The 54,143-nt window shown below is 73.3% G+C and carries 56 protein-coding genes and 4 pseudogenes (1 of these 60 cut by a window edge); 35 read left to right on the top strand and 25 right to left on the bottom strand.

Features of this window, described 5'->3' with window-relative positions; translation table 11 throughout:
• The first annotated feature begins 233 nt into the window (after positions 1–233).
• From AB0L21_RS14670 to AB0L21_RS14625, 10 genes are all read left to right on the top strand, one after another.
• On the top strand, positions 234–1,751 hold the full coding sequence (locus AB0L21_RS14670; protein WP_365784251.1) for a sugar ABC transporter ATP-binding protein: 1,518 nt from the start codon (positions 234–236) through the stop codon (positions 1,749–1,751).
• Positions 1,748–2,818: an ABC transporter permease gene (locus AB0L21_RS14665; protein WP_365784249.1), complete on the top strand. Its 1,071-nt coding sequence runs from the start codon at positions 1,748–1,750 to the stop codon at positions 2,816–2,818. The genes AB0L21_RS14670 and AB0L21_RS14665 overlap by 4 nt, the downstream gene beginning before the upstream one ends.
• The gene (locus AB0L21_RS14660) at positions 2,811–3,785 is read left to right on the top strand and encodes an ABC transporter permease (protein WP_365708384.1); all 975 of its coding nucleotides are present in this window, start codon (positions 2,811–2,813) and stop codon (positions 3,783–3,785) included. Before AB0L21_RS14665 ends, AB0L21_RS14660 begins: the two co-directional genes overlap by 8 nt.
• A gap of 125 nt (positions 3,786–3,910) precedes the next feature.
• On the top strand, positions 3,911–4,990 hold the full coding sequence (gene rhaS / locus AB0L21_RS14655) for a rhamnose ABC transporter substrate-binding protein (RefSeq protein ID WP_365708386.1): 1,080 nt from the start codon (positions 3,911–3,913) through the stop codon (positions 4,988–4,990).
• Positions 4,991–5,006: 16 nt separating this feature from the next.
• Complete coding sequence (locus AB0L21_RS14650) at positions 5,007–5,327, top strand: L-rhamnose mutarotase (protein ID WP_365708388.1); 321 nt, start codon at positions 5,007–5,009, stop codon at positions 5,325–5,327.
• A gap of 16 nt (positions 5,328–5,343) precedes the next feature.
• A complete protein-coding gene (locus AB0L21_RS14645; protein ID WP_365784247.1) occupies positions 5,344–6,681 on the top strand; it encodes a BNR repeat-containing protein in 1,338 nt (445 codons plus the stop codon).
• Positions 6,682–6,736: 55 nt separating this feature from the next.
• Positions 6,737–7,774, top strand: a complete 1,038-nt coding sequence (locus AB0L21_RS14640) for a LacI family DNA-binding transcriptional regulator (protein ID WP_365784245.1) — start codon at positions 6,737–6,739, stop codon at positions 7,772–7,774.
• A 160-nt stretch (positions 7,775–7,934) separates the two neighbouring features.
• Positions 7,935–9,236 carry an alpha/beta fold hydrolase gene (locus tag AB0L21_RS14635; protein ID WP_365784243.1) on the top strand — a complete coding sequence of 434 codons (1,302 nt, stop codon included), beginning with the start codon at positions 7,935–7,937 and terminating at the stop codon, positions 9,234–9,236.
• 72 nt (positions 9,237–9,308) lie between these two features.
• Positions 9,309–10,052, top strand: coding sequence for a PIG-L deacetylase family protein (locus AB0L21_RS14630; protein WP_365708396.1), 744 nt, complete (start codon positions 9,309–9,311; stop codon positions 10,050–10,052).
• 58 nt (positions 10,053–10,110) lie between these two features.
• Positions 10,111–10,959, top strand: coding sequence for a pentapeptide repeat-containing protein (locus AB0L21_RS14625; protein ID WP_365784241.1), 849 nt, complete (start codon positions 10,111–10,113; stop codon positions 10,957–10,959).
• Here the strand turns inward: AB0L21_RS14625 and AB0L21_RS14620 are convergent.
• Complete coding sequence (locus AB0L21_RS14620; protein WP_365784239.1) at positions 10,921–12,462, bottom strand: cytochrome P450; 1,542 nt, start codon at positions 12,460–12,462, stop codon at positions 10,921–10,923. The two genes, AB0L21_RS14625 and AB0L21_RS14620, sit on opposite strands and share 39 nt — an antisense overlap.
• 121 nt (positions 12,463–12,583) lie before the next feature.
• Between AB0L21_RS14620 and AB0L21_RS14615 the strand changes: the two genes are divergently transcribed.
• The gene (locus tag AB0L21_RS14615; RefSeq protein WP_365784237.1) at positions 12,584–13,192 is read left to right on the top strand and encodes a TetR/AcrR family transcriptional regulator; all 609 of its coding nucleotides are present in this window, start codon (positions 12,584–12,586) and stop codon (positions 13,190–13,192) included.
• A gap of 103 nt (positions 13,193–13,295) precedes the next feature.
• Positions 13,296–14,018 carry a DUF2470 domain-containing protein gene (locus tag AB0L21_RS14610; RefSeq protein ID WP_365784235.1) on the top strand — a complete coding sequence of 241 codons (723 nt, stop codon included), beginning with the start codon at positions 13,296–13,298 and terminating at the stop codon, positions 14,016–14,018.
• Here AB0L21_RS14610 and AB0L21_RS14605 read toward each other — a convergent pair.
• From AB0L21_RS14605 to AB0L21_RS14590, 4 genes and pseudogenes are all read right to left on the bottom strand, one after another.
• Complete coding sequence (locus tag AB0L21_RS14605) at positions 13,986–15,125, bottom strand: lactonase family protein (protein ID WP_365784343.1); 1,140 nt, start codon at positions 15,123–15,125, stop codon at positions 13,986–13,988. The two genes, AB0L21_RS14610 and AB0L21_RS14605, sit on opposite strands and share 33 nt — an antisense overlap.
• Before the next feature lie 112 nt (positions 15,126–15,237).
• Positions 15,238–15,678: pseudogene (locus tag AB0L21_RS14600) on the bottom strand (hypothetical protein); the annotation flags it as partial.
• Between the two features lie 17 nt (positions 15,679–15,695).
• Positions 15,696–16,946, bottom strand: a complete 1,251-nt coding sequence (locus AB0L21_RS14595) for an aromatic acid exporter family protein (RefSeq protein WP_365784233.1) — start codon at positions 16,944–16,946, stop codon at positions 15,696–15,698.
• Positions 16,947–17,026: 80 nt separating this feature from the next.
• Positions 17,027–17,521: an FBP domain-containing protein gene (locus AB0L21_RS14590; protein WP_365708409.1), complete on the bottom strand. Its 495-nt coding sequence runs from the start codon at positions 17,519–17,521 to the stop codon at positions 17,027–17,029.
• An 88-nt stretch (positions 17,522–17,609) separates the two neighbouring features.
• Between AB0L21_RS14590 and AB0L21_RS14585 the strand changes: the two genes are divergently transcribed.
• The 4 genes and pseudogenes from AB0L21_RS14585 to AB0L21_RS14570 all read left to right on the top strand — a co-directional run bounded on the left by AB0L21_RS14585 (position 17,610) and on the right by AB0L21_RS14570 (position 21,523).
• Positions 17,610–18,596 carry a DUF3626 domain-containing protein gene (locus AB0L21_RS14585; RefSeq protein WP_365784231.1) on the top strand — a complete coding sequence of 329 codons (987 nt, stop codon included), beginning with the start codon at positions 17,610–17,612 and terminating at the stop codon, positions 18,594–18,596.
• 256 nt (positions 18,597–18,852) lie between these two features.
• Positions 18,853–19,147: pseudogene (locus tag AB0L21_RS14580) on the top strand (hypothetical protein); the annotation flags it as partial.
• Between the two features lie 22 nt (positions 19,148–19,169).
• Complete coding sequence (locus AB0L21_RS14575) at positions 19,170–20,147, top strand: aminoglycoside phosphotransferase family protein (RefSeq protein WP_365784229.1); 978 nt, start codon at positions 19,170–19,172, stop codon at positions 20,145–20,147.
• 86 nt (positions 20,148–20,233) lie between these two features.
• The gene (locus AB0L21_RS14570; RefSeq protein WP_365708413.1) at positions 20,234–21,523 is read left to right on the top strand and encodes an ROK family transcriptional regulator; all 1,290 of its coding nucleotides are present in this window, start codon (positions 20,234–20,236) and stop codon (positions 21,521–21,523) included.
• Between the two features lie 195 nt (positions 21,524–21,718).
• On the opposite strand, the gene AB0L21_RS14565 is transcribed toward AB0L21_RS14570, so the two are convergent.
• The 5 genes from AB0L21_RS14565 to AB0L21_RS14545 form a co-directional block, all read right to left on the bottom strand.
• Entirely contained in the window at positions 21,719–21,898 is a 180-nt protein-coding gene (locus AB0L21_RS14565) for a hypothetical protein (protein WP_365784228.1), read from the bottom strand.
• Positions 21,899–22,120: 222 nt separating this feature from the next.
• Positions 22,121–22,366 carry a hypothetical protein gene (locus AB0L21_RS14560; RefSeq protein ID WP_365708415.1) on the bottom strand — a complete coding sequence of 82 codons (246 nt, stop codon included), beginning with the start codon at positions 22,364–22,366 and terminating at the stop codon, positions 22,121–22,123.
• Positions 22,367–22,410: 44 nt separating this feature from the next.
• Positions 22,411–23,442, bottom strand: a complete 1,032-nt coding sequence (locus AB0L21_RS14555) for an SDR family oxidoreductase (protein ID WP_365708417.1) — start codon at positions 23,440–23,442, stop codon at positions 22,411–22,413.
• 322 nt (positions 23,443–23,764) lie between these two features.
• On the bottom strand, positions 23,765–24,421 hold the full coding sequence (locus AB0L21_RS14550; RefSeq protein ID WP_365784226.1) for an HAD family hydrolase: 657 nt from the start codon (positions 24,419–24,421) through the stop codon (positions 23,765–23,767).
• Between the two features lie 55 nt (positions 24,422–24,476).
• Positions 24,477–25,544: a PHP domain-containing protein gene (locus AB0L21_RS14545; RefSeq protein WP_365784224.1), complete on the bottom strand. Its 1,068-nt coding sequence runs from the start codon at positions 25,542–25,544 to the stop codon at positions 24,477–24,479.
• A gap of 171 nt (positions 25,545–25,715) precedes the next feature.
• On the opposite strand from AB0L21_RS14545, the gene AB0L21_RS14540 reads away from it, so the two are divergent.
• The 3 genes and pseudogenes from AB0L21_RS14540 to AB0L21_RS14530 all read left to right on the top strand — a co-directional run bounded on the left by AB0L21_RS14540 (position 25,716) and on the right by AB0L21_RS14530 (position 27,787).
• The gene (locus tag AB0L21_RS14540; protein ID WP_365708423.1) at positions 25,716–26,519 is read left to right on the top strand and encodes an SDR family oxidoreductase; all 804 of its coding nucleotides are present in this window, start codon (positions 25,716–25,718) and stop codon (positions 26,517–26,519) included.
• Positions 26,520–26,549: 30 nt separating this feature from the next.
• Positions 26,550–27,506: pseudogene (locus tag AB0L21_RS14535) on the top strand (DNA topoisomerase IB).
• A 35-nt stretch (positions 27,507–27,541) separates the two neighbouring features.
• Positions 27,542–27,787 (top strand): hypothetical protein, encoded by a 246-nt coding sequence (locus AB0L21_RS14530; RefSeq protein WP_014676612.1) that lies wholly within the window; start codon positions 27,542–27,544, stop codon positions 27,785–27,787.
• An 18-nt stretch (positions 27,788–27,805) separates the two neighbouring features.
• Here AB0L21_RS14530 and AB0L21_RS14525 read toward each other — a convergent pair whose 3' ends face one another.
• Both AB0L21_RS14525 and AB0L21_RS14520 read right to left on the bottom strand, forming a co-directional pair.
• Positions 27,806–29,038, bottom strand: coding sequence for a family 16 glycosylhydrolase (locus AB0L21_RS14525; RefSeq protein WP_365708427.1), 1,233 nt, complete (start codon positions 29,036–29,038; stop codon positions 27,806–27,808).
• Between the two features lie 98 nt (positions 29,039–29,136).
• Positions 29,137–29,808: a VanZ family protein gene (locus tag AB0L21_RS14520; RefSeq protein ID WP_365708429.1), complete on the bottom strand. Its 672-nt coding sequence runs from the start codon at positions 29,806–29,808 to the stop codon at positions 29,137–29,139.
• A 220-nt stretch (positions 29,809–30,028) separates the two neighbouring features.
• Here AB0L21_RS14520 and AB0L21_RS14515 point away from each other — a divergent pair, with 220 nt between their 5' ends.
• The 6 genes from AB0L21_RS14515 to AB0L21_RS14490 all read left to right on the top strand — a co-directional run bounded on the left by AB0L21_RS14515 (position 30,029) and on the right by AB0L21_RS14490 (position 33,873).
• Positions 30,029–30,223, top strand: a complete 195-nt coding sequence (locus AB0L21_RS14515) for a hypothetical protein (RefSeq protein ID WP_365708431.1) — start codon at positions 30,029–30,031, stop codon at positions 30,221–30,223.
• Positions 30,220–30,672: an MrpF/PhaF family protein gene (locus AB0L21_RS14510; protein ID WP_365708433.1), complete on the top strand. Its 453-nt coding sequence runs from the start codon at positions 30,220–30,222 to the stop codon at positions 30,670–30,672. Before AB0L21_RS14515 ends, AB0L21_RS14510 begins: the two co-directional genes overlap by 4 nt.
• 81 nt (positions 30,673–30,753) lie before the next feature.
• Positions 30,754–31,014, top strand: coding sequence for a hydrogenase subunit MbhD domain-containing protein (locus AB0L21_RS14505; protein WP_365784222.1), 261 nt, complete (start codon positions 30,754–30,756; stop codon positions 31,012–31,014).
• Positions 31,011–31,757, top strand: coding sequence for an MnhB domain-containing protein (locus AB0L21_RS14500; protein ID WP_365708437.1), 747 nt, complete (start codon positions 31,011–31,013; stop codon positions 31,755–31,757). The genes AB0L21_RS14505 and AB0L21_RS14500 overlap by 4 nt, the downstream gene beginning before the upstream one ends.
• Positions 31,754–32,104 (top strand): sodium:proton antiporter, encoded by a 351-nt coding sequence (locus tag AB0L21_RS14495; RefSeq protein ID WP_365784220.1) that lies wholly within the window; start codon positions 31,754–31,756, stop codon positions 32,102–32,104. Before AB0L21_RS14500 ends, AB0L21_RS14495 begins: the two co-directional genes overlap by 4 nt.
• On the top strand, positions 32,104–33,873 hold the full coding sequence (locus AB0L21_RS14490; protein ID WP_365784218.1) for a complex I subunit 5 family protein: 1,770 nt from the start codon (positions 32,104–32,106) through the stop codon (positions 33,871–33,873). The genes AB0L21_RS14495 and AB0L21_RS14490 overlap by 1 nt, the downstream gene beginning before the upstream one ends.
• Here AB0L21_RS14490 and AB0L21_RS14485 read toward each other — a convergent pair whose 3' ends face one another.
• The 3 genes from AB0L21_RS14485 to AB0L21_RS14475 form a co-directional block, all read right to left on the bottom strand.
• Positions 33,874–34,524 (bottom strand): DUF4230 domain-containing protein, encoded by a 651-nt coding sequence (locus tag AB0L21_RS14485; protein WP_365784216.1) that lies wholly within the window; start codon positions 34,522–34,524, stop codon positions 33,874–33,876.
• 379 nt (positions 34,525–34,903) lie between these two features.
• Positions 34,904–35,284, bottom strand: a complete 381-nt coding sequence (locus tag AB0L21_RS14480) for an anti-sigma factor antagonist (RefSeq protein WP_365784214.1) — start codon at positions 35,282–35,284, stop codon at positions 34,904–34,906.
• A 127-nt stretch (positions 35,285–35,411) separates the two neighbouring features.
• On the bottom strand, positions 35,412–36,365 hold the full coding sequence (locus AB0L21_RS14475; protein ID WP_365784212.1) for an NADP-dependent oxidoreductase: 954 nt from the start codon (positions 36,363–36,365) through the stop codon (positions 35,412–35,414).
• A gap of 71 nt (positions 36,366–36,436) precedes the next feature.
• Here AB0L21_RS14475 and AB0L21_RS14470 point away from each other — a divergent pair, with 71 nt between their 5' ends.
• The gene (locus AB0L21_RS14470; RefSeq protein WP_365708451.1) at positions 36,437–37,393 is read left to right on the top strand and encodes a helix-turn-helix domain-containing protein; all 957 of its coding nucleotides are present in this window, start codon (positions 36,437–36,439) and stop codon (positions 37,391–37,393) included.
• Between the two features lie 60 nt (positions 37,394–37,453).
• Positions 37,454–38,299 (top strand): hypothetical protein, encoded by an 846-nt coding sequence (locus AB0L21_RS14465; protein ID WP_365708453.1) that lies wholly within the window; start codon positions 37,454–37,456, stop codon positions 38,297–38,299.
• Positions 38,300–38,365: 66 nt separating this feature from the next.
• Here AB0L21_RS14465 and AB0L21_RS14460 read toward each other — a convergent pair.
• A pseudogene (locus AB0L21_RS14460) lies at positions 38,366–38,795 on the bottom strand (amidohydrolase family protein); the annotation flags it as partial.
• Complete coding sequence (locus AB0L21_RS14455; protein ID WP_365784350.1) at positions 38,765–38,971, bottom strand: hypothetical protein; 207 nt, start codon at positions 38,969–38,971, stop codon at positions 38,765–38,767. The gene AB0L21_RS14455 and the pseudogene AB0L21_RS14460, both read right to left, overlap by 31 nt.
• Positions 38,972–39,149: 178 nt before the next feature.
• Here AB0L21_RS14455 and AB0L21_RS14450 point away from each other — a divergent pair, with 178 nt between their 5' ends.
• Together AB0L21_RS14450 and AB0L21_RS14445 are read left to right on the top strand one after the other, a co-directional pair.
• Positions 39,150–39,614 (top strand): pyridoxamine 5'-phosphate oxidase family protein, encoded by a 465-nt coding sequence (locus tag AB0L21_RS14450; RefSeq protein ID WP_365784210.1) that lies wholly within the window; start codon positions 39,150–39,152, stop codon positions 39,612–39,614.
• Positions 39,615–39,666: 52 nt separating this feature from the next.
• Entirely contained in the window at positions 39,667–40,059 is a 393-nt protein-coding gene (locus tag AB0L21_RS14445; RefSeq protein ID WP_365708456.1) for a VOC family protein, read from the top strand.
• A gap of 384 nt (positions 40,060–40,443) precedes the next feature.
• Here AB0L21_RS14445 and AB0L21_RS14440 read toward each other — a convergent pair whose 3' ends face one another.
• Entirely contained in the window at positions 40,444–40,746 is a 303-nt protein-coding gene (locus AB0L21_RS14440; protein WP_365708458.1) for a DUF4235 domain-containing protein, read from the bottom strand.
• Between the two features lie 28 nt (positions 40,747–40,774).
• Complete coding sequence (locus tag AB0L21_RS14435; protein WP_365708460.1) at positions 40,775–41,791, bottom strand: glutathione S-transferase C-terminal domain-containing protein; 1,017 nt, start codon at positions 41,789–41,791, stop codon at positions 40,775–40,777.
• 98 nt (positions 41,792–41,889) lie between these two features.
• On the opposite strand from AB0L21_RS14435, the gene AB0L21_RS14430 reads away from it, so the two are divergent.
• Positions 41,890–43,068 carry a cation diffusion facilitator family transporter gene (locus tag AB0L21_RS14430; protein ID WP_365784208.1) on the top strand — a complete coding sequence of 393 codons (1,179 nt, stop codon included), beginning with the start codon at positions 41,890–41,892 and terminating at the stop codon, positions 43,066–43,068.
• Between the two features lie 102 nt (positions 43,069–43,170).
• Here the strand turns inward: AB0L21_RS14430 and AB0L21_RS14425 are convergent, their stop codons facing one another.
• Entirely contained in the window at positions 43,171–43,620 is a 450-nt protein-coding gene (locus tag AB0L21_RS14425; protein WP_365784206.1) for a nitroreductase family deazaflavin-dependent oxidoreductase, read from the bottom strand.
• Between the two features lie 754 nt (positions 43,621–44,374).
• On the opposite strand from AB0L21_RS14425, the gene AB0L21_RS14420 reads away from it, so the two are divergent.
• Together AB0L21_RS14420 and AB0L21_RS14415 are read left to right on the top strand one after the other, a co-directional pair.
• Complete coding sequence (locus AB0L21_RS14420; RefSeq protein WP_365784204.1) at positions 44,375–45,604, top strand: cytochrome P450; 1,230 nt, start codon at positions 44,375–44,377, stop codon at positions 45,602–45,604.
• 12 nt (positions 45,605–45,616) lie between these two features.
• Positions 45,617–45,817, top strand: a complete 201-nt coding sequence (locus AB0L21_RS14415; protein WP_014676634.1) for a ferredoxin — start codon at positions 45,617–45,619, stop codon at positions 45,815–45,817.
• 55 nt (positions 45,818–45,872) lie between these two features.
• On the opposite strand, the gene AB0L21_RS14410 is transcribed toward AB0L21_RS14415, so the two are convergent.
• Positions 45,873–46,736, bottom strand: a complete 864-nt coding sequence (locus AB0L21_RS14410; protein WP_365708469.1) for an endo alpha-1,4 polygalactosaminidase — start codon at positions 46,734–46,736, stop codon at positions 45,873–45,875.
• Between the two features lie 140 nt (positions 46,737–46,876).
• Between AB0L21_RS14410 and AB0L21_RS14405 the strand changes: the two genes are divergently transcribed.
• Positions 46,877–47,845 (top strand): aldo/keto reductase, encoded by a 969-nt coding sequence (locus AB0L21_RS14405; RefSeq protein ID WP_365708471.1) that lies wholly within the window; start codon positions 46,877–46,879, stop codon positions 47,843–47,845.
• 4 nt (positions 47,846–47,849) lie between these two features.
• On the opposite strand, the gene AB0L21_RS14400 is transcribed toward AB0L21_RS14405, so the two are convergent.
• Entirely contained in the window at positions 47,850–48,671 is an 822-nt protein-coding gene (locus AB0L21_RS14400; RefSeq protein ID WP_365784202.1) for a phytanoyl-CoA dioxygenase family protein, read from the bottom strand.
• Between the two features lie 63 nt (positions 48,672–48,734).
• Between AB0L21_RS14400 and AB0L21_RS14395 the strand changes: the two genes are divergently transcribed.
• Together AB0L21_RS14395 and AB0L21_RS14390 are read left to right on the top strand one after the other, a co-directional pair.
• A complete protein-coding gene (locus AB0L21_RS14395) occupies positions 48,735–49,637 on the top strand; it encodes an AraC family transcriptional regulator (protein WP_365784200.1) in 903 nt (300 codons plus the stop codon).
• 197 nt (positions 49,638–49,834) lie between these two features.
• A complete protein-coding gene (locus AB0L21_RS14390) occupies positions 49,835–51,844 on the top strand; it encodes an RICIN domain-containing protein (RefSeq protein WP_365784198.1) in 2,010 nt (669 codons plus the stop codon).
• A gap of 65 nt (positions 51,845–51,909) precedes the next feature.
• Here the strand turns inward: AB0L21_RS14390 and AB0L21_RS14385 are convergent, their stop codons facing one another.
• The 3 genes from AB0L21_RS14385 to AB0L21_RS14375 all read right to left on the bottom strand — a co-directional run.
• Complete coding sequence (locus AB0L21_RS14385) at positions 51,910–52,398, bottom strand: universal stress protein (RefSeq protein ID WP_365708479.1); 489 nt, start codon at positions 52,396–52,398, stop codon at positions 51,910–51,912.
• Positions 52,399–52,425: 27 nt separating this feature from the next.
• Positions 52,426–53,679, bottom strand: a complete 1,254-nt coding sequence (locus AB0L21_RS14380) for an arsenic transporter (protein WP_365784341.1) — start codon at positions 53,677–53,679, stop codon at positions 52,426–52,428.
• 64 nt (positions 53,680–53,743) lie between these two features.
• Positions 53,744–54,143: the 3' end of a hypothetical protein gene (locus tag AB0L21_RS14375; protein ID WP_365784196.1), read on the bottom strand. The gene runs 842 nt beyond the window's last position; the window shows 400 of its 1,242 coding nt (coding positions 843–1,242); its start codon lies off the right edge, out of view — the gene reads right to left on this strand; the stop codon is at positions 53,744–53,746.

The following is a 54,143-nucleotide window of genomic DNA, read 5'->3' as shown; positions in this document are numbered from 1 at the left end:
ATGTGAAACGATTCAGAACGGCAAGCTAGGTGCCGCCCGGAGGGGTGTCAAGGACTCCAGTCACCCCCGCCCGCCGTGACCCCGTCGTGACCTCTGGCTATCGAAAGTTTTTCGATACGGACCCATTGACGTGACATGACTGCGGTGCCTACGGTCCCGGCAATCCACTTGAAACCTTTCACGACACCGTGGCGGCCTCGCGGCCCTTCCGCCGGTGTCGTCGAGGAGCCCCCATGACCCACCCGCCTGACACGGGACCGGCCCCGGTGCTGGCACTGAAGGGCGTCTCGAAGTCCTTCGGCGCCGTACGTGCCCTCAGGGACGTCTCCTTGGAGCTGCTGCCCGGCGAGGTGCACGCCCTCGCCGGTGAGAACGGCGCGGGCAAGTCGACGCTGATCAAGACCCTCGCCGGAGTGCACCGGCCGGACACCGGTCAGGTGCTGCTCGACGGCGAGCCCGTCGTCTTCCACGGCCCCGGCGACGCCCGCGACGCCGGCATCGCCGTGATCTACCAGGAACCCACCCTCTTCCCCGACCTGTCGATCGCAGAGAACATCTTCATGGGCCGCCGGCCCCGGCGTGCCCTCGGCCGGATCGACCACAAGGCCACCCACGCGGCCACGGCCGCCCTGATGCAGCGCCTCGGCGTCGACCTCGACCCCGACCGGCCGGCCCGTGGTCTGTCCATCGCCGACCAGCAGATCGTGGAGATCGCCAAAGCTCTGTCCTTCGACGCCCGGGTCCTGATCATGGACGAGCCGACCGCCGCCCTCACCGGCAGCGAGGTCGCCCGTCTCTTCGGTGTGGTCCGCACCCTGCGCGAGCAGGGCGCGGCGGTGCTGTTCATCTCCCACCGGCTGGAGGAGATCTTCGAGATCTGCCAGAAGGTCACCACGCTGCGGGACGGCGCCCGGATCGCCGGCGAGCCGCTCGCCGGGATGACCGAGGACGACCTGGTCCGCCGCATGGTCGGCCGCGACCTGGCCGAGCTGTACCCGAAGCAGCAGGTCCGGGCCGGTGACGTCGCGCTCAGCGTGCGGCGGCTGACCCGCGAGGGCGTCTTCACCGACGTCTCCTTCGAGGTCCGGCGCGGTGAGATCGTCGGCCTCGCCGGGCTGGTCGGCGCCGGCCGCACCGAGGTGGCCCGCGCCGTGTTCGGCGTCGACCGCTGGGACGCGGGCGAGGTCGAGGTCGCCGGGCGCCGGCTCACGAACGGCGCGCCGTCCGCCGCGATGGCGGCCGGACTCGCCCTCGTGCCGGAGGACCGGCGGGCCCAGGGCCTGGTGATGGACATGTCCATCGAACGGAACATCGGCCTGACCGGACTGCGTACGACCGCCCGGGCCGGGCTGATGAACCGGACCGCCGAACGCAGCCGGTCCCTGGACTGGGCCGTGAAGCTCCAGGTGAAGTACGCCCGGATCGCGGACGCCGTCTCCACCCTGTCCGGCGGCAACCAGCAGAAGGTCGTCCTCGCCAAGTGGCTCGCCACCGGCCCCCAGGTGCTCATCGTGGACGAGCCGACCCGGGGCATCGACGTCGGCACCAAGGCCGAGGTGCACCGGCTGCTCGGCGACCTGGCCGCCGACGGGGTCGCCGTCCTGATGATCTCCTCCGACCTGCCCGAGATCCTCGGCATGGCCGACCGCGTCCTCGTGATGCACGAGGGCCGGATCACCGCCGAGATACCCCGCGCCGACGCCACCGAGGAGACCGTGATGGCCGCAGCCACCGGGAGGGCCGCCGTATGACGGTCACCGCCACCGACGAGACCCCCGTCGCCGGGGCACCCCGGTCGAGCGGCACCCGGCTGGCCGACCGGGTCTTCAAGATGCGCGAACTCGCCATCCTGGCCGTCTTCCTGGTGATGATCGCCGTCACCCAGGCCGGCAACAGCGAGTTCCTGTCCGAGCAGGGCATCAAGGACCTGCTCCTCAACGCGACGATCCTGGTACTGGTCGCCACCGGCCAGTCACTGGTCGTCCTCAGCCGCAACGTCGACCTGTCCGTCGGCTCCACGCTCGGCATCAGCGCCTTCGCCGCCGGAACCTATCTGCAGGGCGGCGGGAACGCGGTCGTCGCGATCCTCCTCGCCGTCCTGCTGGGCATCGGCCTCGGGCTGCTCAACGGCCTCCTCGTGAGCCTCGGCCAGGTCCCCGCCCTCGTCGTCACCCTCGGCACCCTGTACGTCATCCGGGGCGTCGACTCCATCTGGGTCGGCTCCCGCCAGATCACCGCGGCCGATCTGCCCGGCGGCTTCGTCGACTTCGGCTCCGGCGGGATCTCCGCGATCCCCTGGCTCGCCGTGATCGCGCTGGTGGTGCTCGTGGCGACGGGCTACTACCTCAAGCACTACGGCAGCGGGCGGGAACTGTACGCCCTCGGTTCCCATCCGGAGGCGGCCCGGCTGGCCGGCATCCCGGTCCGCAAGCGCATCCTGGCCGCGTACACCTTCTGCGGAGCGCTCGCCGGACTCGCCGGCGCGATGTACCTGGCCCGGTTCGGCAACGTCGACTCCGGCACCGGCAACGGCTACGAACTCACCGTCGTGAGCGCCGTGGTGGTCGGCGGCATCGCCTTCACCGGCGGCTCCGGCAGCGTCTACGGCGCCGCCCTCGGCGCCCTGCTGCTCACCTCGGTCAACAGCGTGCTGCCCGCGCTCGGCGTCAGCTCCGTGTGGGTGCTCGCCATCAACGGCGTCCTGCTGCTGCTCGCCATCGCCGTCGACCGGATCGTGGCGCTGCGCGTGGCCGCCGCCCTGAAGAAGAAGTCGGCCCCCAGGAGGTCCGCCATGGCGAAGGAGAAGGCCGGTGCCTGAGTCGCTCACCCGCGCGGTCCGCTGGGACACGGTCGTCGGCGCGCTGCTCATCGTCCTGTTGCTGCTGTCGTTCGGCTTCGTCGACGGCTTCGGCAACGCGCTCAACCTGTCGTTCCTCATCGGCAACACGCTCCCGATCGCGCTGATCGCCCTGCCGATGACCCTGCTGGTCGTCGCCGGCGAGATCGACCTGTCCGTCGCGTCCACGGCCGGGCTGTCCGGCGCGGTGATGGGCAAGCTGTGGAACGAGGGCATGGCCATCGAGACGATCATTCCGCTGTGCCTGTTGCTCGGCGTGGCGTGCGGACTGGTCAACGGCCTGCTGGTGACCCGGCTCGGGCTGCCGTCGCTGGCGGTCACCATCGGCACGCTGGCCGCGTACCGGGGCATCGCGCAGATCGTGCTCGGCTCCGACGCCGTGACCGATTTCCCCTCGCAGTACCTGGACTTCGCCGCCGGCCGCCTCGGTGACTCCTTCCTGCCGCAGGCCTTCCTGCCCTTCCTGGTGCTGCTCGCCGTCGCCGTGGTGCTGCTGCACGCCACGCCGTTCGGCCGGTCGCTGTTCGCGATCGGAGCGGGGGAGGAGGCGGCCCGGTTCGCGGGGATCCGGGTGAAGCGGACCAAGCTCCTGCTGTTCGTCGCCACGGGGGCCATGTCGGCGCTGACCGGTGTCTTCTGGGCACTGCATTACGCCAGCGCGCGGTATGACAATGCCACCGGGCTCGAACTGTCCGTCGTCGCCGCCGTGTTGTTGGGCGGGATCGACTTCGACGGGGGCAAGGGCACGATCGGTGGCGCCGTCGCCGGTGTCTTCCTGCTCGGTGCGCTGCAGAACGTGATGAGTCTGCTGAACGTCTCGGCCCAGTCGCAGATCGTCGTCACCGGTGTGCTGCTCGTGGTGTCCGTGCTGGGCCCCCGGGTCGCGCGGCAGATCTCTCTCGCGCGGGCGGCTGGTTCCACCGGATAGCTCGTCCGCCGGCCGCGGGCCGTCCGTGGCCGGTCGCACCCACGCGGCAGGAGCCGCACAGGGATACAACCCCGCGCCCCCTTGAGGGGCGCACCACCCACTCCTCTCGACAAGGGGCCCTTTCGATGCTCAAGCCGACCCTCCGCCGCTCCTGCGCCGCCCTCGCCGCCGGCACCTCCCTCGCCCTCGCGCTCACCGCCTGCGGCGGGACCACCAAGAAGGACGTCAAGGCCGACAACGCCTCCGCCGCCTCCGCCGGCAAGGCCGATCCGAACGCCGCCACCAAGAAGGGGCTGACCGTCGGATTCCTGCCCAAGCAGGTCAACAACCCCTACTTCACCACCGCCGACAAGGGCGGTGAGAAGGCGCTCGCCGAACTCGGCTCGAAGTACAAGGAGGTGGGGCCCAGCAGCGCCACCGACACCGCCGGGCAGGTGAGTTACGTCAACACGCTCACCCAGCAGCGGGTGAACGCCATGGCGGTGTCCGCCCAGGACCCGGGAGCGCTGTGCACCGCGCTGAAGCAGGCCATGAGCAACGGCATCAAGGTCGTCACCTACGACTCCGACACCAACCCGGGCTGCCGCAACGCCTTCGTCTCGCAGGCCAGTGCCGAGGACCTGGGCCGTACCGAGGTGCAGTTGCTCGCCGAGCAGATCGGGTACAAGGGCGAGATCGCGATCCTGTCGGCCGCGCAGACCGCGACCAACCAGAACACCTGGATCGGCTACATGAAGGACGAGCTGAAGGACCCCAAGTACAAGGACATCAAGCTCGTCAAGATCGCGTACGGAAACGACGACGCCCAGCAGTCCTTCCAGCAGACCCAGGGCCTGCTCCAGGAGCATCCGGACCTGAAGGGGATCATCTCCCCGACCACCGTCGGCATCAAGGCGGCCGCCCAGTACCTGTCGGGCTCGAAGTACAAGGGCAAGGTCAAGCTCACCGGGCTCGGCACCCCGAACGACATGCGCACGTACGTGAAGAACGGCACCGTCGACGCCTTCGAGCTGTGGGACCCGGCCAAGCTCGGCGACCTCGCCGCCCGGACCGCGGTCGCGCTGGCCTCGGGGCAGATCACCGGCAAGGAGGGCGAGACCTTCAAGGCCGGCGCCACCACCTGCACCATCGGCAAGGACGGCGTGATCAACCTCGGCAAGCCGACCGTGTTCGACGCCAAGAACATCGACCAGTTCACCTTCTGAGCGACGGGGGCCGTTGATGCAGCGCGTGTGTTTCCTGCTGAAGGTTCGAGCGGACCGGCTCGACGAGTACCGTGAGCGGCACGCGGCCGTCTGGCCGGAGATGCTCGACGCCCTGAAGGCGACCGGCTGGCACGACTACTCGCTGTTCCTGCGCGAGGACGGCCTGCTCGTCGGCTATCTGGAGACCGAGGACTTCGCCGCCGCCCAGTCCGGCATGGCGGCCACCGACGTCAACGCGCGCTGGCAGAAGGAGATGGCACCGTTCTTCGAGTCCCTGGACGGTGCCCGGCCCGACGAGGCCATGCGACCGCTCACCGAAGTGTTCCACCTCGACTGAAGCGGGAGCCGCGCGGATGAGACCCTCCGTCACCCGGCAGGGCGTCACACAACTGGACGCCCGCGCCCTCTACTTCGTCTCCTACGACGGCCTGGTCAACACCAACTCGTTCCAGAAGAACGGTCTGTCGACCCACCGGGGCCACCAGTACGCCGCCTGGTACACGGCGAGCCGCCACGCGGTCGTGGCCCGCCGGTCCCTCGGTGCCACCAGCTGGTCGACGGTCACCCTGACGCACCGGCTCAAGGCCGACGACTCCCACAACGTCATCTCCCTGGGCGTCTCCGCCGTCGACGGCCGCCTCCACCTGAACATGGACTCGCACAGCGACGGTTTCTTCTACGTCAAGTCTCTCGCCGGGCTGCTGGACGACCCCGCGTCCACGGCCTGGACCCGGTCCGCCTTCGGGGCCGTACGGACGACCCTCGACGGGCTGGCGCTCACCTCGCAGTTCACCTACCCGCAGTTCGTCAGCACGCCCGAGGGGCGGCTCCAGCTCAGCTACCGCTCCGGCGTCTCCGGCAACGGCCGCAACGCCCTGGCCGAGTACGACGGTTCACGGTGGACCGCGCTGGGGGAGTGGACCGGCGCGACGGGCACGTACACCAGCGAGCACGGCACCAGCACCGCGCGGAACATGTATCTGCACGGCATCGACTACGACACGCGCGGCCGGCTGCACGCCCTGTTCACCTGGCGGGAGCAGGACGCGGCCGTCATGTGCGCCGGCGGCGGCCTCACCAACCACGACACCGGCTACGTGTACTCCGACGACCGCGGCCGCACCTGGCGCAACGACGCGGGCGCGGTGGTCGGTGTCACCGGCGGGCCCGACAAGGTCTGCGTCGGCGCGAGCGGTCTCGTCGTGGACCCCCTGGATCCGGACCACGCGCTGATGAACCAGGAGAGTCAGTTCACCGACTCGGCGGGCCGCCCGCACGCCGTCATCAGCCATGTCCCGGCCCGCTGCGGGCAGCGCGCCACGGACTACGTCGCCGACCGGACCGCCCACGGGCGCGCCTTCCACCTGCGCAAGACTGCCTCCGGTGGCTGGCAGAAGACCGCGATCCCCGTCCCGCTCGGCTCCAGCCAGCGCACCAAGCTCGTCCTCGACCGGTACGACAACGCCTACGCCGTCCTCCCGTTCGGCCGGATCGCCGCGGCCTCGCGGGCCTCCGGGTACACCGACTGGACGCTCCTCTTCGACGGCGGCGGGCTGAACGCGTTCGGTGAGGTGGTGGTCGACGAGACCCGGATCAGGGCGGACCACGTCCTGTCGTTCCTGTACCAGGAGAAGTCCACCGGCACGACGCCCTCGGCGCTGCACGTGGCCGACTTCGCCCTGCCGGCGTGACGGTAATGTGAAGGTCGTCCCGCCGCATCCCCGTTCCCTGGAGGTCCGAACCCCGATGGCCCAGTCGGTGGGTATCAAGGATGTCGCCCGCGCCGCCGGAGTGTCGGTGGGCACGGTGTCCAACGTCATCAACCGCCCGGACACCGTCGCCGGCGAGACCCGTGCCCGGGTGCTGTCCGCGATCGACCGGCTCGGCTACGTCCGCAGCGAGTCGGCGCGCCAGCTGCGGGCGGGCCGCAGCCGGATCATGGGGCTGCTCGTCCTCGACATGGGCAACCCCTTCTTCGTGGACGTGGCGCGCGGCGCCGAGCGCGCGGCCCGGGAGGCCGGGCTCGGCGTGATGGTGTGCAACAGCGCGCAGGACGCCGCCGAGGAGGCCGAGTACCTGTCGCTCTTCGCCGAGCAGCGGGTGCGGGGCGTGCTGCTCACCCCGGCCGACGCCACCGGCCGCAACATCGCGGCCTTCCGCCGGCACGGCATCCCGTTCGTGCTGGTCGACCGGGTCGCCGAGGGCACCAGCGAATGCTCGGTCTCCGTGGACGACGTCGCCGGCGGCGCCCTCGCGGTACGGCACCTGGTGGACGCCGGGCACCGTTCGATCGCCTACGTCAGCGGGCCGCCCGGGCTCAACCAGGTCCGCGACCGGCGCACCGGCGCGCTGAACGCCCTCGCCGAGGCCGGGCTCGGCCCCGTGGCGCTGCGCGAACTGCCCACCGAGCGGCTCGACGTGGCCGCCGGCCGGGACGCGGGCGCCCGGCTGCTCGGCCTCGCCGACCGGCCCACCGCCGTGTTCTGCGCCAACGACCTGCTCGCCCTCGGCGTGCTCCAGGCGATGTACGCGGCGGGCGTGACCGTCCCGGACGACCTGGCGATCGTCGGCTACGACGACATCGAGTTCGCCGCCGCTGCCGCCGTACCCCTCACCTCGGTGCGCCAGCCCGCCGTCACGATGGGCGCCCTCGCCGCCGAACTGCTGCTGGAGGAGACCGAGCGGGACGAGGGGGACGGCAAGGGGAAGCGGACGCACGAGCACCGGCGGGTGGTGCTCCAGCCGGAGCTGGTGGTGCGCCGCTCCAGCCTCGCCGTACGCTGAGCCTCGCGGTGTCCCCCCGCACCGGGCGTGGCGCCGGGTCCCGCGCCGGCCGGAAGTGCTGACCGGAAGTTCAGTAACAATCCATGATCCCGGGGCTCGGCCCAGATCCGCCCATGTGCTCAACTGGGAGACGTCCAGCCCGTCCGTCCCAGGAGACCCGTTGAGCCTCAGCTACCGCCAGCCCGGCGTCGTCCTCACCGACCGCCACTTCACCGTGCCCCTCGACCACGCCGACCCGGGCGGCGAGACCATCGAGCTGTACGCCCGTGAGGCGGTGGCGAGCGACAAGGCCGGGGAGGACCTGCCCTGGCTGGTGTACCTGCAGGGCGGCCCCGGCTTCGGGGCGAATCGTTTCGTCGGACGTCAGGCCTGGCTCGACCGGGCCGTGAAGGAGTACCGCGTCCTGCTCCTCGACCAGCGCGGCACCGGCCGCTCCACACCCGCAACCCGGCAGACGCTCCCGCTGCGCGGCGGCCCCGCCGCCCAGGCCGACTACCTCACCCACTTCCGCGCCGACTCCATCGTCCGCGACTGCGAGGCCATCCGCCCCCAGGTCACCGGCGGCGCCCCGTGGACCGTGCTCGGCCAGAGCTTCGGCGGCTTCTGCACGGTGTCGTATCTCTCCCTCGCCCCCGAGGGCATCGCCACCGCGATCATCACCGGCGGCCTGCCTTCCCTGCACGCCCACGCCGACGACGTCTACCGGGCCGCCTACCCGCGCGTCGAGCGCAAGGTCGCCGCGCACTACGCCCGCTACCCGCGGGACGTGGAGCGGGCCCGCCGGATCGCCGACCACCTCCTCACCCACGACGTGGTCCTGCCGAACGGCTACCGCTTCACCGTGGAGGCCTTCCAGTCCCTCGGCCTGATGCTCGGCACGAGCGACGGCAGCCACCGGCTGCACCACCTCCTGGAGGACGCCTTCGTGGTGACCCCGGCCGGTCTGGAGCTGTCCGACGCCTTCCAGGAGCAGGCCCAGTCCCTCCTGTCGTACGCCGCCCACCCCCTCTACGCCCTCGTCCACGAGTCGATCTACGGCCAGGACGCCCGCCCCACCGCCTGGTCGGCCGAGCGCGTCCGCGCCGAGTTCCCGCAGTTCGACGCGGCCAAGGCCCTCACCGGCGACAGCCCGGTCCTGTTCACCGGCGAGACGGTCCACCCCTGGACGTTCGACGCCGACCCGGCCCTGCGCCCGCTGCGCGAAACGGCAGAACTGCTCGCCGCTCGCACCGACTGGCGACCCCTCTACGACCCCGCGCGGCTCGCGGCCAACGAGGTCCCGGTCGCCGCGGCCGTCTACCACGACGACATGTACGTCGACACCGCCCACTCCCTGGAGACGGCCGGCGCGATCCGTGGCCTGCGCCCCTGGGTCACCAACGAGTACGAGCACGACGGCCTGCGCACGGGCGCGCCCCGGGTGCTGGACCGGCTGCTGGCGCTGGTGCGAGACGAGGTGTGACGTACGCGATATGCGGCCGGGGTGCGCCGTGAAGACGTTGCGCGGGGGGCGGGGCGGCATAGTGTGCCGCCCATGACCAAGGCGAAGATCACCGAACTCCAGCCCCTGCCCGACGACTGGCAGCGAGCCCTCGCCGTGGTGGCCCACCCGGACGACCTCGAATACGGGTGTTCCGCGGCAGTCGCCGCCTGGACCGACGCCGGCCGTGAGGTCGCCTATGTGCTGGCCACCCGCGGCGAGGCCGGCATCGACACCCTCGACCCGGCCACCTGTGGCCCGCTGCGCGAGCGTGAACAGCGGGCCGGTGCGGCCGTCGTCGGCGTCGGCACCGTGGAGTTCCTCGACCACCGGGACGGCGTGATCGAGTACGGCAGCGCGCTGCGCCGTGACATCGCCGCCGCGATCCGCCGCCATCGCCCCGAACTCGTCGTCACGCTCAACCACCGCGACACCTGGGGCGGTGTCGCCTGGAACACCCCCGACCACGTCGCGGTCGGCCGCGCCACCCTGGACGCCGCCGCCGACGCGGGCAACCGCTGGATCTTCCCCGAACTCGCCGAGCAGGGCCTCCAGCCCTGGAACGGCGTCCGCTGGGTGGCAGTCGCCGGTTCCAGCAGCCCCACCCACGCCGTGGACGCCAGGCCGGGCCTGGACCGGGCGGTGCGCTCACTGCTCGCACACCGCACCTACATCGAGGCGTTGACCGACCGGGACCCGGAGGCCTACGTCCGTGACTTCCTGACCGAGACCACCAACGCCACCGGCGAGCGCTTCGGCGGCACACCGGCGGTGGCCTTCGAGCTGTTCGCCCGCTAGGCCCTGTCGTCAAACTCCCGTCTGCGGGGGCAAGCTCGCAGGTCAGTAGGCTGGCCCCATGCCGGATCAGATAGCCGACCCCTCCGACCTGCGCGGCGACTGCGCGCAGTGCTTCGGGCTGTGCTGTGTCGCCCTGCCCTTCGCCCGCTCCGCCGACTTCGCGCTGGACAAACCCGCGGGCAAGCCGTGCCCGAACCTCCAGGGCGACCACCGCTGCGGCATCCACGCCGGCCTGCGGCAGAAGGGCTTCACCGGCTGCACGGTCTACGACTGCTTCGGCGCCGGCCAGAAGGTCTCGCAGGTCACCTTCGGCGGGCAGGACTGGCGTACGGGATCGACGGAGCACGCGCGCCGGATGTTCGACGTGTTCCCGGTCGTACGGCAGCTGCACGAACTGCTGTGGTACCTGACCGAGGCGCTGGGCCTGCCCGCCGCCCGGCCCGTCCACCCCGAGCTGCGCCGGGCGCTGGAGCGGACCGAGCGGCTGACCCGGCAGACTCCCGAGGAGCTGGCCGCGCTGGACGTGGCCGCGCACCGGCAGGAGGTCAACGTGCTCCTGCTGCGCACCAGCGAGCTGGCCCGGGCCGGCGTCGGCGGCAAGGGCAAGGGGAAGGGCCGGGGCAGGGACCGCAGGCGCGCGGACCTCATGGGCGCCCGCCTCAGGGGCGCCGATCTGCGCGGGGTGAGCCTGCGCGGTGCCTGTCTCATCGCCGCCGACCTCACCGGTGCCGATCTGCGCGGCGCGGATCTGATCGGTGCCGACCTGCGCGACGCCGACCTGACCGATGCGGACCTCACCGGCGCCTTCTTCCTCACCCAGCCGCAGCTGAACGCCGCGCGGGGCAGCGGGGGTACTCGTCTGCCGGCGTCACTCAGTCGCCCTGTGCACTGGACAGCGGCTCACTGACAGGGGTTCCGCGGGTCCGGCCGGGGTGTGGCGCTTCTCGCCGCCCCCCTTGAGGGCCGGCCGCCGCTCCAGCCGCAGCCGTAGCCCTTCGGGCATCAGCGTGAGCCGTTCGGCCACGGTCAGCCGGTAGCCCGGGTCGGCGTGCAGGTCGTAGCGGCGCAGCAGCAGGCCGAGGACCAGGGTCGCCTCGTGGAGGGCGAACTGGCGGCCGATGCAGGCCCGTGCGCCGGTGCCGAAGGGCTTGAAGGTGTGCGGTGGCCGGGCGCGGACGGCCGCCGCGGTGAAGCGGTCCGGGTCGAACCGCTCGGCGTCCTCGCCCCACACCTCCGGCTCGCGGTGCAGCATCGGCGTCAGCACCAGGGCCCACGCGCCCCGGCGCATCGGATGGTCCCCGGCGAGGACGGTGTCCCGCCGGGCCTCGCGGGCGAAGGCGGGCGCGGTCGGCCACAGCCGCAGCGACTCGTCCAGCACCCGGCGGACATAGCGCAGCTTGGCGACCTGGTCGTAGCCGGGTCGCGGGGTGTCGCCCCAGACCTGTTCGACCTCGGCGCGGGCCCGGGCGGCGATCTCGGGGTGCCGGGCGAGGTGGTGGAGGGCGAAGGAGAGCGCGCCGGAGGTGGTCTCGTGGCCCGCCACCAGGAACGTGATCACCTGCTTGCGGACGTTCTCCGGCGACAGCTTCTCCCCGGTCTCCGGGTGCGCCGTCGCCAGCATGCGGTCCAGCAGGTCCCCCTCGCCGCCGCCGGACCGGCGCCGGGCGGCGACCAGGGCGTCGACCGTGCGGTTGAGGAGGGTCATGTCGGCCGCGTTGCGCCGGGCGGCGGCGCGCAGCAGCAGCGGGGCGAGCGGCCCGGGCACGCTGTTGAGCCGTTGTGCGTAGCTGAGCGTGCCGACCATCGCCGTGACGAAGGGGTGCGGCCGGTCCCGCTCGAAGGAGCCGAAGTCGTGCCCGAAGCCGGTCCGGGCGATCGTCTCCAGGGTCAGCCGGGTCATGTCGCCCGGCACGTCCACGGTGCGCCCGGCCGCCAGGTGACGGTCCCAGTGCTCGGTGAGCCGGCCGGCGACCGCCAGCATCATCCCGTGGTAGCCCTCCATGGCCTCCCGGCTGAACCCGGGTGCCAGGACGTCGTGCGCCAGCTGCCAGTTGGGCTCGTGGTTGTAGGCGGTGAACAGGCCGTCGCCGGCCAGGGGCCGCAGATTGGCGACGCCGAGCCCGACGTGCTTGGCGAACCGGGACTCGTCGGCCAGGTCGGCGACGAGCCGCGCCCCCCACACGAACACGAACTCCTTGCCGAACGCCCGGCGTCGGAAGATCGGCCCGAGCTCGCGCGCGAAGCGCATCGAGTCCTGCAAAGGGCGGTGCCGGTCGGCGCCGAGCACATCGCCGAGCAGCGGCAGCCGGCGCGGCGGACGGGGGATGCGGCGCAGCTCGGGCCAGCCCTGCTCGGCGCTCCGGAAGCCCTTCGGCAGCCGGGTCTGGATGGTCTCCGTCGTCGCCGCCATGACGCGATCTCCCTTGGCGCAGCGGATGGTTGACGCGGTGACGCCCGCGTGTTGTACGTGGGTTCAATAACGCGTTCCAGTGTGGTGCCCTTGTTGAACCGACGTCAAGTAAAGTGACGCCATGCCCGCGAACCAGGGGGAGCGCGCCCGGCGCAGACTCAGCACGGAGGAACGCCGTGAGCAACTGCTGTCGGTCGGCGCGAGGCTGTTCTCGGAGAGCCCCTACGACGACGTGTGGATCGAGCAGGTCGCCGAGATCGCCGGGGTCTCGCGGGGGCTGCTGTACCACTACTTCCCGACCAAGCGGGACTTCTTCGCCGCCGTCGTGGAGCGGGAGAGCGCGCGCATGCTGCGCATGACGGCGGCCGAGCCCGGGGTGCCGGTGCGCGAGCAGCTCGCCGCCGGCCTCGACGTCTACCTCGGCTACGTCCAGGCGCACGCCCACGGCTTCCGCGCCTTCCACCGTGCCGACGCGGCCGGCGACCAAGCCGTGCGCCGGGTCTACCAGCGGGCGCTGGCCGCCCAGGAGAAGCAGATCCTGGCCGCCCTCGCCGCCGATCCCGAGTTCGGGCCGGCCGTCGAGACCGCCCCGCGGGTGCGGCTGGCGGTGCGCGGCTGGCTCGCCTTCACCACCGCCGTCTGCCTCGAATGGCTGCGCGGGGAGGGCGAGTTGAGCCGGGAGCAGGTGCGCGACCTGTGCGCCCGCGCTCTGCTGGGCGTCCTCGCTTAGACCCGCTGGGGCGGGAATGACTCCGTCAGCCGGTGCGGCGTGGTTGGCGTGCGCTCCGATCTTCGATAGGTTAGGCCAGCCTTACCTAATAAGGAGGTCTCGGATGGATGACACGCAGGACTGGACGGCCGCCCCCGGCGCGGCCGAACGGGCACGCTCGGTGCTGGCCGCCGCGTGGTCGTGCGCGGTGACCGCGGACGGCGTCCGCGAGGAGTACGTCGGCGCGCACACCGTGACCGAGGACGGCGCGGTACGGCTGGCGGTGCCCGACGACAGCGGCCTGTTCGGGGCGGTGCTGTGCGCCCCGCGCCAAGAACCCTCCGCCCTGCTGGAGTTCGCCGACGTGGCGCCCGTACCGGTGCGCCACCGCATCCGCGCCCGGCTCTTCCTGTCCGGCTGGTTCGCCCCGTCCGAGGGCACCCTCCTCTTCCGGCCCACCCGCGTGGTGCTGCGCCGGTCCGCCGGGGCCGTGGTGGTCGACCTGGACGAGTTCACCGCCGCCCGGCCCGACCCCCTGGCCGGCGCCGAGTCCCGGCTGCTCACCCACCTCGCCGACGCCCACCCGGACGCCGTCGAGCGGCTCACCCGCCTGGTGCGGCCCGACAGCCTGCACGCCGCGACCCGGGTGGCTCCGCTCGCCGTCGACCGGCACGGACTGACCCTGCGCATCGAACGCACCCGCGCCCACGGCGACGTACGACTGCCCTTCCACACACCCGCCGACGACGTCACCCAGCTCACCGAGCGCCTGCACGCCCTGCTCGCCCAGGCCGCCGCCGGCTGCCCCCGGGCGCTACAGCGGCAGCGCGCAGACGGCGACGGGTGACGCGAACGGCTCACCGGTCAGGCGGAGTTCACCGCTGTCCGGGTCGACGCGGAAGACGGTGACCGTGCCCGAGCGCTGGTTCGCCGCGAACAGCAGCCGGCCGTCGGGCGAGAACGCGATCTGCCGGGGGAAGTCCCCGCCCACCGGCACCGTGCCGAGCAGCCGCAGCCGGGCCCCGCCGGCCTCGACGGCGTACCGCGCGAGGCTGTTGTGACCCCGGTTGGCGAGGAACGCGTACCGGCCGTTCGCCGTCACCAGGATCTGCGCCGGATAGTTCGCGCCGCCGCCCGAGCCCGTCGGCTGCGGCTCGCCGATCGTCAGGCGCCCGGTTCCCGGCTCGTAGGCGCACACGGCCACGGTGTCGTCCACCTCGTTGGCCAGGTAGGCGTACCGGCCGCCCGGATGGAAGGTCAGATGGCGCGGTCCCGCGCCGGGCCGGGTCCGTGCCCGTGCCACCTCCGTGAGCGTGCCCTTCACCCGGTCGAGGCGGTAGGTGTAGACCGTGTCGGTGCCGAGGTCCACGGCGAGGACGTGGCCGCCGTCCGGACTCGTGAGGAACTGATGGGCGTGCGGCCCCTGCTGGCCGGGACCGGGCGGCGGCGAGCCGTGCGTGACCAGAGCGGTGCGCTCGCCCAGCGCGCCGGAGGCGTCGATCGGGTGCACGGCGACACTGCCCGAACCGTAGTCGGCGCTGAGCAGCCAGCGCCCGGAGGGATGCACCGACAGATGGCACGGGCCCGCGCCGCCGGTGCTCCGGGTGCCGAGGACACGCCGGTCCGCGAGGCGTACGGCCGTCACCCCGCCGTCCTCCCGCTCGTCCACCGCGTACAGCGTGCGGCCGTCCGGATGCACGGCGAGATACGACGGGTCCGGGACCCCGGTGAGCGTGCCCGACCCGGTGATCCGGCCCGACTCCGGGTCGTACGACGCCAGGCCGATGCCGGTGCCACCGCCCTCGACGGAGGTGTAGGTGCCCACGTACAGCGGGCGCGGGCCGGACGGCTTCCGGGGCGGCGGGGCCGCCTCCGGCTTGTCCCCCGTGGCCGGCGTGTTCGCCGGCGGGGCCGCGGGGGACGGCACCACGACGACCGCCGCCGTACCGGCCACGGCGCCGACGAAGCGGCGTCTGGTCCAGCCGCCGTGCTCCCGGTCCGGTCCCCGGTCCCGCCGGGGGAGGGGAGACCCCTCTCCAGCCGTCCGTGCCTCCGTGCCCATGCCGCTACCTCAGTCGTCGGTCGCCCCACTCGTGACAGCCACCTTGGCCTGTCGGTGACGCCAAGGGCAAGCCCGGCAACGGCCGTTGCACGACGCGCAACGCCGCGGTGCGACCGGTCCCGTCCTCCACCGGCTCGCCCGACGCGTCCTTCAGCGGCGTCACCTGGCGGGCGGGCGGCGCCTGCCACGGCTCCAGGACGGCCTCCGCGTCGTAGCAGTCGTACCAGGGCAGGCAGGCCCGTCCGGGTGTACGCCGCCCGGTCCCCTGGAGACGGGGGCGGTGCCCCGCCGGTGATCCGGCGCCACTCCGGGGCATGACCAGGTGCGTGAACACCCGCCCGGCGGGCTCCTCCGACCAGTCCAGCGGCCGGCCGTCCTGGTACACCACCTGCCGCATCGAACCGCCGACGCCGAGCCCCATGGCCGTGGCGCGCCACGGGCGAGCGGAGCCCGGCGGCTTCCTCACCGGTAACGCTCTCCGAACCCCGCGCGGTTCCGCCACAGCTCCTCCTGGACGCCGAGGCGGTCGCGCAGCCGGGCGAGCCGGGGCAGCTTGGCCCGCTGCCCGCGCGAGACCCGGTCCAGCTCCTCCAGCAGACGGCGGGTGCGGTGCTCGGTGTTCAGCTCGTCGATGATCCTGGTCGTCTCGGTCAGGACGGCCCCGAGCAGCTGCCAGTGCGCCCAGTCCTTGCGGATCTCCTCCTGAAGCAGCTCGGCCAGCCGGTCCCGGGTACCGGCCGCCGTGTGCAGTTCGGCCGACAGCCGTGCCTCCGCCGACTCGGCGTTCTCGCTCAGATGGGTCGTCACCAGTACCGCGAAGCTGACCACCGCGTCGGCGATCTCCGACAGCAGCCGCTCCACGGTCGCCCCCACCCGGGGCGGGAACAGTTCGTCCGACCCACGGGCCTTCGCGAGGTCCGTGAACGAGCGGGCCAGCACCCGCAGCACCACCGTGCAGATCTCCAGCGTGTCCAGACCCGTGCGCAGCACCACCCGGTGGAGCAGCCCCTCCTTCACCCGTGGATTGAGCCGCAGACTGTCCTCCGCCTGCCGCAGTGCCGCGTCCACCTGCACGATGTCATGGTCCAGCCGGCGCGCCTCGTGCAGCCGCTCGGCCGCCCGCTCCCAGGGGATCCGGCCCCCGGCCTCCTCGCCCATCCGCAGCATCAGCTGGCGCACCCGCCGGGCCAGGTCCTCGATCGACCGGCCGGCCTCGTCCACCCACACCGGGGGTGGCAGCAGCAGGTTGCAGGCGGTGCCGACGACGGCGCCGATCAGCGTCTCGACGATCCGCGCCCACGCGGTGAACCCGACCGTGGTGACCCCGAGCACCAGCATGGCGCTGATCGCCACCTCGGCGACGTACTCGTCGACGCGGACCAGGTGTCCCACGGCCAGCGCGGCGACGATCAGCAGTGCGAGGCTCCACCAGGTCAGGCCCACCAGCACGCTGAAGGCGATGGCCACCAGGACGCCGGCGACCACCGAGTTCACCCGGCGGATGCCGTTGGTGAGCGTGGCGTAGAAGGTCACCTGGACGACCAGCAGCGCGGTCAGCGGCGCGGTGAGCGGGGCCGGCTCGGGACTCAGTCTGAGGGCGATCACGTAGGCGACCGTCGCCGCCGCCGCCGACCGCAGCGTCTGGACGACCACCGGCTCCCGGCGGCGCTTCGCCAGACGCAGTAGTCCCGTGGTCAACTGTCGTTCGCGCATCCCTTGGCCTGTTCCCGTTCCTCGGGTGCGTCGAACGTAGCTGTTTGCGGACTGTGTCCGACTGTTTTTACGCCAGATGCTTACGCATACAGCTTGTCGATGAAGGCGGCCAGATTGCCCGTCGTGCGCGCGATCTGCTCCTCCAGCGTCAGGCTCTCCTCGAACCGGGTGCCGGACTCGGGGGCCTTCCTGCCGCGCACGTACAGCGAACAGGCCAGGTCGGTGCACATGTACAGCCCGACCGAGTTGCCCTCCCGGCCGGCCGCACCCGCCTTCCGCGCGGTCATCAGCGACACCCCGCCGCCGGGATGCGTGGTCAGGCACACCGAGCACATGCTCCGGTGCAGGAAACCGTGCCGCGAGGCCGGGAAACGCAGGGACACACCGACGAGCCGGCCCTCCCGCTCCGTGACCAGATAGCTGCGGTCGGGAGCACCCGGATCGCGCCAGCCGAGGAAGTCCAGGGCGTCCCAGGGGCGGTCGCCGAGATCGCGCGGGACGGCCAGACGCTTGGCCTCGCCCTTGGAGCAGTTGATAAACGAGTTGCGGATGTCCTGCTCGGTGAGCGATCTCATGGGGGGTCCTTCCGGATTACCAGTCGCGCGGGCGACCTAGAGCCTCTAGGTTAGCGGCTATCCTATTTAGCCGTGCGGGGGTGAGCCAATGGATTTCCGGTGCAGGCCGCCCGCGCTGCCGCAGCGTGCCCGGCGAGCGCTGGACCACGTCACCGGCACCGCGTCCGGTCCACCGCTCGACCCCAGCCTGCGCATCACGGTCAACTTCCACCCCGACCGGATCTCCGGCGGACTGCCGATCCTGGAGTCGCTGGCCCGGGACGGCGCGTACCACTCGCAGTTCGTCACCGGCACCAGCAACGGCGGCCTCACCGCCCACCCGGGCGGCGACCGGACGCGCTGGGAGAGCCGGATCTTCGGCGGCGCGTACGACGACGCCGACCCGGCCGAACGCCCGGTGTACGGCGCGCTGGACTTCCGGCACCAGGTGGTCGGCGCGGCCCCCCGCTTCGGCTCCTCGCACCTCAGGCTCTCCGGAGCGGTCCTGGCCCGGGCCACCTTCTGCTACCCGGACAGCGCGACCGAGCCCACCGACTTCGGCGTGGCCGGCGCCATGCCGCTGATCGCCCTCGCCGAGGCCGACGAGCAGGACGCCCTCAACGACTACATCGAGGCCCATGTGCACGGGGGCGTGCTGCTCGACCGGGACGTCGAGGCGCTGGTACTGGACGCCGGCTACCGGGGCACACCGGTGGAGACGGCCGCCCGGCGCCTGCCCTTCCCGCTCGCGTGGCACCCCGGCTACCGCCTCACCGTCCCCGCACTGCGCCGGCACGCCGGCTACCGCGGCCCGGAGTACGCCGACCTCGGCGCCCGCATCGCCGACCGCGGCCTCATCACCCCCCGCGTCATCGGCGACGCGGCCCGCAGCGCCCGGTACGACCTCCAGGCCCTCAAGATGGTCTGGCACACCCTGGCCCGCTTCGGATCCCCGGACGGCGCCGGAACGGCAAGGCTCCCCCCGCCGCCGGCGCTCCCGCCTCGCACGGACACCGCGGCCCACCCCGGAGGGCCTGCGGCCATGGCGCCCACGGGCGGCGCCGCCGCGGAGATCCCACCGGAGCGCTGCGGCTGAGGTCTCTGGGAGGCCTGTCGACGTGGCCGGTGCCGATCCTGCCGCCATGGCTTTCGCGGGTGTCGAACAGACCCCACCGCAACCGCCACCGGGGCGGGGGGACCGGTCCGGCGGCCACGGCCGGCGTGCCCCCGCCCCCCGCGACTACTCCAACTCCTCCGCACCGGCGGCCCGCACCGGCCACGCCGCCCTCATGGCGTACGCCCGCGCCCAGCCCTGCCGCGAGGCGTTCCGAGTGCCTGGCCGCCCGCCGTACGGCGCCCGACTCCCGGCGGAACTCCTCCACTTCGGCTGCGACGCCCCCGACGCCGACCACCTGCACGCCGAGGAGGCGCGGGCCGCCGGGCGGGCCGGCGCGGTCCCGCCGCGCCCCGCCTTCAGCGCCGCGCGTCCGCGGCGACGGCGCCCGGATGGCTCCCGGCGTCCGCGCGGCCTTCCGTACCCTGTACCGGGAACGGACCCCCGGCGCCGACGAGGCCGCGGCCGAACGGTGGCTCGACACGCTGGTGGCGGACGGGCGTTGTGTGGAGGACGTGTACGCGGCGGGCTGAGCCGCCGGAGGAGGGGCGCGGGGTGCGGGACACGGAGGAACGGGCCCGGCGGATCCTGGCCGCGGCGGGTCTGCCGCCCGCCCGGCCGGGCGGGGTGCGCCCGCTCGGCGGCGGCACCTACAACACCGTCGAGGAACTACGGCTCACCGACGGCCGCCGCTATGTGCTGAAGGTCGCGCCGGACGGGCCGGGCCTGCGCTACGAGTCCCGGCTGCTGCGCTCGGAGGAGGAGTTCCGCCGCGCTGCCGCCGAGGCCGGCGTCCCCGCGCCCCGCACCGTGCACACCGACGGCAGCCCCGCCGCACGGCACATCCTGCAGACCCACTGCCCCGGCACCCCCTGGGACGACTCCCTGACCGCCGCCGAACAGGCCGCCCTGCGCCGGGAGCCGGGCGGCCACGTGGCCCGGCCGCACCGGGTGACCGGCCCCGGCTCCGGCTACCCGTCCGGCGCCCTCGGCCCGCTCGCCCCCCACTGGAGGACGGCGTTCACCGCGATGACCGACGCCCAGCTGGCCGACGCCCGAGACTACGCGGCCGACCTGCCGTGCCCCGTGGACGAGGTGGCCCGCACCCTCCGGTCCGGCTACGACGTGCTGGAGGAGGTCACCGCGCCGCGCGCCGTCCACTTCGACCTGTGGCCGGGCAACGTCCTGGTCCACCGCACCCCCGCCGGGTCCCGCGTCGGCGGGCTCATCGACGGCGAGCGCATGTTCTGGGGCGACCCGGTCGCCGACTTCGTCTCGCTCGCCCTGCTGGACGACATCGAGAAGGACCAGGACTTCCTCGCCGGGTACCGGGACGCCGGCGGCCGGGTCTCCTTCGACCGCTCGGAGCGGCTGCGGCTCGCGCGCTACCACGCCTGTCTCTACCTGATCATGCTGGTCGGGACGGTGCCCCGGGCGGTCGACGCGGAGCGGCGGCGGTGGAGACGGGAGACCGTCGGGCCGGAACTTGTCGCCGCGCTGGACGAGATCAAACGCCTCAGCCTTAGCTCATAGCGTGAACTAAGGGTTGGGAGAATGTCGCGCCCCGGCTGTCCGAAGGGGTATGTTGCAGGTCGGGCAGGGTTCGTGAAGGGAGCCACATGGCGGCGCGCAACGGGCGCACGGTACGCGACCTGAGACGAGGCAACCGCACGGCGGTGCTCCAACGGCTGTACTTCGACGGCCCGCTCAGCCGGTTCGAGCTGGGCCCGGCCACCGGACTCAGCTCCGGCTCGGTCAGCAACGTGGTCGCGGACCTGATCGCCGACGGCCTGGTCGAGGAGGCCGGCAGCGTCGACTCCGACGGCGGCCGGCCGCGCACGCTGCTGCGCGTCGCCCCGCACAGCGGCCAGATGATCGGCGTGGACGTCGGCGAGACCCGCGTCCGCGTCGAGCTGTTCGACCTGGCCCTCACCGAACTGGCCCGCGTCGAGCGCCCGCTGACCCCGCAGGGCTACGACGTCGACGTCATCGCCGGACACATCCGCGACGGCGTCGCCGAGGTCCTCACCGCCGAACAGGCCGCCCCCGACCGGCTGCTCGGTGTCGGCGTCGGCGTCCCCGGCATCGTGGAGCACACCCCGGACCGGGGTGCCGTCGTGCACGGGCAGACCATCGGCTGGGACGCGGTCCCGCTGGAGCAGCTGCTCCGCTCGGCCTCCCAGCTCCCCGACGGGGTGCCGTACCTCATCGACAACGGCGCCAAGACGCTCGGCCAGGCCGAGATGTGGTTCGGCGCCGGGCGCGGCGCGCGCAACGCCGTCGTCGTGCTCTTCGGCTCCGGTGTCGGCGCCTGCCTGGTCACCCCCGAGGTGGAGCACGGGCGGGCCGTGGAGTGGGGCCACCTGACGGTACGGGTGCGCGGGCGCCGCTGCCGCTGCGGTGCGCCCGGCTGCCTGGAGGCCTACGCGGGCGCCGAGTCGCTGCTGGCCCGCTGGCGAGAGGAGGGCGGCCGACCGCCCGAGGACACCGACGAGGAGACCGCGCTCACCGCGATGCTCGCCGCCGCGTACCCGTCCGAGGGCGGTACGGCCGACCCGGTCGCGCTGGCCGTCCTGGAGGAGACCGCCGAATATCTGGGCGCCGGCCTGTCCGATCTGATCAACCTCTTCCAGCCCGAGCGGATCCTCATCGGCGGCTGGGCCGGGCTCCAGCTCGGCACGCGGTTCCTGCCCGCCGTACGCCGGCACGCGGCCACGTACGCCCTGCGGCACCCGGCCGACAAGGTGACCATCGATCTCGGCCGGCTCGGCCCGGACGCGGTCACCGTCGGCGCCGCGATCCTGCCGCTCGCCGACTTCTTCGCCAGCGGCGGGCGCCGCCCCGAACCGGCCACCGAGGACCGACTGCCCGCCTGGCGAGCAGCACTCCAGGAACGCGCCCCGCACTGAGGGAGCGAACCGACGTACCGACGTCCGCTGGGTGAGGTGCACGTGCCCTTGGCCGAGGCCGAGGGGGCCCACGCTCAGGCCGACGTCCGCGGGCTGAGGCCGATGCCCGCCGGGCTGAGCCCGAGATTCGCCGGGCTGAGGTCGCCGCGCCCTGGACTCAGGCCGTGCCCTGGAACTGGGCCGCCGTGCTCCCGGTCAGGCGCGGCCGGTCGGAGCAGTTGCCGTGTTCTGGGAGTGGGCCGTCGGGTGTCCCAAGTAGGGGCCGACGTCCTTCGGGTCCAGGCCGCAGGCTCGGGACTGGGCCGCCGTGTCCCGGGTGGAGGCCGACGTCCGCCGGGTCCAGGCCGCGGTGTCCTGGGTCAGGCCGACCTCCACCGGAACAAGGGCGTGCTGCCCCGCGCTCAGGTCGACGGCCCGGGCTCGGCCGGGGGCACCAGGCTCAGGCGGCCGGGTGCGGATCGGGCCGACGGCACACCGCGCTCAGGCCGACGGCACCGGGCCAGGCCGAGGTGTCCTGGGTCAGGCCGACCTCCGCCGGAACAGGGCGTGCTGCCCCGCGCTCAGGTAGAAGGCCCGGGCTCGGCCGGCGGCCCCCGCTCAGGCCGATGGCTCGTCCGGGCTCGGGTGTTCCGGGTGTACCGTGCCCGGCCGGGGGGCGCCCCGGGGGCCGGTGCCGGCTTCGTCCGTGTCCGGTACGGCGTCCTCGTCCGGTTCGTCGTCGACCGCGTGTCCCGGGGTCACGTCCCACGGGTCCTCGTCGGGCCCGGCCTGCTGGTCGGGCAGGTCCCGGGGCACCGGCCGCTCCTCGGCTCCGGACCCGGAACCGGGTTCCCGCACCGCCATGGTCCTCTCCGCTCCTCGTCGCTCGCTCGATGCTCCGGATGCGCTCAGCCGACCTTCCGCCCGCGCATCGGCTCGGTCTCCATCCCGCCGCCCTTCCGCAGGCCGTCGAGGAACTCCTGGATCACCTCGGTCGCCGTGTGCCGGGGCTCCCAGCCCAGTTCGGCGCGCGCCCGCGCGCAGTCCATCAGCGGCAGCCGCAGCACGGCGTCGAAGAGGTGCGGGGAGGCGGGCAGCAGGTGCAGCCCCCAGGCGGCGGCGATGGCCGAGCGGGCCGCCGTACGCGGCAGCCGTACCGGCCGGGAGCCGAGCAGTTCGGCGAGCACACCGGCGTCCAGTGGGGGATCGGCGGCCAGGTTGAAGGCGCCCCGGGCGCTGTCCGAGCGCACCGCGAGCCGGTAGGCCTCGGCGGCGTCGTCCGTGTGCAGTGCCTGTACCCGCAGGCCGGGGATGTCCGGCAGGAACGGCAGCAGGTCCGGCCGGGCGAGCGGACCGGGCAGGAACCGCCCGCCGAAGATCCGCCGCTGCTCGCTCGCCGACTCCCGCTTGAACAGGAACGCCGGGCGCATCCGGACCACCCGTACTCCGGGGTGGTCGCGCTCGAACACGTCCAGCGTGCGTTCCAGATAGGCCTTCTCCCGGCAGTACGCGGCGTCCGGCCAGCCGTGCGTCGGCCAGGACTCGTCCACAAGGCGGTTCTTCGGTCCCGGCGAGTACGCCCCGACGGAGGAGGCGTGCACCAGCACCGGCACCCGGGCCGCGGCGACCGCCTCGAACACCCGGATGCCACCGAGCACGTTGGTCCGCCAGGTGGTGGCCGGATCGTGCGTCGGCTGGAAGGCCCAGGCCAGATGGATCACGGCGTCGGCACCCTCGAACCGCTCGGCGAGGTTCGCCTGGTCCCCGGCCAGGTCCACGGCGGACCACTCGGTCTTCGGCGGCGACCACTCGGGCGTCCGCCGGGCCAGCCCGCGCACCGACTTGATGTCGGGGTCCTCGGAGAGCAGGCGCACCACACTCGTCCCGACGTTGCCGGTGGCGCCTGTCACGACGATCCTGCTGCCCGCTGAGCTGCTCACCTTCGGCTCCTCTCGTCGGCGCGGCGGAGGCTGCGACGAGCGGCCGGGTACCCGGGCGCCGCGTCCGCACACGCGGCACGGGGCCGCATGAGGAAGCCCCGGCCGTGACGGGGGAATCACGACCGGGGCGGTCAGGTGGTGGGGGCGGATGGCGGTCGCCTCTCGGCGAGACGCTCCACAGGGCTTCAGCCGAACGATCGTCCCTGTGGGCAAAAGGTGAGGCCCGGGGACACTGTCCCATCCGCACCCACGGTTTGTTCAACGGGCAACCACCCCCAGGTGTTCCAGCCCCCTACGTGACGTGCGTCACCACAGGAACCGCTCAGGCCAGCGGGCTCCCGGCCAGCCGCGCCAGCAGATCCGCGGGGTCCGCGTACACCGCCTCCGCCCCCGCCTCCTCCAGGTCGGCCCGGGGGATCCCGCCGCACAGCACGCCCACACAGCGCACCCCGGCCTTGCTGCCCGCCCGCATGTCCCACACGGTGTCCCCGACGAACACCGCCCGCGAGGCCGGCACCCCGGCCAGCTCCAGCGCGTGGTGCACGGGCTCCGGGGCCGGCTTGCCCTCCCGCACGTCGTCCGCGCTCGCCGTGGCCGCGATGGCGTCGTCCGCGTCGATCGCCCGGCGCAGCGCACCCAGCTCGGCACCGCTCGCCGAGGTGGCGAGGACGACCGTCCAGCCGTCCCCGTGCAGCCGCCGCAGCAGCTCGCCGGCCGCCGGCAGGGCGGGCAGCCGGTCGAAGTACTGGCCGTACAGCGCCGTGTGCGCGGCGCTCAGTTCGGCGTCCTGGTCCCGGTCGCGGTCGTCGCCGAGCAGATGGGCGACGAGGTCCGTGGAGCCGAGGCCGACGGCCCGGTGCACGGCGTGCATGGGCACCTCGTGGCCCGCCTGCCGGAAAGCCTCCCACCAGGTCACGACGTGCAGGTGATTGGTGTCGACGAGGGTCCCGTCGACGTCGAACACGGCGGCACGGTCCATCCCAGGTCCTTCCTGTCAGCCCCACATCCTCGCTGTCAGCGCCAGGTCGTCGCTGTCAGCTCCCGGAGCGGGTACCACGCCCGGAACCCGCCACGCGTGCCGGCAGCCGCCCCTCGCGCGTCCAGCCCAGCAGCTCATCGGCCGACCAGGTGGTCACCACGCGGTCGGGCGGCACCCCGCACTCCTCGGCCCGGGCGCAGCCGAGGATCTGCCAGTCCAGCTGGCCGGGCGCGTGGGCGTCGGTGTCCACCGAGAACAGCACCCCGGCCTCGACCGCCCGGCGCAGCAGCCGCCGGGGCGGGTCCAGCCGCTCCGGACGGCTGTTGATCTCCACGGCGGTCCCCGACTCGGCGCACGCGGCGAACACCTCGTCCGCGTCGAACTGCGACTCGGGCCGCCCCCGGCCCGTCACCAGGCGCCCGGTGCAGTGTCCGAGGACGTCGGCGTGCGGATCACGTACGGCGGCGACCATCCGCCGGGTCATGGACCGGGCGTCCATCCGCAGCTTGGAGTGGACCGACACCACGACCACGTCCAGCTGCTCCAGCAGCTCCGGTTCCTGGTCCAGCGTGCCGTCCTCCAGGATGTCGCACTCGATGCCGGTGAGCAGCCGGAATGGCGCCCAGCGCGCGTTCAGCTCCGCGACCACCGCCAGCTGCTCGCGCAGCCGCGCGGGCGACAGTCCACGGGCCACGGTCAGCCGTGGCGAGTGGTCGGTGAGCGCGGTCCACTCGTGTCCCAGCCCGGCCGCCGCCCGCCCCATCTCCTCGATCGGGCTGCCTCCGTCGGACCAGTCCGAGTGCGTGTGGCAGTCCCCGCGGATCAGCGCCCGCAGCTCTGCCCCGGCCCTCTCGGCGCCGGCCGACGCCCCGGCCTCCTCCTCCAGCTTGCGCAGGTACCCGGGCACCTCACCGCCCAGCGCCTCCCGCACCACCTGCGCGGTCTTCGGCCCGACCCCCTTCAGCGACTCCAGCGTCCCGGCGGCGGCCCGTTCCGCCACCTCGCCCTCGGGCAGCGCGGCCAGCGTCCGGGCGGCGGTACGGAAGGCCCGTACCCGGTAGGTGGGCGCGAGCGCCCGCTCCAGAAGGAACGCGATCCGGTCGAGGGCGGCGACGGGGTCCATGAGAACCAAGGGTGCACCAGGCGCCCCTGAGGGGCGCGGGGAACAACGCGCGCACCCGTCCACGCACCGCGGCCCGCGACCGCCGGCCACCACGGCGGCGCGTCCGTTTGTCCCCACCGCCTCCGGGTACTGCGTGACCCGTCCACGTGACCCACCGTGAGGAGGTTCGTCATGTCCGTACCGGATGCGCAGCGCACAGCCGTGGTGACCGGCGCAGACAGCGGCATCGGCCGGGCCACCGCCGTACGGCTGGCCGAGGCGGGCCTGGACGTCGGCATCACCTGGCACACGGACGAGAAGGGCGCCGAGGAGACGGCGCAGGAGGTCCGCGCGCACGGCCGCCGTGCCGCCGTGAGCCGGCTGGACCTGACCCGGCTGCCCGAGGCGGCCGACGCCGTGGACGGCCTGTGCGAGGAACTCGGCCGGATCGACGTCCTCGTCAACAACGCGGGTACGGGCACGATGACCCCCTACCTCGACCTGACGCTCACGGATGTGCGCCGGGTCCTGGACGTCGACCTCGTCGGCCCGTTCCTGCTCGGGCAGCGGGCCGCGCGGCGCATGATCCGGCAGGGCGACGGCGGCCGGATCGTGAACGTCACCTCCGTGCACGAGCACCAGCCCCGGGTCGGCGCGGCTCCCTACTGCGCGGCCAAGGGCGGGCTCGGCCTGCTCACCCAGGTGATGGCGCTGGAGCTGGCCGAGTACGACATCACCGTGAACGCGGTCGCGCCGGGCGAGATCGCCACCCCGATGACCGGCCAGGAGGACACCGACGTGCGCACCGAGCGCCGCCCCGGCGTGCCGCTCGGCCGGCCCGGTGACGCCCGTGAGGTCGCGGCCGTGATCGCGTTCCTCGCGAGCCCGGACGCCTCCTACGTCACCGGCGCCTCGTGGACCGTGGACGGCGGCATGCTGCGCATGGGCCCGCAGGCCGGTTCCCATCTGACCAGCGACGACTGGCGCCGGCCCTGAGGCGCCGATGAGGCACCAGGGAGGCCGAGGGTGACGCTGCGCACCAGTTCGTGCGACGGCTCGGCTGCACGCGCATCCGCCGCGGCCGGGGCTTCCGCTACGTCGACAGCGCCGGCGAGCCCCTGACCGACCCCGGGCAACTGCCCCGTATCCGCGCCCTGACCGTCCCGCCCGCCTGGCGGGACGTGTGGATATGCCCCTGGCCCAACGGCCACCTCCAGGCCGTCGGCACCGATGACGCCGGGCGCCGGCAGTACCTCTACCACGAGCGGTTCCGGGCCGAGCAGGACAAGGCCGAGCACGAGCACGTGCGGCAGGTCGCGCGGGCCCTGCCCGAGCTGCGCGCCAAGGTGGCGCTGGATCCGGCAGGGCGCGGACTGAGCCGGGACCGGATCGCCGCCTGCGCGGTCCGCCTGCTCGATCTCGGTTTCTTCCGCGTCGGCAGCGACCGGCACACCCGCACCAGCGAGACCTGCGGCCTGACGACCATGCTCCGCGAGCACGTCAGATGCGCACGCGCGAGCCACCTTCGGCTACCCGGCCAAGGGCGGCACCGAGACGGTCCGCGCCCTCGTCGACGAGCAGGTCCACGCGGTGGCCCGGGCCCTGCTGCGCCGCCCGCGCGGCGGCGACCGCTTCCTCGCCTACCGGGACCACGGCGCCTGGCACGACCTGCACAGCGACGACCTCAACGAGGCCCCGCGCCGGCTGTCCGGCACCGACGTCACCGCCAAGGACTTCCGCACCTGGCACGCCACCGTGCCGGCCGCCGTGGCGGTGTCCGTGGCCGCGCGCGACGCCCGGGCGACCGAGGCCGCCCGGCGCCGGCAGATCGCCCGGGCCGTCCGCGAGGTCAGCCACTACCTGGGCAACACGCCCGCGGTGTGCCGGGCGTCGTACATCGACCCGAAGGTCTTCGCGCTGTTCGAGCAGGGCGTGACCGTCGAGGCGGCCGTACTCGATCTTCTGGACGGCTCCGGTGGGTGACCCGTCGGCGCGGGTTGCGTTCTACCCTCGATTGCATGACCGAACAAGCAGCTCCCCACATCTCCCGTCCGCGGATCCTGGTCCTCGGTGTGTGCCCGGGCCGGCACGGCGAGCCGCCCTTCCGGATCATGGAGATCGACGGTCAGGTGGTCGGTGAGGCCAGGACCATCACGGACGTCCTGGAGACGGCCGCCTCCTACGGCATCCCCATCCACGACCTCGACGACCCGGACGCGGTCCGCTGGGTGGGCGGCGACAAGTACACCTGGACGCTGCACTGACCGGTCGGCGCGGTGGGCTCAGCCGACCGTCCACTTCTGGTTGGCGCCGCCCGTGCAGGTCCAGATCTGCAGCCGTGTCCCGTTGGCCGAGTTGTTGCCGGTGACGTCGAGGCACTTGTTCGCCTGCGGGTTGACGATGTCGCGGGCCGCCGGGAGGGCCCACTTCTGGGCGGCGCTGCCGTTGCAGTCCCATAGCTGGACGGGCGTGCCGTCGGCGGTGCCGCCGCCGCTGACGTCGAGGCACTTGCCGAGGGCCCGGAGCGTGCCGTCCGAGCCGACCGTCCACGCCTGCGCGGCCGTGCCGTTGCAGTCGTAGAGCTGGACCGGGGTGCCGTTCGCGGGGTTGGCGCCGGCCACGTCCACGCACTTGCCCGCCAGGCCCCGGATCGGCACACCGGCGGCGCTGTCGCTCGTCGTCACCGACACCGAGTCCACCACCAGCGCTTGCGGGAACTGCGTGGAGCCGTCGGGGTCGCCGGGCCAGTAACCGCCGACCGCGAGGTTCAGGATCAGGAAGAACGGCTTGTTGAACACCCAGGTCTTCCCGCCCAGGTCCGCGGGCGTCCGGCGCTGGTAGACGTTCCCGTCCACCGACCAGGTGATCGAGTCGGGCGCCCAGTCGACGGCGAAGGTGTGGAAGGCGTCCGCGAAGGCCTGCCCGTTCGGCAGCGAGTAGGCCGCGCCTATGCCGCCCGAGCCGGAGTAGCCGGGGCCGTGGATGGTGCCGTGCACGGTCGAGGGTTCGAAGCCGACGTTCTCCATAACGTCGATCTCACCCGAGTCCGGCCAGTTGACCGGTGTGCCGAGCATCCAGAACGCGGGCCACATGCCCTGGCCGCGCGGGATCTTCATCCGCGCCTCCACATGGCCGTACTGGGCGTTGAACTTCCCGGCCGTGTTCAGCCGGGCGGAGGTGTACTGGCAGCTGCCGTACCAGCACTGGTAGCCGGCCGGGTTCTCCTTGCGGGCCGTGATCACCAGGTGGCCCTGGCCGTCCAGGGCCGCGTTCTTCGTGCCCGAGGTGTAGTACTGCCGCTCGTGGTTGTTGACGTTGTCGCCGGTCTCCAGGGTCCACTTCGAGGAGTCGACCGCGGCGCCCGCGGGCCCGTCGAAGGTGTCGGAGAAGGCGGTGACGGCCGCTGCCGCGGGAGCGGTGGTGCCGGCCCGCGCGGGACCGACGGCGGCAGAGCCGATCAGTGCCGCGGACAGGGCGGCCAGAAGACATCTGCGGAGCAGGCGTGGGGAGGCCATGACTCTCCGTTCGTGTGGGGGTTCGAGCGGTGCGCCCCTTGATTTAAGGAGTGAGATAAGGAGCCGTCAATACTCTGGTACAGACCTGCCGCTGACGATCAGCCGGCGGACGGCTCACGCACGCGCCGGTGCACTCCGCGCCCGAGCCGCCGCCCCAGCAGCAGCCAGCCCAGCAGCGCCCCGGCCGTGTTGAGGATGACGTCGTCGATGTCGAAGGCCCGCCCGGTGACCAGCGCCCCCTGGACCAGCTCCACCATCAGCATCACGAGGGCCGTCAGCGCGAGCACCCGGAACGCGCCCCGGGCGCGCGGCGCGAGGACCGGCACCAGTACACCGAACGGCACGCCGAGCAACACGTTGCCGCCGAGCTGCCGGACCGCGTCCCGCAGCGACGCCTGTTCCAGATAGGCCTGGAGCGAGCGGCCCGGGTGGAGGTTGCTGTGGGTCAGCGGCACCGACGCGGGTGACGGCTGGAGCGTGATGCGGGCCAGGACGACGGCGAACGCCACCATGCAGGCGAAGGCGACGAGAATCGCCAGCAGCCGGACGGGCAACGGCCACACGTGCCGGGGGCGAATCTCTTCGGCGGGCCGCCCATTCCCGGTGTCCTCGGCCGGGTGCCGCTTCCGGGCGAAGGCGGAGCGCACCTTCCCGGCCGGCCACCACTTCGGGGTGGGTCGGGGGCGGGCCTCCTCGGCCGGCTGCCGGTTCCGGGCGCCCCGCAGGATCTCCGGCAGGCGCGGGAGGGTACGGGCCATGCGGTCCTCCACTCGTCAACTTCCGCGTTCGGAACGTCGGTTACCCGCACCGCGGCCCAGGATGCCCGCCACCGGCCCCGCACCCGTGGTTTCCGTTCACGCCTGGGGGGCACTCCGCGTGCGGACCCGCGTGCCGCCGCTCCGGCCCGGGTGCGGCGGTGCTTGGATGCCCCCAGCGGCACTCCGGACACATCGCCGCGTATCCGAGCACAGCGGACCGAGGAGGCGCTGTATGACCCGTCGTACCGCACCTCGCGCGGTCCTCCTCGCCGCCGGTGAACTCCTCGCCTGGTGGGCGGTGCTGGCACTGCTGTGGCTGGTGCTGATCAGCACGGTCGACACCCTGGAACGGATCGTCGGCGCCAGCTGTGCCGCCGTGGGCGCGCTTCTCGCCCGGACCGGCCGGCGGGCGGTGACCTGGCGGTGAACGGCTGGATCCTCGCGGCGACCGTCGAGCTGGGCGGGGGAGGCGCCGCCGCCCTGTGGGGCGTGACCACCGGCCCGCCGGCCCGCAGGGTCATCGCCCAGAACCTGACCACCTCCGCCGTCTGCCCGGCCCTGCTGCTCCTCGCCCAGGGCTACGGCCGCCCCTCCTACGTCGACCTCGCCCTGCTGCTCGCCCTGCTCGGCCCGGTCGGCACGCTCGTCTTCGCCCGGCTGCTCTCCGACGACCTGGCCGGGCAGCGCCCGAGCGCGTGGGCGCTGACCTGGACGGCGGCGGGACTGGGCGCGGCCGTCGTACTCGCCCTGTGCGTGGCCGGCGATCCGGGCCGCGCGACGGTGAAGCTCCTGGTGATCGGCGCCCTGCTGATCAGCGGCAACCTGATCGCCTCCCGCGCGCTGGCAGGCGGATTCCGGGGGGTGCGGGGTGGCTGACGGGACGCCGGGGGCGGCCGGTGCCCGGTACGTCCGACGCGGCGGGCGCGCGCCGGCCGGCATGCCGAAGGCAGGTGCCGTGTGTCCGACGCCGTGATCGTCGTCGCCCTGCTGCTCGTGGCCGGTTCCGCCACCGCGGCCGTGGCCCAGCGCGACCCCGCCCGCCAGGCACTGGTGCTGTCCTTCCTCGGCGTGCTGCTGGCCGCGCTGTTCACCGTGCTCCAGGCCCCGGACGTCGGCCTGTCCCAGCTGGCTGTCGGCTCCGCCCTCACCCCCCTGCTGATCATGCTGTCGGTGCGCAAGGTCAGACGCCGGGGCCGCTCCAAGGAGGGGGGCGGGTGAAGCGGCTGCGGCTGTGGCTGGTGGCCGTCGGCGGCGCGGGCCTGGCCGCCCTGCTCGTCGCGGCCTGTCTCGGCCTGCCCGGATTCGGCGGGCCCCGGCACCCGTACGGTGACCGCGCCGTCCACGCCTCTCTCTCCCGGCACACCGCCAACACCATCGCCTCCGTCAACTTCGACCAGCGCGCGTACGACACCCTCGGCGAGATGAGCATCCTGTTCGCCGCCGTTCTCGGCTGCGTGGTGCTGCTGCGCGAGGCCCGCGACGAGCACCGGGCGCGGCCCGAACCCGCCGACGTGGCCCGCCCGGTCCGCCGCTACGCCCTGCTCGTGCTGCCCGTCGCCCTGGTCACCGGCCTGTACGTCATCGCCCACGGCCAGCTCAGCCCCGGCGGCGGCTTCCAGGGAGGGGTCGTCGCCGCGACCGCCCTGCACCTGCTCTACCTCGGCGCCGACCACCACGCGCTGGAACGCGTCCGCCCGCTCGGCGTCTACGAGACCACCGACGCCGTCGCCGTCTCCTCCTACCTCGTGCTCGGCGCCGCCGGAGTCCTGGCCGGCACCGCGTTCCTGGCCAACACCCTGCTGCCGTACGGCACGTTCAACACGCTGTCGTCCGGCGGCACCGTCCCCCTGCTGAACGCGGCCATCGGCATGGAAGTGGCGAGCGCGGTCGTCGTCCTGCTCGCCCACTTCCTCGACCAGGCCGTGGACATCGAGGAGGAGCACGGGAAGGGAACACCATGATGCACGTCCTTCCGTACCTGGTCGCCGCCTACATCTTCCTGACGGGCTGCTACGGGCTCGCCACCAGCCGGAACCTCATCCACGCCGTCGGCTGCCTCGCGGTGTGCCAGTCCGCCACCTACGTCCTGCTGCTGGCGGTCGGCTACCGCGACGGCGCCACCGCGCCCGTGTTCTCCGACATGAAGCCCGGCTCCCGGCCGGTGGTCGACCCGGTGGTGCAGGCCCTTACCCTCACCGACATCGTCGTCGGCGCCACCGTCACCGCGCTGCTGCTCGCCCTTGTCCTGCAGATCGCCAAACGGCACGGCACGGTCGACCCCGACGAACTGCGGGAGCTGCGCGGCTGATGCACCACCTGATCCCGCTGCTCGTCGCGGTCCCGCTGTTCGGCGCCGCCCTGCTCGTGGCCACGGGCCGCCATCTCCCCAGGGTCGCCGCCGAGATCACCGGGTTCGTCGTCTCCGGCGGTACGGCCGCCCTCGCGCTGGTCCTGCTGCTGAACTCGGCGCCGCCGATGGTCGAGTGGGCCGGCGGCTGGCTGCCCGTCGACGGCGAGAGCGTCGGCATCCTCGTGACCGGGGACGGCCCGGCGCTCGGCATGGCCGCGCTGGCCTCACTGCTCACCCTGGCCGCACTCGCCGACTCCTGGCGCTACTTCGACGAGCCCCCGCGCGACCGCACCGGTTCCTTCACCGCGCTGATGCTGGTCTTCCAGGGCGCCATGTGCGGCTTCTCCGTAGCCGGCGACCTGTTCAACGCGTTCGTGTTCTTCGAGCTGATGAGCGTGGTCGCCTACGCCCTGACCGGCTACCGCATCGACGAGGCCAAGGCCGTCCAGGGCGCCCTGACCTTCGGGATCGTCAACTCCCTCGGTGCGTACGCGATGCTGATGGGCATCGCCCTGCTGTACGCCCGTACCGGCGAACTGGCCATGGCGAAGATCGGCCGCGGGCTGGACGCCGCGGCCGGGCAGGGCGGGCCGGACGCGCTGGTCCTCGCCTCCTTCGTGCTGGTGCTGACCGGGCTGCTGGTGAAGGCGGCGGCCGTGCCGTTCCACTTCTGGCTCCCGGACGCGCACGCCGTCGCCCCCACCCCGGTCTGCATGCTCCTGTCCGGCGTCATGGTCGAACTCGGTGCCTACGGCGTGTGGCGGGTGTACGGCACCGTCTTCGCCGGGCCCGGCGGCATCCCCGCCGCCGACCTGACCCGCGCCCTGGTGACGCTCGGCGCCCTCACGGCCGTGACCGGTGCCGTCATGTGCTGGTACCAGCGGCACATCAAACGGCTCCTCGCCTACTCCACCGTCGCCCACACCGGCCTGTTCCTCGTCGGCCTCGGCGTCCTCACCCCCGAGGGCGACGACGGGGTCGCCCTGTACCTCCTCGGCCACGCCGGCGTGAAGGCCGCGCTGTTCGCCTGTGCGGGCGCCCTGCTGGACCGGTTCGGCAGCGTCGACGAGCACGCGCTGCACGGCCGGGCCCGGGGGCGGTTGCGCGCCACCGCCCTGATGTTCACTGCCGGCGCCCTCGGCCTGGCCGGCCTGCCGCCGTTCGGTACGGCGCTGGGCAAGGCGATCACCGAGGAGGCGGTCGGCGGCCCGCTCACCGTGGTGTACGTGGCCGCGTCCGCGATCACCGCCGGCGCGGTCCTGCGCGTCACCGGCCGCGTCTTCCTGGGCCTCGGGCCGCGCCCCGAGGACGCGGAGTACGAGACCGGCGGCTCCGACGAGGAACCCGAGACGTACGGCCTGCTGCGCCGGATCCCGGACACGATGACGACCGTGCCCGCCGTGCTGCTCGCCGCCGCCCTCGCCGTCGGGGTGGCCCCCGGCTTCGGCGCCCTGGTCGCGCGCTCCGTCAACGCGGCCGGCTCGGGCGGTGCCCACGCCTCCGCGCACTGGACCCTGCCCGGGGTCCTGCTGGGCGTGGCCTCCACGGTGCTGGCCGTGGCGCTGGCCGGCCTCGCCGTCAGCCGTCCGAGCTGGGTCGCCGCCCCCGACTGGGCCGCACCCCTCAGGCGGCTGCAGTCCGGGCACGTCGGCGACTACGTGGCCTGGCTGCTGGTGGGCGCCACCGTGCTGGGGGCGCTGGCCCTGCCGGGGATTCTCGGCCCCTGATCAGGTGCCGTACGCGATGTGCACCTCCGTGAAGCCGAGGGAGCGCAGCAGGCCCTGGAGCATGCCGGTGGTGTTGCGCTCGGCCCGGGCGGTCAGCCCGCTGGTGCGCGCCGCGTCCGCGATGTGCCGGACGGCGAGCTGCTGCACGGCCTGCTCGCCGTTGGGGTTGTCGGAGAACAGGTCACCGAGCCGGTCCAGCAGCCCGCGCTCTTTGGACACGGTGTAGGAGTGGTCGGGGTCCAGGGCCGGCCTGCCGAGCCGCGCGTGCGGCAGCCGGATGGTGGCGGACGTACGGTCGTCGTCGACCGTCACGTCCTTCTCGCCGACCCGGCCCAGATCGACGTAGGCGTCCACGGTGCCCGCGCCGACGTACAGCGTGCGGGTGCCGCGGATGGCGTCGGGCAGGAACTTCGCGTCCTTGTCCAGGTCCACGACGACCTGGAAGTTGCCCGACGCGGCGTCGTAACGGCTCATGTCCTGGATGGACTTGAGGAGAGCCGGTCCGGAGCGGTCGTGGGTCTCGGTGCCGAACAGGTCCTTGATACCGGGCAGTACGGCCAGCCGGATACCGGCGAACAGGACGGCGAGCACCAGCACGAGTGCCGCCACCGCCTTGGCCCAGCCCGGCAGGCGCCTCACGGAAGTCGTCATCGCGACGGTCCTCCTTCCTGTTGACCGCATGCCCGTCAACAGACGGAACAGGCCGGTGCGTCGGCGGAATCGCACGCATGACGTAGGCGCGGCGGTCAGCGCCGGGGCGACTCCGCCCGGTGCGCGAAGGCCGGCGGGCGGCGGATACGGCCGCACGACCGGGCTGCGGGCCACCGGGGCGAAGCGGTCCCGGAGTTCGGCGACGAGCCGCCGGCCCGGCGGCATGCGGACAGGCCAAGGCGGTGAACCAGCCGCCCGGCGCCGGCGCCCGCACGACCGCGTCCCGAGTGCGCCGCCGCGCCGTGCACCACGGTCAGCCGGGCGTCGGCTGGCACAGCACGGCGTCAGTGAACACGCCGGTTCCCGGCGGCAGCCGGTGTCACAGTGAGCCGGACGCGGCCCCGGAGGGGGCCAGGGCCGCCTCCAGGCTCGGATGCGGGGGCAGCAGCCGGGACAGACCGGTGGCCCGGAACACACGCAGCGTCAGCGGGTGCGTGCACACGAGGTGCAGCTGTCCGCCGCGCTCCAGCACCCGGACGCGCGCCCGGTACAGCAGCCGCAGCCCCGAGCAGTCGAAGAACTCCACGGGCCGCAGGTCGATGACGACCCGGGCCCCGGGCCGGTCGGTGGCCCGGTCGACGAACGGGCCGATCTCCGTCGCCGAAGCGATGTCGATCTCACCCCGGAACTCCAGCACCGTGTGCCCGCGGTAGGCGTACATGCCCAGTTGCCGGGGGAGAGGTACGGGTTCGTGTCGCACCTCGCCACCACCTCCCACCCGCGCCCGGACGTCGCTTCCCGATCGTCAAGTTACCCTCGATGGAAGGAATTTGAGCATGTTCGATTGACATATGTCTTCGAGTTTGTGGCGTGTCGGCGCGGCGCGCTCAGTCCGCCACCAGCACCAGCTTGCCCGTCGTCCGCCCGGTGTCTCCCAGCTCGTGCGCCTTCGCCACGTCGGCCAGCGGGAACGTCCCGGCGATCGTCGCCTTCAGCCGGCCGGACTCCGCCAGCTCCGCGACCGCCCGCATCCCGGCCCGGTCGGCGTCGACCAGCATCCGCACCGCCCGTACGCCGAGCCGCTCGGCCTCCTCGTAGAACTCCTCCGAGCCCACCGGCAGGATCGACACCACGACACCGCCCGGCCGCAGCACCCGCAGCGAGCGCACGGAGGTGTCACCGCCCAGGGTGTCCAGGACGACGTCGACGTCCCGCACCGCCTCCGTGACATCCGTCGTGCGGTAGTCGACCGGCTCGTCCACACCGATCTCCCGCAGGAAGTCGTGCTTGCCCGCGCTCGCCGTCCCGATCACATACGCCCCGCGCGCCTTGGCGATCTGCACGGCCACATGGCCGACCCCGCCGGCCGCCGCGTGGATCAGCACCCGCTGCCCCGGACCGACGTCCGCGTGCTCGGTCAGCGCCTGCCAGGCGGTCAGGGACACCAGCGGCAGCGCGCCCGCCTGCACGTGGTCCAGGGAGGCCGGCTTGTGCACCAGCGCCCGCGCCGGGACAGTGACGTACTCGGCGTGCGAGCCGTGGCCGAAGGGGTAGGGCAGCATGCCGAACACCTCGTCGCCAGGCCGGAAGGCGGCCACTCCGATCCCGGCCTCCGCGACCTCGCCGGAGACGTCCCAGCCGAGGACGAACGGGGGCCGGCCCAGGAACCCGCCGGTGGCCCGGTGCTTCCAGTCGGTGGGGTTCACCCCGGCGGCCCGCACCCGGACCAGCACCTCGTTCGGGCGCGGCTTCGGCCGCTCGACCCGTACTTCCTTCAGGACCTCGGGACCGCCGAGGACGTCCTGGCTGATGGCTCGCATCGTGTTGTTCACATCGCTCATGGTCACCCAGCCTGCCGAAGTCCGCCCGGCCGGGAAATGGCATGAAGGTCAACCTCCGATAGGATCGTGCCATGCGTGGCACACCTGGTCCCGAACGCGTGGTCGTCCTGGCCCTCGACGGCGTCTACCCCTTCGAGCTGGGCATCCCCAGTCGCATCTTCGGCGCGGCCGACGGTCACTACGAGGTGTTCACCTGCACGGTCGACGGCCGCCCGGTGCGCACCGACGCCGACTTCACCATCGGTGTCGCCCACGGCCCCGAGATCCTGGAGACGGCCGACACGGTGGTCGTCGCCTCCATGGCGACGCCCCACATCCCCACCGAGCTGCCGGCGGAGGTCGCCGCCGCGCTCGGCCGGATCCGCCCGGACGCCCGGATCGTCTCCATCTGCACGGCCGCCTTCGTCCTCGCCGAGGCCGGACTGCTAGACGGCCGCCGGGCGACCACCCACTGGCAGGTGGCCGACCTGTTCCGCCGCCGCTACCCCCAGGTGGACCTCGACCCGGACGTCCTCTTCGTCGACGACGGCCGCATCCTGACCTCCGCCGGCGCGGCGTCCGGCGTCGACATCTGCCTGCACATCGTCCGCAGCGACCACGGCAGCGAGCTGGCGAACGCCGTCGCCCGCCGCTGTGTCGTGCCCCCGTTCCGGGACGGCGGCCAGGCCCAGTACATCGAGCAGCCGGTCCCCGAGAGCGGCGCCGCCAGCACGGCCGCGACCCGTGCCTGGGCGCTGGAGCGGCTGGACGAGCCGCTCACCCTGGCGGACCTCGCCGGGCACGCCCGGATGAGCCTGCGCACCTTCGCCCGCCGCTTCAGCGACGAGGTCGGCCTCAGCCCCGGCCGCTGGCTGATCCAGCAGCGGGTGGCCCGCGCCCGGCAGCTGCTGGAGGCCAGTGACCTGCCGGTGGACCGGATCGCCACCGAGGTCGGCTTCGCCACCGGCGCCTCGCTGCGCCAGCACCTGCACGCGGCGATCGGGGTGTCCCCGCAGGCCTACCGGAGGACCTTCCAGCGGACCCGCTGAACGTTCCGTCCGGCCCCGGCGTCGAAGGACCGCACAGGGCACGGGAGAACAGGGGCGGACATGCGCAGAGGGCTCGTGGCGGTGGCGGTCCTGACGGCGGTGGCGGTCGCGGGGTGCGACGACGGGCCCCGGCCGGACCTGGTGGTGAAGGGCACCCCTCCGGCGGCGCCCTACGGCGGTCCGCTCGACGTACCGACCGAGGAACTCGACGAGAGCACGCCCCGGGCGCTGCGCCTGGCCTCGGGGGCGGCCGGCCGGGCGCTGGAGTGCGACGGGGAGATCTTCGAGGGCTCCGGACCCGACGGCTGGAGCAGGTCCGACGGCGGGGACACCCCGGAGGAGGGGCTGGCCCTCTACTTCGACACGGTGCAGCCGGAGGAGCCCGACCACGGGTACCGCGTGGAACGCGAGGAGGCGGACCGGGTCCTGTACTCCTACGACGTGGACGGCCGCACCAAGGTGGCCGTCGTGGTGGCCAAGGACCAGAAGGACCGGCCCGGCTGGGGTCCGGAGACGAACGCCTCCTGTGACCCGGCCGAACTCCCGGAGAGCTTCACGGCCACCACGGCCTGGCAGATCTGGACCGACCGTGCGGGCCGGCGGGTGCCGGTGACCCGGCTGCACAGCTCGTCGGGGCCGGAGCACTGCGGCTGGCAGTCGGCCGGCTTCCTCGCCCTGGACGACCGGACCTACGCCCGTGACCCCCATGGCGTGCTGGGCCGGGACGGGCTGCTCCGGGCGCCCTACCGCGCGAAGATCCGCATGCCCGCGGACGCCCGGGACACCGGGTACCACTACCGCGGCCGGCGGCTGTGGCTGACGGCGGACAAGGCGACGGCGTACGTCCGCACGGACCACGGGGTGGAGGCGTGGCCGCTGGTGAAGGAGGGCGTCGGTTGCGACTGACCGGCGCGGGGAACTGCGCGACCGGCCACCGCGCACCCGCAGCCGGGGAACGGCCCGCGCCCGTACTCACTGCGCGGCGTACACGCACGCGCCTTCCACGGAGGTCACTGCCACAGTCGTCCCGGCGCGATCGACTCCGGCGGCCCGGTGAACGGGTCGCGGTCCGGGACCACGAGGTCGGCGAGCGCGCCCACGGCCACCCGGCCGGCGTCGTCCAGGTGGTTCACGTACGCCGACCCGGCCGTGTACGCCGTCAGCGCGTCGGTGAGGCGGAGCCGCTCGTCCGGCGGGAACAGCGGCCCGGTGCCGCCCGGCTCGGCCCGGTTGACCGCGACATGGACGCCCTGGAGCGGATCGGGGCTGCTCACCGGCCGGTCGCTGCCCGCGGCGAGCCGTGCCCCGGAGCGCGGCAACGCCCGAACGGGTACTGCCGGGCGGCCCGTTCGGGTCCGAGGAACGGGATCCTCAGCTCGTCCGTCCGCGGCTCGTGCGCGGCCCGGGCGGCAGCAGCCGCCCGGCGAGGTCGACCACCCCCGCACGGGGCCCGGCGAGTTCGCGCACCCCGGCGTGGCCGACGGCGCCGATCCGGTCGCCGGTGACGGCCACGGCGCTCGCCGTGCGGCCCTCGGGGGTGAGGACGGGGCCGCCGGTGAAGAGGGGATGAGCGTGCATGATGCCTTTCCGGATCGGTCGGTGGGAGGTGGCCGGAGAACCGGTGCGCGACAGGCCGACCGTGTGCTCGTGGGGTCCCCCACCCCGTCACCCGGACACGCCTTGAGCGACTCCGTGCGTGGACCGGGGACCCACGGCCACACTGATCGGAACGATGACGCAGAGGAGGCCGTACGCCATGACCCCGCCCCCCGCCCGCACCGCCGAACAGCGCAAGAAGGACACCCTGCACCGATTGGATCACGACGTCGACGCATGGGTCGCCACCGCCGGCCCCGACGGCGGAGCGCGGTATCTCGTGCCCCTGTCGTTCGTGTGGGACGGCAGTTGCCTGCTGATCGCCACCCCGGCGGACAGCCCCACCGGCCGCAATCTCGTGGCCACCGGCCGTGCCCGGCTCGGCATCGGCCCCACCCGGGACGTCGTCCTGGTCGACGGCAGCGTCCGCGCGGTGACGCCCGAGGACCTGCCCGAGGAGGACGCCGAGGTCTTCGCCGGGAAGACCGGCTTCGACCCGCGCCGACTGGCCGCCCGCTACCTGTACTTCAGGGTCTTCCCCGAGCGGATCCAGGCCTGGCGCGAGGAGAACGAGCTGCGCGGCCGGGAGCTGATGCGCGACGGACAGTGGCTGCCCGCCGACTGAATCCGGGGGCCGGGGATATCCGCTGGGGAGAGGACACTTCCCGGGAGGACCGATGACACTGGTGAAAGCGGGCGTGGTCGTGCTGGACTGCGCCGAGCCCGAGAAACTCGCCGAGTTCTACCGGCAGTTACTGGACGGAGAGCGGGCGAGCGCGTCCGCCAACCTGGTGGAGATCAGGGGCGCCGACGGCGTACGGCTGGCCTTCCGGCGGGACGTCAACGCGACCCCGCCCAGCTGGCCGCGCCCGGAGAACTCCCTCCAGGTCCATCTCGACTTCCTCGTCGAGGACTTGGACGAGGCCGAGCGACGCGTGGTGGGACTCGGCGGCCGGCCGATCGAGACCAGGGACGCGGCGGGCCCGTACGAGGAACGAGGCTACGCCGACCCCGCCGGCCACTCCTTCACCTTGCGCCTGCTGCCGCCGACAGCACCGAAGCAGGGGTGACTGAGAGGGTGAAGGCCGGGACGGCGGAGCGAAGGTGGCTGAGGGCGGCGCAGTGGTGTGAGGCGCTGCGCCCGGGGTGACCGACTGGCGCCGAGGGCGGATCGGCCGGCGGTGGGGGATCGGGGCCGGCCTCGGGCCGGGCCGGCGACGTGTGGCGCCCGGCGCGGCTGAGCGACGGGGCCGCGGCGGAGGGGCAGGCGGCGGCCGGCCGAGGGTGCCGGAGCGTGGCCGGCCGGCGGTGCCGGGTGCGGGCCGGGCCGTGGCGCGCAGGGAAGCTGATCGACGGCGGCGGCGCAGCGGTGCTGAGGCGGTGGGGCAGGGCTGAACCCCGGCGCCGCGACGGGGGCTGGCCGGGGCGCCGGAGCACGAAAGTGGTCGGTCCGGTCAGTCCCGGCCGCCCTTGTCGGTCGTCGGCCACACGCCCGTCGACCGGGCGATGGCCTTCGCGCCGGTGCGGTCCACGGCGCTGCGCACCACCGCGAAGATCGCGCCCTGGACCGCGGCGGCCAGCAGGATCTCGCCCCAGCCGCGGTCCGGGTCCAGGGCGTCGGGGGCGTCCTCCTCGTGCCGGATCGCCATCCACGCCTTGCGGAAGGCCATACCGGCCAGCGCGCCGCCCGCCCAGCTGAGCACGAAGCCGACCGGCTGGTAGACGAGAGGGAGCTTCTTCTTCTTGTTCTTGGCCATGTGTGACTACTTCCTCGTCAATCGGCCCTCATGCGGGCCGTCCCTGCTCGGCCACCCGTTCGCCCGGGGGCACCGGCCCCGGGGGCGTGCCGTCACCGAACGGCCGGCCCCCCAGCTCGGCGCGGCCGTGCGGGCTCAGCCAGCCGCCGAGGTCCGGGCCGAGCGGCACGATGCCGGTGGGGTTGATACCGGTGTGCACCTGGTAGTAGTGCCGCTTGATGTGGTCGAAGTCGACCGTGTCACCGAACCCCGGCGTCTGGAACAGATCCCGGGCGTACGCCCACAGCACCGGGTGCTCCGCCAGCTTCCAGCGGTTGCACTTGAAGTGGCCGTGGTAGACCGCGTCGAACCGGACCAGCGTGGTGAACAGCCGGACGTCCGCTTCCGTGAGGGTGTCACCGACCAGATAGCGCTGCCCGGACAACCGCTCGCCGAGGAGTTCCAGCCGCCGGAACACGGCCGTGCACGCCTCCTCGTACTCCTTCTGGTGCGTGGCGAACCCGGCCCGGTACACCCCGTTGTTCACGTCCTCGTAGACCTCGGCCATCACCTGGTCGATCTCGTCGCGCCGGTCGGCCGGGTAGAGGTCCGGCGCGCCGGCGCGGTGCAGGGCCGTCCACTCGGTGGCCAGGTCCAGGGTGATCCGCTGGTAGTCGTTGGTGACCAGCCGTCCGCTGGGGACGTCCACGATCGCGGGCACGCTCACCCCGCCCGGGTAGCCGGTCTCCCGCTTGTCGTAGGCCTCGCTGAGGAACCGGATGCCGAGCACCGGGTCCCGGCCGTCCGGGTCCAGGGTGAACCGCCAGCTGCGGTCGTCCTGGACCGGATCGGCGATGGCCATCGAGAGCGCGTCCTCCAGCCCCAGCAGCCGGCGTGAGATCACCGCGCGGCTCGCCCACGGACAGGCGCGGGAGACCACCAGCCGGTAGCGGCCGGCCTCGACCGGCCAGCCGTCCCGGCCGTCGACGGTGATCCGGTCCGGGAAGTGGCTCCTGGACCGGCGGAAAGTCCGGTGTCCGTAGGCGCGGTTGCCGTCGCCGCTCATGTCTCCTCCTCGCCGCACGGGTGGTCCTGGCCACCGCGTTCCCCGTTTCACACGGCTCGCACGGTGTGAGCGGCCCGGTCGGGGGCAAGCGCCGAGAGATGAGCGGGACATCCTCGGAACGGGAGTCGGCCGCACGGACGGCCGAGGACAACGGAACACGACCGGTACACGCCCCGGACGGCGCACCGGCACCGGCCCACGCCACGGACCGGAAAGCGCCACGCCCCCCTGCGTCGCGCCCGGAAGCGCCGTCGGCACACCACCAGGACGGCGTACCGGAATCCGCACGCACCCACGCCGGCGCCGACCCCGGCGGTCGAGCCGGTGCCGAGGGCGACCGGCACACCAAGGTCACCGTCCTCGTGGCGCTCGCCGCCAATCTGGTGATCGCCGTCGCCAAGGCGGTCGGCGGTGTCCTCGCGGGCTCGCCCGCGCTGCTGTCGGAGGCCGCGCACTCGGTCGCCGACAGCCTCAACGAGGTCTTCCTGCTGGCCGCCCTGCGCCGCAGCCGCCGCCCCGCCGACACCCGGCACCCCTTCGGCTACGGCAAGGAGCGCTTCTTCTGGTCCCTGCTCGCCGCCGTGGGCATCTTCGTCATGGGCGGCTGCTTCTCCTTCTTCCAGGGCGTCCAGGCTCTCGGCAGCGGCGCCGAGGAGAGGTTCAGCGGCTATGTGGCGGGTCTGATCGTGCTGGGTGTGGCCCTGGTCGCCGAGGGTGTCTCGCTGCTGCGGGCCCTGCACCAGGTGCGCCGGCAGGGCGGTGGCCTGAGCGCGCTGCGCGACCCGGCGCTGCGCACGGTGGTCGCCGAGGACGGCACGGCGGTGCTCGGCGTGACCCTCGCCCTGGTCGGGATGGTGCTGCACATGGTGACCGGGCAGGTCGTCTGGGAGGCGTCCGCCTCGCTGGCGATCGGCCTGCTCCTGGTCTACGTCGCCTACCGGCTCGGCCGCGACGCCCGCGCCCAGCTGATCGGGGAGGCCGCCGACCCGGAGCTGAGCGGCAGGATCCGCGCGTTGCTGCGGGCGCAGCCGGAGATCGACAGCGTGGAGGCGCTGTTCACGATGAAGATGGGCCTCGACTCCATGCTGGTCGCCGCCCGGGTCGACCTGGTGCCGGGCCTGGACAGCGAACGCGTCGAGGAGGTCGCCGTACGCATCAAGCGGTCCCTCGCCCAGACGTTCCCCGACGCCGACCAGATCTTCCTCGACGTCACCGACCGGCCGGCGGGCGAGGCACGAGAGAGCCCCGCCGCGACGGGGGAACGCGGCGGGGCCTGACGCACCAGTGCCCGTCCAAAGGACGGTTCACACCTCCCCGAAACAGATTTTTCTGAAATGGAGCGGTCTCCGACCCGAATCAGCGCTCGTCGAGAACGTCCGTCAGCTCTCGTCGAGCGGCTCCAGCACGAAGACCGGGATCTCCCGGGACGTGTTCTTCTGGTAGTCGGCGTACGCCGGGTACGCGGCCACCGCCCGCTCCCACCACTCGGCCTTCTCGGCCCCGGTGACCTCGCGGGCCCGCATGTCCCGCTTCACCGGGCCGTCCTGCAGCTCGACATGCGGGTCGGACTTCACGTTGAAGTACCAGACCGGATGCCGGGGCGCGCCGCCGAGGGAGGCGACCGCCGCGTACCGGCCCCCGTGCTCCACCCGCATCAACGGCGTCTTGCGGATCTTCCCGCTCTTCGCACCCCGGGTGGTCAGCACGATCACGGGCAGCCCGGTGTCGAGCAGCGTCGTCCCCTTCGTCCCGCCCGAGCTCTCGTACAACTCGACCTGCTCGCGCACCCACTGCGTCGGGCTGGGCTCGTACTCGCCCTCAAGAGGCATGGATTCCGTTCCCTTCGTCGGTCCAAACGGCTGCCTGCCACTGCCACAACAGCAGTGACACCCCGAATCATCCGTACCGCGCGCCGATGGAGCCGATGGAGTGATCGCTCTTCGTCCGCGGCGATGACCTCCTAGGTCATCGCGCCGCCTGTGCCGCGCGCGGCACAGTGTTCCGCGTCCCGGTCACCGCCCACCCGGGGAGGGAACCACCCGTGTCCGCCGACCGCACCGCCGCGACCCGCGCCGTCGTCCGGGAACTCCTGCGCAGGATCGGCCAGGGCGGTCCGGAGCGGATCCCCGAGCTGTACGCGGAGGGCTGGGACTGGCCCCTGGACTGGCCCGAGGAGGAGGCCGCGCCGACACGCCGTGGATCCGGCACCGCGCCACCCCCGCCCACTGCCGGCAGCCGGCCGCCCACCACGCCCGCGCTCTCGCGGCCGGCCGGCACCTCGCCATCCGGGACGGCCCGCTCGTACGGCACCACGGGCACGAGGACAACTCGCCGTCGCCCGTGCCTTCACCCCCGGCGAGCACGGCGCCCGGCCGCCGTGACCAGGCCCGACGAGGCGGCACCCGGCCGGCCGCGGCCCGCGAGCCGCACGCGGCCGTGGCCGGTTTCCGTCCGTAGGACCCCGGGTACTTCGGCCAGATGACGAAGGTCACCGAAGTGGCCGAACTTGGCGTCGACCCATAGGTGCCTGGGGCATCTAATGAAGATCGGCACGACGCACTTCTTCGTCTGCGAGGTCTTCCCATGACGGAACTGACGGACATCTCCGGCCCGGCTGCCCCGCCCGACCCCGTCGCCTTCCCCCAGGACCGCACCTGCCCCTACCACCCGCCCACCGGCTACGACCCGCTGCGCGACGGGCGCCCCCTGTCCCGCGTCACCCTCTACGACGGCCGCGAGGTCTGGCTGGTCACCGGGTACTTCGCCGCCCGCGCCCTGCTCGCCGACCCCCGCCTGTCCACCGAGCGCCGCCACCCCGGTTTCCCCGTGCCCACGCCCCGGTTCCAGGCCGGCCGCGACCGCAGGGTCGCCCTGCTCGGGGTGGACGACCCCGAACACCACCGGCAGCGGCGGATGCTGATCCCGTCGTTCACCGTCAAACGCGCGGTGGCGCTGCGCCCCTGGATCCAGCGGATCGTGGACGAACTCCTGGACGCCATGATCGCGCAGGGCCCGCCCGCCGAGCTGGTCTCCGCCTTCGCGCTGCCCGTGCCGTCCATGGTGATCTGCGGCCTGCTCGGCGTGCCGTACGCCGACCACGAGTTCTTCGAGGAGCAGTCCCGCCGGCTGCTGCGCGGCCCGACCGCCGCCGACACGGTGCAGGCCCGCAACCGGCTGGAGGACTACCTCGGCGCACTGATCGACGCCAAGGCCAAGGAGGCCGAGCCCGGCGACGGCATCCTCGACGAGCTGGTCCACGACCGGCTCCGCGCGGGGCAGCTGGACCGGGCCGACGCCGTGTCGCTGGCCGTCATCCTGCTGGTCGCCGGTCATGAGACCACCGCCAACATGATCTCCCTCGGCACCTACACCCTGCTCCGGCACCCCGGCCGGCTGGCCGAGCTGCGCGCCGACCCCGCGCTGCTGCCCGCCGTCGTGGAGGAGCTGATGCGGATGCTGTCCATCGCCGAGGGGCTGCAGCGGGTGGCGCTGGAGGACATCGAGATCGCCGGCACCACGATCCGGGCCGGCGACGGCGTGCTCTTCGGGACGTCGGTGATCAACCGCGACACGTCCGTGTACGACGACCCCGACGCCCTGGACTTCCACCGTCCCGACCGCCACCACGTCGCCTTCGGTTTCGGCATCCACCAGTGCCTGGGCCAGAACCTGGCCCGCGCGGAACTGGAGGTCGCCCTGGGCAGCCTGTTCACCCGGCTGCCGGAGCTGCGGCTGGCCGTGCCGGCAAAGGACATCCCGTTCAAACCCGGCGACACGATCCAAGGGATGCTGGAACTCCCCGTGACCTGGTAAGAGGCTCTGCTCATGCACATCGACATCGACAAGGACGTCTGTATCGGCGCCGGGCAGTGCGCACTGGCCGCGCCGGGCGTCTTCACCCAGGACGACGACGGCTACAGCACGCTCGTGCCCGGACACGAGGACGGCGGGGGCGACCCCATGGTCCGGGCGGCGGCCCGCGCCTGCCCGGTCAGCGCGATCACGGTGAGGGACAGCACCGGCTGACGGCCGTCCGGCGGTACGGCGCCCGGCCCGCCGTACCGCCGGAGGGCAGCCGAGGTCAGTGACCGCCCTGGCGCACCTCGCGGACGTACCCGGCGCTGCCCGGTGTGGACACGTCCCGGTCACGGCGGACGATGCTCAGCCGGTCGCCCCAGCGGGCGCGGGCCGCGCGCAGGCCGGCGTCGGTGTACTCGATGTCCACCACCCGGTCGTCGAACGCCTTCGCGTACACCTCGCACTCGTCGTACTGCCCGCACTCCTCCGTCACCGCGAAGTCCAGCCCGGCCCGCTCGCGCCGCCCGGCCAGCTCCGCGGTGTTCTTCTGCCCGACGGCCAGCCGCCGGGTGTGCGCGTGCCGGGACAGCAGGCGCATGAACGCCGTCGCGTCGGACGCGGTGAGCAGCCGGTGCGAGCGGGTGTAGCTGTCGTAGTTGTCGGGCTCCACGGCGTCGAAGCCCCTGTCCGCGCAGCCGTCGATCCAGTGGTCGACCCGCCGCGCCACCCGCTCCCGCTTGGCGGGGGTGCCGATGTCGAGCAGCGGCTCGTTCCAGTCCTCGTCGATGACGACCCGGCCCCGCGCGTCGCGCAGCAGCAGATCGGCCGGCCAGGAGGAGCGCTCGGCAGGCTGGACCTGGAACGCGTTGACGTAGCAGATGTTGTACAGGCCCGGCGCGGGGGAGTCCGACCGGTCGCGGCTGACGATCCGCACGCCTGCGGGCGGGGGATAGGCGCCGCCGATCTGGTAGTCGAACCCGGCGTGCCGTGGGGGCAGCCGCAGCGTGCCGCGCTGGGCAGAGCCCTCCTTCTCCCGCTCGCCGGACGCGCAGCCGGACAGTGCCGTCACCGCGACGATCAGGGCCGCTGCCAGGGCGCCCAGGGCCGTGCGCGGCCCCCTGGCGCGGTGAACACCCGTCGGGGGCACGTCTTCTCCGTCCTGCCCGCGCCGGGCGGCGCGGGTCCGTGTCAGGATCACATCGCCCGTGCGCTCCGGACGTCAAGCCGGCCCCGCCTCACGTCGTAGGCTCGGCCGTGACCATCGTCCCGAAGGCAGGAGCAGCAACGATGCAGTACGTGAAGCTCGGTTCCACGGGCCTGGACGTCTCGCGGATCTGTCTGGGCTGCATGACCTACGGACTGCCTGACCGTGGCACGCACGAATGGACCCTGGACGAGGAGGCGTCCCGCCCGCTGATCCGGCAGGCGCTGGAGGCGGGCATCAACTTCTTCGACACCGCGAACGTCTACTCGGACGGCACCAGCGAGGAGATCGTCGGCAAGGCCCTGCGGGACTTCGCCCACCGCGACGAGATCGTGCTCGCCACCAAGGTGAACGGCCGGATGCGGCCGGGTCCCAACGGGGCCGGCCTGTCCCGCAAGGCCATCATGAGCGAGATCGACCACAGCCTGCGCCGCCTCGGCACCGACTACGTCGACCTGTACCAGATCCACCGCTACGACCACGCGACCCCCGTCGAGGAGACGATGGAGGCGCTGCACGACCTGGTGAAGGCGGGCAAGGTCCGCTACATCGGGGCGAGTTCGATGTACGCGTGGGAGTTCTCCAAGGCGCAGTACACCGCCGAGCGGCACGGCTGGACGAAGTTCGTGTCCATGCAGAACCACTACAACCTGCTCTACCGCGAGGAGGAGCGGGAGATGCTGCCCCTGTGCGCGGACCAGGGCGTCGGCGTGCTGCCGTGGAGCCCGCTCGCCCGCGGCCGGCTCACCCGTGACTGGGGCGCGGTGACCGGGCGCAGCGCGAACGACGACTTCGGCAGCAGGCTCTATCTGGAGAGCGACCACGCGATCGTCGAGGCCGTCACCCGGATCGCCGGCGAGCGGGGCGTGCCGCGCGCCCAGGTGGCCCTCGCCTGGCTGCTGCACCAGGACACCGTGGCGGCACCGATCGTCGGCGCCGCCAAGCCGCACCACATCGAGGACGCGGTGGCCGCCGTCGAACTGAAGCTCAGCGAGAAGGAGATCGAGGAACTGGAGCAGCCGTACTCGCCCCGCGCGATCAGCGGCCACTGACCGGTCAGTGCGGTCCGTGCGGCGCGAACTCCGTGCCGCACGGACCCCCGCCCTCGCTCTCCGGCAGCGGCAGCCGCGCCCCCGACATCGTCAGCGTCCGGTAGTAGGCGCCGATGCGCTCGGCCGAGCGGCCCACGTAGTGGCCGATGAAGGTGCGCCGGAAGCGGTCGGCGCTGCGGTTGGGCCCCGAGCCGTGCACCAGGCTGCCGTTGAAGAACAGCACGTCACCCGGCGCCAGATCCACCGGCACCGGCGTCAGACCGGGCGGCGGCGGGACGTACTCACGGGCGAACGACAGCCCGGCGTCGGCCACTTCGGGGCAGAACAGGTCCATCCGGTGGGTTCCCGGGACGACGTCGAGACCGCCGTTGTCCCGGTCGACCGGCTCGCACGCCACCCACGCGGCCACACATGTGCCCGGCTCGACCCTGAGATAGAAGTTGTCCTGGTGCAGCGCCTGTCCGCGCGCACCGGGCGGCTTGAAGTAGAACATGCTCTGTGCGGCCAGCACCTCCTCCTCGAACAGCGCCTCCAGCACCGCGCGCAGCCGTGCGTCCAGCAGGAACTGCCGGGCCACCGGGCTGATGTCGTGGGGCTGCATCACCCGTGGGTGGCGGCGCAGGGGGTCGGGGTGGTCCGGTTCCGGCGCGAAGTGGCCCGGCACCGGCCCGGCCGCGTGCAGCGCCGCGAACTCCGCGCACAGCCGTGCGATCTCGTCGCGGCCGAACAGGCCGGGTACGACGACGAATCCGTCCTCCTCGAAAGAGTGCCGCAGCTGCTCGGGCAGGATGGGGGTGCCGGTGGCACCAGGGTCCGCTGCTGTCATGATCCGCTCCTCGCGTCCGCTGGGAACCGGTCCCACGCTAGGCGGGCGCGTCCGACGGGAGGGATGCCTGTGCGTGCTGAGGGTCTGCCCGGGACGGCTGCCGCCGGTGACCCGTCCCCGCCGCCCGGCCTCGTGGTGACCGGCCGCTACGACCAGGGACCGGGCTACGGCGTCAACCGTCCGCGAGGTTCGGCGAGTTGGCTGTTCACCTTCACCACGGGCGGGCGCGGACTGCTGCGGCAGGGCACCGCCCGCGCCCGGGCCGGCGCCGGTGACCTCGTGGTGCTCGCCGCCGGTGTCGGTCACCGCTACACCGTCGCACCCGGCGCCGGGCGGTGGCGGTTCTGGTGGGCGCACTGCCAGGCCCGGCCGGCCTGGACGCACTGGCTCGGTCCGCACGCCGTGGCCGACGGCCTGTACGCCGTACCTTCCGTACCGGACGCCCAACTCGCCCGGATCGAGGCCGCGTTCGACCGGATGCTCACCGACTCCCGGGCGCCGGTCGAGGGTTCACCGCACGGACCGGAACCGGTGGCCGTGGCGCACGGCAGCCTGGCGCGCGAACTGGCGCTGTGCGCGCTGGAGGAGGTCGTCCTGCTCGCCGTCGCCGGTGCCGCCCGCGCTCCGGCGGCCGACGCGGGTGCCGACGCCCGGGTACGCCGTGCCGAGGAGCTGATCGCCGCCGACCCCGGCGCCCCGCACACCGTCCACTCGCTCGCCGCCGGGGTGGCGCTGTCCCCGTCCCGGTTCGCGCACCTGTTCACGCTGCGGACCGGCCGGTCCCCGATGCGGGCCGTGCGCGAGGCCCGGCTGCGGCACGCGGCCCGGCTGCTGGAGGTCACCGACCTGACGGTGGAACGGGTGGCGGCGGCCTCCGGATTTCCGAGCCCCTTTCACTTCAGCCGGGTGTTCCGCGCGCGGTACGGGGTACCGCCCGGCGCCTATCGGGCGGGCGGACGACGGTAAAGGGAGGAAATGACGGCCCTTGACGAAACGTCAATAAAGAAATCCTGGGCGGGAAATCCCGAGAATCGGAAGATCGCTTGTTCCGACGTCACCGACTGTGTAAAAGTGCCGCCTCAGGTGGACGTCGAGCTGCCATGACCTCGCCGTACCGATTGGTATGGACTAATTCCGGTAGTGCGCTCTGGAGGAATTCGGCCGTGACCGAGGCAGGCCTGTCGGACGAGCAGCTGAGCGCCGAACTGAAGAAGTGGACGGGAGCGTCGCCCGCCCTGCATCCCGTCGGCGAACTCCTCGACCGGCACTGGGCGGCGGCCTTCGCCTACGCCCGCCTGTGCACCGACGGACCGCGCGCCGCCGGCATGCTCACCACCGCCGCCTTCACCCGGCTCTTCGGCGCGTCCCTCCGGCAATCCGGCCCGACCGCGGCCTGGCGGCCCCATGTCCTGGTCGCCGTCCGCCGGATCGCGGCCGAGTGGGACACCGACGGCCGCCAGGAACTCCTCCACCCCGCCCTGCGCTCCGGGGACGGCACCGGCGAGCGGGCCTCGGCCCGGCTGCTGCCACCGCCCGGCCGGCGGCTGCTGTCCCGTGCGTTCCAGCGGGTCCCCGAGACCTCCCGCGCCCTGCTGTGGCACACCGAGGTCGAGGCCGAACCCCTGGCCGTGCCCGCCGCGCTGCTCGGCCTGGACGAGGAGGACGCCCGCGTCGAACTGCGCCGGGCCCGTGAGCGGCTGCGCGAGGAATGCCTCCAGGCGCACCGCGAACTCGCCCCCGAGGACGACTGCCAGCGGTATCTGCGCATGCTCGACGTGACCTTCCGGCGCGGCGCCACCGACATCGACCCCGACCTGCGGCAGCACCTGACCGGTTGCTCCCACTGCGCCCGCACCGCCGACCAACTCGCCTGCTTCAACGGCGGCCTGTCCCTCGCACTCGCCGAGGCGGTCCTCGGCTGGGGCGCCTCCGGCTACCTGGAGTCCCGGGCGGCGGACACGGACAAGCCCACCGCGCCCGCGCCGGCCGCCGCCACCGTCGCTCCCGTGGGCCGGGATGCTGTCATCCCCCGGGCCGGGGAGGCTTTCGCCCCCGCTGAATCCGCAGTGCAGGACGACGGGTCCGCCCCCGGTCGATCGCCCCGCCACGGCACGTCGTCCACCCGCCGCCGGAGAACACAGTCCACCGTCGCCGAGGGTACGGATGACGTCGGCTCCGGGGTGTCGGGCGTGGGGAGCGCGCGCTGGTCGGGTGGGCGTGGTGTGTGGCGTGTCCGGGGCCGGGGGGAAGCCTCCTCCGGTGTGGCCGAGGGCACCGAGGGCGCTGCGCGCGTCGGTTCGGGCGCGGGGGGCGCGCGCCGCACCGTCGGCCGGCGCCGAGGTGGAGTCTCTTCCGCCGTTGCCGAGGGCACCGAGCGGGCCGGATCCGCCGTGCCGGGTGCGCGGAGCGCCCGGCGCCGCACGCGTGCGAACCCCGTCATCGCCTCGGGCGCGGAAGGCGCCGGACCCGGACCCGCCTCCCGCCGTTCCGCCCAACGCGCCGCCCGGCGGGCCCGGCGCCGGAACCTCGCGCTGGCCGTCGTCACCGTCAGCGGTCTGGTCGTCCTGCCGCTGGCGCTGTGGTCGGCTCTCGGCTCAGACGACGGCCCGGCGTCCGGCGCCGCCGGCGCACCCTCCCGTACTCCGGGCGGGGACGCGGCCTCCCCGCGCCCTTCCTGGGCCGGACGGAACGCCCCGGGCCAGGGCGGCGCCCTGCACGGCCGGCTGCGCAACCTCGCCTCCGGCCTGTGCGTCGGTGTCGTCGGCGACAAGGCCGCCCAGGGCGCCGAGACGGAACTCGACGACTGCTCCGCCGCCCCGACCCAGCAGTGGACGTACGAGACCGACGGTCTGCTGCGCAGCGCCGCCGCCCCCGATCTGTGCCTGGACTCCCACCTCGGCTACTCCGTGCGCCTCGCCCCCTGCACGGCCACCGGCAAGGCCGCCCGCGACCTCCACTACGACTTCACCCTCCAGGGCACCCTGGTACCGCGCTCCGACCAGGAGCTGGCCCTCACCCCGGCCGCCACCGACGGCTCCGGCGCCCTCGTGCTCAAGACCCGCGCCGCGGGCACCGCCCAGCGCTGGTCCCTCGACACCGCCCACCCTGACCTGCGGATGGAGAACGTCGACTGGGACGGCGACAGCACCCCCGCGCCGGCCCCACGACCGTGACGAAGGGCGGCCCCGCACCCTCGCCGACCGTCACCCTCGCCCCGTGCCCGGCGTAGCCCGAGCAGTCAGGGGTGGTGATGCGGCGGAGGCGGCGGGATCGTGTCCAGACGCGGGGCCGGTTCCGGCCACACCAGCAGGACCGGGCAGGGTGCGTGGTCGACGGCGAAGCGGACGGCCGGGCCGAGGCTCTTCGGTCCGAGCCGGGACCGGTCCCCGTCCCGCGCCAGCACCAGCAGCCCGGCATCCTCGGCGGCGGCCACGACCTCCCGCTCGACCCGGCCCGACCGCTCCTCGCGCAGGCAGGGCCGGCCCAGCCGTTCGGCCGCCGCGTCGAGCAGAGCGGTCGCCGACGTGCCGCCGAGCGCTTCGAGGCGGTCACCCGGGTCCTGGCCCCGCCGCCCGAGCAGCCCGGCGAAGGCCCCGTGCGCCACCGCCGGCACGTCCGGTCCGCTCACGTGGAGCAGCACCACCTCGGCGTCGTCCGGTGCGTGGACGCGCACCGCGTCCACGCAGGCGGGCCAGGTCCCTTCCACCAGCCAGGCGATCACGCGCATTCCTCGGCCTCCTCCGCTCACTACCGGTCACATGATGCGCAGCGATCCCCACAGTGCCACCACCGCGACGGCGAGGGAGGAGGGCACGGCGAGCAGTCCGAGCCGGGTGAACTCCCGGAGGTCCACGTCGTGCTCGTGCTGGTGGACGATCCGCCGCCACAGCAGCGTGGCCAGCGACCCCGCATAGGTGAGGTTCGGGCCGATGTTCACGCCGAGCAGCACGGCCAGGACGGCCCCCGGACCGGTGGGTGCCGCCAGCGGCAGCAGCACCAGGACCGCGGGCAGGTTGTTGATCAGGTTGGCGAGCACGGCGGCCAGCGCGGCGATCCCGAGCAGCGCGGGCAGCCCGGTGCCGCCCGGCATCACCCGCCCGAGCACGTCCGCGAGCCCGTTGTCGACCACCGCCCGCACCACGACACCCAGCGCCAGCACGAACGCGAGGAAGGCCGGGGCCGCCGCCCGTACGACGGTCAGCGGGCCCGCCTTGCGGCGGACCAGGGCACGCCCGGCCAGCACCAGCGCGCCCGCCGCGGCCACCCACGCGGGCTCCACGCCGAACGCCGACGCCACCACGAAGCCGGCCAGCGTGCAGCCCACGGTCACCAGCGCGAACAGCGGCAGCTCGGGAGCCTCACCGGTGTCCCGGCCCGCCGGGGCCGCCGCCGCCAGGTCCCGGGCGAAGAACCGCCGGAACACCAGGTACTCGACGCCGATCGCGGCCAGCCACGGCAGCGCCATCAGCGCCGCGAACCGGGTGAAGCTCAGCCCGCTCGCCGCGAACGCCAGCAGATTCGTCAGGTTGGACACGGGCAGCAGCAGCGACGCCGTGTTCGACAGGTGTGTACAGGCGTAGACGTGCGGTTTGGGCCGTACGCCCGTCCGCGCGGCCGTGGCGAAGACCACCGGGGTGAGCAGCACGATCGTCGCGTCCAGGCTGAGGACGGCGGTGATGACCGACGCCAGCGCGAACACCGCCGTCAGCAGCCGTACCGGACGGCCCGCCGCCCACCGCGCCGTCCACGCCCCGCACGCCTGGAACAGCCCCTCCACGTCACAGAAGTGGGCGAGCACCAGCACCGCCGCCAGGAATCCGACCACCGGGCCGAGCCGCTCCGCCTCCGCCCGCGCGTGGTCGAGCGAGATAGCGCCGGTCGCGACGGCGATCCCGGCGGCGGGTACGGCCATGACCGCCTCCGGCCATCCGAAGGGCCGTACGACGGCCCAGGCCAGCACGGCGACCAGCAGAACGGCGGACAGCGCCTCGGCGAGCGGGGTGTTCAGGGCGGGTCCTTCCAGGGGCGGTCATTCGGGTGCCCGCCCATGAAAACAGACGATCCTGAACGGGTTACGACGACCCGGCGCCCGCCGCGCCCAGGAACTCCGCCCAGCCGCCCGCCGGGGACTGTCCGGGCACGAGCGTGCGCAGCTTGCGCAGCACCGCCGGGTCCTGCGCCTCCAGCCAGGCCACCAGCTGCTTGAAGGACACGAAACGCACGTCGTCGTAGGAGGCCATCTCCCCGATGGCCTCCTCGACGGCGTCCATGTAGATGCCGCCGTTCCAGCGTTCGAAGTGGTTGCCGATGAAGAGGGGCGCGCGGTTGGTCTCGTAGGCCCGCCGGAAACCGGCCAGGTAGGTGTCGCGGGCCTGGACGCGCCAGGTGCCGTACTGCGCGCGGTCGCCGAGCGGGTTGCCCCCGGACTGGTTGAACATCATGTTGTAGTCCATCGAGAGGACCTGGAAGGAG

The organism is Streptomyces sp. NPDC052721 (assembly GCF_040678315.1).
Classification (GTDB): domain Bacteria; phylum Actinomycetota; class Actinomycetes; order Streptomycetales; family Streptomycetaceae; genus Streptomyces.
The sequence above is the reverse complement of the archived record's forward strand: the minus strand, read 5'-3'. Positions and strand labels throughout refer to the sequence as shown.

Bases quoted from the DNA above. Each gene is read 5' to 3' on its own strand.
- AB0L21_RS14590 (WP_365708409.1), bottom strand. From the start codon at position 17,521: ATGAGATCGCTCACCGAGCAGGACATCCGCAACTCGTTTATCAACTGC.
- AB0L21_RS14540 (WP_365708423.1), top strand. From the start codon at position 25,716: ATGTCCGTACCGGATGCGCAGCGCACAGCCGTGGTGACCGGCGCAGAC.
- AB0L21_RS14400 (WP_365784202.1), bottom strand. From the start codon at position 48,671: ATGACAGCAGCGGACCCTGGTGCCACCGGCACCCCCATCCTGCCCGAG.
- AB0L21_RS14595 (WP_365784233.1), bottom strand. From the start codon at position 16,946: ATGCGCGAACGACAGTTGACCACGGGACTACTGCGTCTGGCGAAGCGC.
- AB0L21_RS14525 (WP_365708427.1), bottom strand. From the start codon at position 29,038: ATGGCCTCCCCACGCCTGCTCCGCAGATGTCTTCTGGCCGCCCTGTCC.
- AB0L21_RS14550 (WP_365784226.1), bottom strand. From the start codon at position 24,421: ATGGACCGTGCCGCCGTGTTCGACGTCGACGGGACCCTCGTCGACACC.
- AB0L21_RS14560 (WP_365708415.1), bottom strand. From the start codon at position 22,366: ATGGCGGTGCGGGAACCCGGTTCCGGGTCCGGAGCCGAGGAGCGGCCG.
- rhaS (WP_365708386.1), top strand. From the start codon at position 3,911: ATGCTCAAGCCGACCCTCCGCCGCTCCTGCGCCGCCCTCGCCGCCGGC.
- AB0L21_RS14625 (WP_365784241.1), top strand. From the start codon at position 10,111: ATGCCGGATCAGATAGCCGACCCCTCCGACCTGCGCGGCGACTGCGCG.
- AB0L21_RS14385 (WP_365708479.1), bottom strand. From the start codon at position 52,398: ATGCGCGTGATCGCCTGGCTGGTGGAAGGGACCTGGCCCGCCTGCGTG.
- AB0L21_RS14615 (WP_365784237.1), top strand. From the start codon at position 12,584: ATGCCCGCGAACCAGGGGGAGCGCGCCCGGCGCAGACTCAGCACGGAG.
- AB0L21_RS14630 (WP_365708396.1), top strand. From the start codon at position 9,309: ATGACCAAGGCGAAGATCACCGAACTCCAGCCCCTGCCCGACGACTGG.
- AB0L21_RS14465 (WP_365708453.1), top strand. From the start codon at position 37,454: ATGCGCAGAGGGCTCGTGGCGGTGGCGGTCCTGACGGCGGTGGCGGTC.
- AB0L21_RS14570 (WP_365708413.1), top strand. From the start codon at position 20,234: ATGGCGGCGCGCAACGGGCGCACGGTACGCGACCTGAGACGAGGCAAC.
- AB0L21_RS14475 (WP_365784212.1), bottom strand. From the start codon at position 36,365: ATGAGCGATGTGAACAACACGATGCGAGCCATCAGCCAGGACGTCCTC.
- AB0L21_RS14650 (WP_365708388.1), top strand. From the start codon at position 5,007: ATGCAGCGCGTGTGTTTCCTGCTGAAGGTTCGAGCGGACCGGCTCGAC.
- AB0L21_RS14495 (WP_365784220.1), top strand. From the start codon at position 31,754: ATGATGCACGTCCTTCCGTACCTGGTCGCCGCCTACATCTTCCTGACG.
- AB0L21_RS14585 (WP_365784231.1), top strand. From the start codon at position 17,610: ATGGATTTCCGGTGCAGGCCGCCCGCGCTGCCGCAGCGTGCCCGGCGA.
- AB0L21_RS14545 (WP_365784224.1), bottom strand. From the start codon at position 25,544: ATGGACCCCGTCGCCGCCCTCGACCGGATCGCGTTCCTTCTGGAGCGG.
- AB0L21_RS14395 (WP_365784200.1), top strand. From the start codon at position 48,735: ATGCCTGTGCGTGCTGAGGGTCTGCCCGGGACGGCTGCCGCCGGTGAC.
- AB0L21_RS14610 (WP_365784235.1), top strand. From the start codon at position 13,296: ATGGATGACACGCAGGACTGGACGGCCGCCCCCGGCGCGGCCGAACGG.
- AB0L21_RS14455 (WP_365784350.1), bottom strand. From the start codon at position 38,971: ATGCACGCTCATCCCCTCTTCACCGGCGGCCCCGTCCTCACCCCCGAG.
- AB0L21_RS14425 (WP_365784206.1), bottom strand. From the start codon at position 43,620: ATGCCTCTTGAGGGCGAGTACGAGCCCAGCCCGACGCAGTGGGTGCGC.
- AB0L21_RS14490 (WP_365784218.1), top strand. From the start codon at position 32,104: ATGCACCACCTGATCCCGCTGCTCGTCGCGGTCCCGCTGTTCGGCGCC.
- AB0L21_RS14415 (WP_014676634.1), top strand. From the start codon at position 45,617: ATGCACATCGACATCGACAAGGACGTCTGTATCGGCGCCGGGCAGTGC.
- AB0L21_RS14405 (WP_365708471.1), top strand. From the start codon at position 46,877: ATGCAGTACGTGAAGCTCGGTTCCACGGGCCTGGACGTCTCGCGGATC.
- AB0L21_RS14485 (WP_365784216.1), bottom strand. From the start codon at position 34,524: ATGACGACTTCCGTGAGGCGCCTGCCGGGCTGGGCCAAGGCGGTGGCG.
- AB0L21_RS14530 (WP_014676612.1), top strand. From the start codon at position 27,542: ATGACCGAACAAGCAGCTCCCCACATCTCCCGTCCGCGGATCCTGGTC.
- AB0L21_RS14640 (WP_365784245.1), top strand. From the start codon at position 6,737: ATGGCCCAGTCGGTGGGTATCAAGGATGTCGCCCGCGCCGCCGGAGTG.
- AB0L21_RS14665 (WP_365784249.1), top strand. From the start codon at position 1,748: ATGACGGTCACCGCCACCGACGAGACCCCCGTCGCCGGGGCACCCCGG.
- AB0L21_RS14450 (WP_365784210.1), top strand. From the start codon at position 39,150: ATGACCCCGCCCCCCGCCCGCACCGCCGAACAGCGCAAGAAGGACACC.
- AB0L21_RS14430 (WP_365784208.1), top strand. From the start codon at position 41,890: ATGAGCGGGACATCCTCGGAACGGGAGTCGGCCGCACGGACGGCCGAG.
- AB0L21_RS14435 (WP_365708460.1), bottom strand. From the start codon at position 41,791: ATGAGCGGCGACGGCAACCGCGCCTACGGACACCGGACTTTCCGCCGG.
- AB0L21_RS14620 (WP_365784239.1), bottom strand. From the start codon at position 12,462: ATGGCGGCGACGACGGAGACCATCCAGACCCGGCTGCCGAAGGGCTTC.
- AB0L21_RS14470 (WP_365708451.1), top strand. From the start codon at position 36,437: ATGCGTGGCACACCTGGTCCCGAACGCGTGGTCGTCCTGGCCCTCGAC.
- AB0L21_RS14445 (WP_365708456.1), top strand. From the start codon at position 39,667: ATGACACTGGTGAAAGCGGGCGTGGTCGTGCTGGACTGCGCCGAGCCC.
- AB0L21_RS14440 (WP_365708458.1), bottom strand. From the start codon at position 40,746: ATGGCCAAGAACAAGAAGAAGAAGCTCCCTCTCGTCTACCAGCCGGTC.
- AB0L21_RS14645 (WP_365784247.1), top strand. From the start codon at position 5,344: ATGAGACCCTCCGTCACCCGGCAGGGCGTCACACAACTGGACGCCCGC.
- AB0L21_RS14420 (WP_365784204.1), top strand. From the start codon at position 44,375: ATGACGGAACTGACGGACATCTCCGGCCCGGCTGCCCCGCCCGACCCC.
- AB0L21_RS14670 (WP_365784251.1), top strand. From the start codon at position 234: ATGACCCACCCGCCTGACACGGGACCGGCCCCGGTGCTGGCACTGAAG.
- AB0L21_RS14515 (WP_365708431.1), top strand. From the start codon at position 30,029: ATGACCCGTCGTACCGCACCTCGCGCGGTCCTCCTCGCCGCCGGTGAA.